Consider the following 56,873-nt stretch of genomic DNA (forward strand, 5'->3'; position numbering starts at 1 on the left):
TTCGCGTCAAAGCGGACAACTCCGGCGTCGACCTTGCTAACGTCAAGATGTCCATGAACCCCTTCTGCGAAATCGCCGTGGAAGAAGCCGTACGCCTGAAGGAAAAAGGCGTTGCGACCGAGATCGTCGTGGTTTCCGTCGGCCCGACCACCGCTCAGGAGCAACTGCGTACTGCCCTGGCCCTGGGTGCCGACCGTGCCATCCTGGTAGAAGCCGCTGACGAACTGAACTCCCTGGCCGTGGCCAAGGCGCTGAAGGCCGTTGTCGACAAGGAGCAGCCGCAGCTGGTCATCCTCGGCAAGCAGGCCATCGACAGTGACAACAACCAGACCGGCCAGATGCTGGCCGCGCTGACTGGCTTCGCCCAGGGTACCTTCGCTTCCAAGGTCGAAGTTGCTGGCGACAAGCTGAATGTCACCCGTGAAATCGATGGCGGCCTGCAGACCGTTGCGCTGAACCTGCCCGCGATCGTCACCACCGACCTGCGCCTGAACGAGCCACGCTACGCGTCGCTGCCGAACATCATGAAGGCCAAGAAGAAGCCGCTGGAGACTGTTACTCCAGACGCACTGGGCGTTTCCCTCGCCTCCACCAACAAGACCCTGAAAGTCGAAGCGCCTGCTGCCCGCAGCGCGGGTATCAAGGTCAAGTCGGTGGCCGAACTGGTCGAGAAGCTGAAGAACGAAGCGAAGGTAATCTAAATGACTATCCTGGTTGTCGCTGAATACGAGAACGGTGCCGTAGCCCCGGCCACCCTGAACACTGTCGCCGCAGCCGCCAAGATCGGTGGTGATGTGCACGTGCTGGTCGCAGGCCAGGACGTCGGCGGCGTTGCTGAAGCCGCTGCCAAAATCTCTGGTGTTGCCAAGGTGCTGGTGGCTGATAACGCCGCCTACGCCCACGTCCTGCCGGAAAACGTCGCGCCGCTGATCGTCGAGCTGGCCAAGGGTTACAGCCACGTGCTGGCCCCGGCTACCACCAATGGCAAGAACATCCTGCCGCGCGTTGCCGCGCTGCTGGACGTGGACCAGATCTCCGAGATCATCTCGGTCGAGTCCGCCGACACCTTCAAGCGCCCGATCTACGCGGGTAACGCCATTGCCACCGTGCAATCGAGCGCGGCCATCAAGGTGATCACCGTGCGTACCACCGGCTTCGACGCCGTGGCCGCCGAAGGTGGTTCGGCTGCCGTCGAGGCTGTTGGGGCTGCGCACAACGCCGGTATTTCGGCTTTCGTTGGCGAAGAGCTGGCCAAGTCCGACCGCCCAGAGCTGACCGCTGCCAAGATCGTCGTTTCCGGCGGCCGTGGCATGGGCAACGGTGACAACTTCAAACACCTGTACAGCCTGGCCGACAAGCTCGGCGCCGCTGTCGGTGCTTCGCGCGCCGCAGTCGACGCAGGCTTCGTGCCGAACGACATGCAGGTCGGCCAGACCGGCAAGATCGTTGCGCCACAGCTGTACATTGCCGTCGGTATCTCCGGCGCGATCCAGCACCTGGCCGGCATGAAAGACTCCAAAGTGATCGTGGCGATCAACAAGGACGAAGAAGCGCCGATCTTCCAGGTGGCCGACTACGGCCTGGTCGCTGACCTGTTCGAAGCGGTTCCGGAGCTGGAAAAGCTGGTCTGATCCGCCTGCTTCACTTATAAAGAACCCGGCCCTCGCTTTGAGGGTCGGGTTTTTTTATGGGTTGAGGAGTAAGGCATGACGTTGCGCGGAACGGGCAGGGTGCTGGCGTGCGTGGCGCTGTTGCTACCATCACTGGCTATGGCAGCAGGCAAATGCGAGCGCCTGGTGGCGACCGGTAGCCCAGATGCGCCGCCCTATTCGTGGCAAGACCCGAAAGACCCCGGGCACCTGATTGGCGCCAACGTCGACCTGTTGCGCCAGGTGGCTGGCGAACTGGGTGTGAAGGTCGAGGTGCTGAGTGCCGGTCGCCGTGATCAGGCGCTGGAAGAGGTGCGCAGTGGGCGCATGGACCTGCTGCTCGACACCCCTTTGGAGGTGGAGCAACTGACCGCGCTGGACTACATCCATCCGCCGTTGCAGCTCAATGAGTACCTGGTGTGGACCCGCCATGATGCAGCGGTGACCTTTGATGGCCCGGCCGATCTGGCCAGGTACCAGGGCAGTTTGTCCGAGCGTGCGCGTCTGACCCCGGCCTTTACCGCGTTCGCCAGAGCCCAGCTCAAGCTGGTGCCGGCGCAGAACCTGACCCAGGCGTTCCAGAAACTGGTACTCGGCCAGGTCGACTATGTGCTGGCTGGCCGTTACTCCGGTATGGCCATGGCCCAGAGCCTGGGCATGAGCAATGACCTGATAGCCCGCGGCTTGCCGGTGGACAGGCCGGGCCTTTACCTGGCGCTGTCGCACAACTCGGCGTGCAATGACAGCTGGTTGCGTGGGCAATTGGCAAAAAAACTGACAGAATTGCCGATCTCTGGTGCATCCGAAGCTGTGCTGCAACGTAATGTCGAGCGCTGGAAAGCGCAGTTGCAGGTACCGGCGGACGCCCCCAAACACTAGGAAGATTGCGTGAGAACCCAACCACTAATCCTTGCCCTGGCCGTGCTCGGCCTGGCTGGCTGCGCCAATGATCCGGCCCCTGACGAGCAGATGCGCATTTCCGAACAGGCACTGGACCAGGCCAAGGCCGTCGGCGCCACTGAGCAGGTCGAAACGCTGAAACTGGCTGAAGACAAGCTGGCCCGCGCCAAGGCCAACATGCTTACCCAGGACTACCGCGATGCGCGCATGCGCGCTGAGCAAGCCGAGCTGGATGCGCGCCTGGCCGAGGCCCAGGTGCTGAACCAGAAGAGCGAAGAGCAGCTGCAGGTGCTGCAGTCGCGGGTCAAGCGCTTGCGCAAGCAACTGGAGGTGCAGCCATGATCCGTCGTACGCCTTTGGCGGCACTGGCATTGTTGGCACTGACGGCAGGTTTGCAAGGTTGCGCCAGCCAGCGCAGCAGTGCCGCGCTGGATGAGGCCACCGTCGCCTTCCAGGGGGTCAAAGATGATTCCGATGTGCTGCGCAGCGCGCCGCGTGACGTGATTCGGGCGGGTGAGTCGCTGGCTCGCGCCGAGCGCCTGTCCAGTTACATCGGCACCGGTTCCGATGTGCGGCATTATGCTTACCTTAGCCAGCGCTACAGCGAGATTGCCCGCGAGCATGCCAAGCTTGCGCTGAACCAGGAGCGCCAGGCCAAGCTCGACCTGGAGCGCCAGCGCCTGCAGCTGGCCTTGCGTGAGGCCAAACTGGCCAGCGTGCAGCAGCAGGGCAAGTGGGTCGAGTCGCAGATTGCCGCGTTGGCTTCGGAGCAGGCCGACCGTGGCTTGGTGATGACCTTGGGTGATGTGCTGTTCGATACCGGTAGTGCCGACCTGAAGAACTCGGCCAGCCGGACTGTGCTCAAGCTGGTGCAGTTCCTGCAGCTCAACCCGCGCCGGGTAGTGCGTATCGAGGGCTATACCGACAGTACTGGCGCGGGCGAGGAGAATCTCAAGCTGTCGCGCGACCGGGCGCAGTCCGTGGCCGACATGCTTGTGGACCTGGGCATCGACGAAAAGCGCCTGCAGGTTGAAGGCTATGGCGACCAGTACCCGATCGAGGCCAATGCTTCGGAGCGGGGCAGGGCGCAGAACCGTCGGGTGGAGATCGTATTCTCCGATGACAAGGGGCGGCTCGCACCGGCGCGCTGAGTCTTGTAGAAATGGGCCGCTTTGCGGCCCGTTTTATGTCGGTTTAATCGTTTCGATAGCTGTCACGCTGTTGTATTGTCGACTACGTTGCAATCTGTCCCAGTACACTTTGCAACTGTTACGGTATCCTCTACCGTCAGTGCCCCGTACAAGAACAACGAGCATGTCGACATGACCAACCTGCTGCTGTACCAGCGTATCGCCCAGCAACTGGCCGACGATATCCGTCGCGGTGTCTACCAGCCAGGCGAGCGGGTACCCTCCGTGCGCAAGATGAGCGCCCAGCTCAATGTGAGCCATGCTACGGTGTTGCAGGCCTATGCCAATCTCGAGGACCAAGGGCTTATCCGGGCGCGGCCGCAGTCTGGCTATTACGTGCACCAGACCCCTGCCTTGACCGCGCAAACACCGGACATCGCTCGGGTGGAGCGCCCGGGCCTGGTCACGCGCGCCAGCATCATCCAGCAGGTGCTGACTGAGGCGCGCCGCGATGGTGTGTTCCCGTTTGGTGCTGCTGTGCCGCATGTCGACTACCTGCCAGTGCGCGCCCTGCATCAGCAAATCGCCAAGGTGACGCGCTTCCATAGCCCGCGCGCCTTCAGTTACATGTTCAGCCCCGGTTTCGAGCCGCTGCGCCGACAGATCGCCATACGCATGCGCGATGCCGGCGTGCTGGTTGATCCGCGCGAAGTGATCGTGACCCATGGGTGTGTCGATGCCCTGCAGATGTCGCTGCGGGTGCTGACCCGCCCAGGTGACCTGATCGCTGCCGAGTCACCGACCTATTACGGCTTGCTGCAGCTGGCTGACCTGCTGGGTTTGAAGGTGATCGAAATCCCCAGTGACCCGTCCACCGGTATCAGCCTCGAAGCCTTGCAACTGGCGGCTAACCAATGGTCGATCAAGGCGCTGGTGCTCACTGCGCGCTTGAGCAACCCGCTGGGCGGCACCGTTCCCGAAGAGCGGCAAAAGCAATTGCTGCGCCTGGCCTCGGACTTCGATATCCAGATCATCGAGGATGACATCTACGGTGAGCTGATGTTCGAGCAGGGCAAGACCAAGGCGCTGAAGGCGTTCGACCGGCTGGACCGGGTGATCTACTGCTCGAGCTTCTCCAAGACCCTGTCCCCTGGCGTGCGGGTGGGCTGGATGATCGCCGGGCGTTACCAGGACGAGATTCAGCGCCTGCAGACGTTTACCACCCACTCGGCCTGTAGCGTGACGCAGATGGGCGTGGCAGCCTACCTGGAAAATGGCGGCTACGACCGGCATCTGCGCTACATACGCCAGGAATATCGCAAGAACCTCAGTGCCTATCAGCTGGCAGTGCAGCAGCACTTCCCCGAGGGTACCCAGATGACCCGGCCGACAGGCGGCTTCATCCTCTGGGTGAGCTTGCCCGGTCGGGTCAATACCCAGGAGCTGCATGTGCGCGCGCTGGAGCAGGGCATCAGCATTGCACCAGGCCTGATATTCAGTAACACAGAGCAGTTCAACCACTGTGTCCGACTCAATTGCGGCATACCTTGGAATAAAGAGGCCGAGCGGGCTGTGATTACGCTCGGTTTGCTGGCGCAGCAGTTGTGCAGGGAGACTGCGGTCACGCTGTTGTAAGGCTTGCAAGCCGCCTGTGGAACAGGGAGCATAGGCATTTTTCCTGCCAGTCTGTCCATTTGCCATGAACGCTTCGCGCTGCTTTGTTCTGATCGTGTGCCTTCTGCCGTTCTGCTGCCCGGTCGTCCCTGCCCTGGCTGCGCAACCGGCAAGCCAGGCTCAGGCAGCTCAGGGTAAGCAAGTGTCAAAAAAGGCGACAGCCAAGCCTGCACACAAGCCGGTCAGCAAAGCGGTTGCCAAGCCCTTGCCCAAGACAAAGCTGGACCTCAGCCTGCCCGTTGATATGGTCGACAAACTTGAGCCGGATGTGGGCACGCCTTCGCCAATCCAGCGGCGCAAACCTTTGTTGCCGCCCATGTTCACAGAAAAGCCAGAGACCAATGACAGTCCGTTCCAGCTCAATGGCCGGCTGATCAACAACGAAATGCAGCTGCAACTGCGCAATGACAGCCGTCATGACGTGGAGGGCGCTGCCATCGATTTTGAGTATCGCCAATAGGCGGGAACTGACTGCCGGGTCACAGCAGATTTCATCGTGACAGCAATTTCAAACGACTGTTTGAGCGGTTACTATCCAGGGACGTTCGTCCCGTTTTGTTCCAGGGAGTCCTGATTTAGGTGAATAGCCATGCAATGCCGTGAGGGCTGTGGTGCCTGCTGCATCGCCCCGTCCATCACCTCTGCGATGCCGCGAATGCCCAATGGCAAGCCGGCGGGTGAGCGCTGTCTGCACCTGACTGCCGCCAACCTTTGCGACCTGTTCGGCAAGCCTGAGCGGCCGGCGGTGTGCGGTGGTTTCAAGGCAGATGTCGAAGTGTGCGGCAGTGATCGTGACGAGGCAATCAGGATTCTTGGCTGGTGGGAGCAGATGACGGCGGCGTGACAGGCTGGATCTTCGACAACAAGGATAAACATGATGAGATCGTTCAAGCGTATTGCACTGCTGTGTGGTGTGGGTGTTCTGCTGTCGCCTGTGGCCTGGGCTGAAAACTGGCAAGTGGCCAAGGACGAGGAGGGCATCAAGGTGTCCCTCAGTGAGGTGGCCGGGTCCAAGTACAAGGCCTATCGCGGTGTGACCGTGATCAAGGCGCCGCTGGCCAAGGTCGAGGCGCTGCAGGAGGACGTGTCCGGGGCCTGTGCCTGGATTCACGAATGCAAGTCGCAGAAGCTGCTCAAGCACGAAGGTGACCAGAGCTGGACCTATACCCAGTTCAATACGCCATGGCCGGTGACGCCGCGTGATTCCGTGCTGCACATTACGACCGTCAAGGAGGCGGATGGCAGCCTGACCCGTAACCTGAAAGAAGAGCCGACTTACCTGCCGGAAGAGAAGGGTTTTGTTCGGGTGGCAAAAGTCGAAGGCTTCTGGAAGCTGGTGCCCAAGGGTGACAGCACTGAAGTGACCTACCAGGTGCACACCGAGCCAGGTGGTAGCGTGCCGGCGATGGTGGCCAACAAGTTCGTGGTGGATGCGCCGTTCAATACCCTGAAAGGGCTGCGCGAGCGGGCGGAGAAAAACTGAGGTTTTGTGGTGTCTGTGCCGGCCTCTTCGCGGGCTTGCCCGCTCCCACAGGTACAGCGCAGCCCTCGAGATCTGTGCAGTACCTGTGGGAGCGGGCAAGCCCGCGAAGAGGCCGGCACAGGACAAATAAAAAAGGCTGCCCGAGGGCAGCCTTCTTGCGTTCGGCTACTGCAGCTTACTTGCGGTCTTTCAGAGCAACGATGTCGCGCTTCTGCTCGCCGGTGTACAGCTGGCGCGGACGGCCGATCTTGTACGGGCTGGAGAGCATTTCTTTCCAGTGCGAGATCCAGCCCACGGTACGTGCCAGGGCGAAGATCACGGTGAACATGCTGGTCGGAATGCCGATCGCCTTGAGGATGATCCCCGAGTAGAAGTCGACGTTCGGGTACAGCGAGCGCTCGATGAAGTAAGGATCGGTCAGGGCGATCTCTTCCAGGCGCATGGCCAGTTCCAGCTGCGGGTCGTTCTTGATGCCCAGCTCGCGCAGGACTTCGTCGCAGGTCTGCTTCATCACGGTGGCGCGCGGGTCGCGGTTCTTGTACACGCGGTGACCGAAGCCCATCAGCTTGAACGGGTCGTTCTTGTCCTTGGCCTTGGCGATGAATTTGTCGATGTTCGAGACATCGCCGATTTCATCCAGCATGGTCAGTACGGCTTCGTTCGCACCGCCGTGGGCCGGGCCCCACAGTGCGGCGATACCGGCGGCGATGCAAGCGAACGGGTTGGCACCCGACGAGCCTGCCAGGCGAACGGTGGAGGTGGAGGCGTTCTGCTCGTGGTCGGCATGGAGGATGAAGATCCGGTCCATTGCCTTGGCCAGCACCGGGCTGATCGGTTTGATCTCGCACGGGGTGTTGAACATCATGTGCAGGAAGTTTTCCGCGTACGACAGGTCGTTGCGCGGGTACATCATCGGCTGGCCCATGGAGTACTTGTAAACCATCGCAGCCAGGGTCGGCATCTTGGCGACCAGGCGCACCGCGGAAATTTCGCGGTGTTGCGGGTTATTGATGTCCAGGGAGTCGTGATAGAACGCCGACAGGGCGCCGACTACGCCGCACATCACCGCCATCGGGTGAGCGTCGCGACGGAAGCCGTTGAAGAAGGACTTCAGCTGCTCGTGAACCATGGTGTGGTTCTTGACGGTGCTGACGAACTGGGCCTTCTGCTCGGCATTCGGCAGTTCGCCATTGAGCAGCAGGTAGCAGGTTTCGAGGTAGTCGGACTGTTCGGCGAGTTGCTCGATCGGGTAGCCGCGGTGCAGCAGGATACCTTTGTCGCCGTCAATATAGGTGATCTTCGACTCGCACGAGGCAGTCGCCATGAAACCTGGGTCGAAGGTGAAGTGACCAGTGGCCCCTAACCCGCGGACGTCGATTACATCAGGACCAACGGTGCCGGTTAAAATGGGCAGCTCGACGGGGGCAGCGCCCTCGATGACCAACTGCGCTTTTTTGTCAGCCATGTGGCCTCCTATTAATGCTTGAAATCATCAGACAGACCCCCCACGCAGGGCCCGCACCACTATAGAGGGATAAATTCAGATGTCAATTTGCCTAAAGGCTTGTTGAATCAGGCATTCAAGCCTGATTTTTCCCGAAATTCTCGCCCATTTACGCCTTTTGTTCATTAAAGGCAATGCGCTATTTGGGCTACCCCGTCACGTTGTCATAAGCAGCCTAACTGTCTATACTCGGCACCCGACCGCCAGGGGCTTGCAAGCCCGAACTGCTGGGGGTCGCCGTTCCCTGGGTGGTGGGTACCTGACCAGTACACTTACCAACAACTTTGCCCTGATTCGCTAGGGGCTCTTCAGTGTGAAAAAAGCCGTGAAAAGCCAACGACCTGTAAACCTAGACCTAAGGACCATCAAGCTCCCTGTCACTGCGTACACGTCCATCCTGCACCGTATCTCCGGCGTCATCCTGTTCATCGGCCTTGCCATCATGCTTTATGCACTGGGCAAGTCGCTGGGTTCCGAGGAAGGCTTCGGTGAGGTGAAGGCGTGTCTGACCAGCCCGCTGGCCAAGTTCGTGACCTGGGGTCTGCTGTCCGCCCTGCTTTATCACCTCGTGGCAGGTGTTCGTCACCTGATCATGGACATGGGTATCGGTGAGACGCTGGAAGGCGGCAAGCTGGGCTCGAAAATCGTGATCGTCATCTCCGTGGTGCTGATCGTTCTGGTGGGAGTTTGGGTATGGTAACCAATGTCACGAACCTGTCGCGTTCGGGCCTCTATGACTGGATGGCGCAGCGCGTTTCTGCGGTCGTTCTCGCGGCTTACTTCCTCTTCCTGATCGGCTACGTGGTCGCCCACCCAGGCATCGACTACACCCAGTGGCATGGTCTGTTCTCCAACAACGCGATGCGGATCTTCAGTCTGCTGGCCCTCGTTGCCCTGGGCGCTCACGCCTGGGTCGGCATGTGGACCATTGCAACCGACTACCTGACGCCTATGTCGTTCGGCAAGTCGGCAACTGCGATTCGTTTCCTGTTCCAGGCGGTATGCGGCGTTGCGATGTTCGCTTACTTCGTCTGGGGTGTGCAGATTCTCTGGGGTATCTGATCCATGGCTAGCATTCCAACCATTTCCTTCGACGCCATCATCATCGGTGGCGGCGGCGCCGGCATGCGCGCAGCGCTGCAACTGGCTCAAGGCGGCCACAAGACTGCCGTAGTCACCAAGGTCTTCCCGACCCGTTCGCACACCGTATCCGCCCAGGGCGGCATCACCTGCGCCATCGCTTCGGCCGACCCGAACGACGACTGGCGCTGGCACATGTACGATACCGTCAAGGGTTCCGACTACATCGGTGACCAGGACGCTATCGAATACATGTGTCAGGAAGGCCCGGCTGCGGTCTTCGAACTGGACCACATGGGTCTGCCGTTCTCGCGCACCGAAACCGGTCGCATCTACCAGCGCCCGTTCGGTGGTCAATCCAAGGACTTCGGTAAAGGTGGCCAGGCCGCCCGTACCTGTGCCGCTTCCGACCGTACCGGTCACGCGCTGCTGCACACCCTGTACCAGGGCAACCTGAAAGCGGGTACCACATTCCTCAACGAGTACTATGCAGTTGACCTGGTGAAAAACCAGGACGGCGCATTCGTGGGTGTGATCGCCATCTGCATCGAAACTGGCGAAACCCTGTACATCAAGTCCAAGGCAACCGTGCTGGCCACTGGCGGTGCGGGCCGTATCTATGCGTCCACCACCAACGCCCTGATCAACACCGGTGACGGTATCGGCATGGCCCTGCGTGCAGGCGTGCCGGTGCAGGACATCGAAATGTGGCAGTTCCACCCGACCGGTATCGCCGGCGCCGGTGTACTGGTCACCGAGGGTTGCCGCGGTGAAGGTGGCTACCTGATCAACGCCCACGGCGAGCGCTTCATGGAGCGTTACGCGCCGAACGCCAAAGACCTGGCCGGCCGCGACGTGGTTGCCCGTTCCATGGTCAAGGAAATCATCGCCGGCAACGGCGTGGGCCCGAACAAGGACCACGTACTGCTGAAGCTGGACCACCTGGGCGAGGAAGTGCTGCACAGCCGCCTGCCAGGTATCTGCGAGCTGTCCAAGACCTTCGCCCACGTTGACCCTGTGGTCGCACCGGTGCCGGTCGTGCCGACCTGCCACTACATGATGGGCGGCGTTGCCACCAACATTCATGGCCAGGCCATCACCATGGACGCCGACGGCCAGGATCACATCATCCCGGGCCTGTTCGCCGTAGGTGAAGTGGCGTGCGTATCGGTTCACGGTGCCAACCGCCTGGGCGGCAACTCGCTGCTCGACCTGGTGGTGTTCGGCCGTGCTGCCGGCCTGCACCTGGAGAAGGCGCTGAGCGAAGGCGTGGAATACCGCGACGCCAGCGACACCGACGTCGATGTTGCCCTGAACCGCCTGAACAAGCTCAACGAGCGTACCAGCGGTGAAGACGTTGCCAGCCTGAAGCGTGAGCTGCAGAGCTGCATGCAGAACTACTTCGGTGTATTCCGTACTGGCGAATACATGCAGAAGGGTATCGAGCAATTGGCCGGTCTGCGTGACCGTATCGCCAACGTCAAGATCAACGACAAGTCCCAGGCCTTCAACACCGCGCGTATCGAAGCGCTGGAGCTGCAGAACCTGCTGGAAGTTGCCGAAGCTACCGCCATCGCGGCGGAAGCCCGTAAAGAGTCCCGCGGCGCTCACGCCCGTGAAGACTTCGAAGACCGTGACGACGAAAACTGGCTGTGCCACACCCTGTACTACCCGGGTGAGAAGCGCGTTGCCAAGCGCGGCGTCAACTTTGCGCCGAAGACTGTTCCAGCCTTCGAACCAAAAGTCCGGACTTACTAAGGGTGGCTGCTATGTTGAAAGTCGAAGTTTATCGTTACAACCCGGACACCGACTCGGCGCCAAAAATGGAGTCGTTCGACGTCGATACCGGCGGCAAGGACCTGATGGTGCTGGATGTATTGGCACTGATCAAGGAAAAGGACGAGGGTTTCTCGTACCGTCGCTCCTGCCGTGAAGGCGTTTGCGGTTCCGATGGCATGAACATGAACGGCAAGAACGGCCTGGCCTGCATCACCCCGCTGTCGGCGGTGGTGAAGGGCGGCAAGCTGGTTCTGCGTCCTCTGCCAGGCCTGCCGGTCATTCGTGACCTGGTGGTCGATATGAGCATCTTCTACAAGCAGTACGAGAAGGTGAAGCCGTTCCTGCAGAACGACACTCCGGCCCCGGCCATCGAGCGCCTGCAGTCGCCGGAAGACCGTGACAAGCTGGACGGCCTGTACGAGTGCATCCTGTGCGCTTGCTGCTCGACTTCCTGCCCGTCGTTCTGGTGGAACCCGGACAAGTTCCTGGGCCCGGCAGCCTTGCTGCAAGCCTACCGCTTCCTTGCCGACAGCCGCGATACCAAGACTCAGGAGCGCCTGGCGTCCCTGGATGACCCGTTCAGCGTATTCCGCTGCCGCGGGATCATGAACTGCGTAAACGTTTGCCCGAAAGGTCTGAACCCGACCAAGGCAATCGGTCACGTACGTAACATGCTGCTGCAAAGCGGCACCTGATACAAAGCGTTGTACCTGCAGTAAGCCGAGGTGCGGGTGGTGAGCCCGCACTGAGGTAAAACCCGAACAAGGGCCCACAAAGCCCGCGTTCATTACCTATGAAGATATGAGACCAGCAGGGGCTTTCCGGGCTGGTACCCGGAAAATCAGCAGGATCCAGGTGGCGTGGTTCAGTCGCTGTTTTCGGACTTTTCCAGGTTTGCTGTGGCTCTCGCCGATCAGTCCCCTAATCGAGGGTGACCAAGCATGCAAGAAAGCGTGATGCAGCGCATGTGGGATAGCGCCCACCTTTCAGGTGGTAACGCTGCATATGTGGAAGAGCTCTACGAGCTCTACCTGCACGACCCTAACGCTGTGCCAGAAGAGTGGCGCACTTACTTCCAGAAGTTGCCAGCCGACGGCAGCACCGCTACTGATGTATCGCACTCGACAATCCGCGACCATTTCGTACTGCTGGCAAAGAACCAGCGCCGCGCCCAACCGGTTTCCGCCGGGAGCGTGAGCAGTGAACACGAGAAGAAGCAGGTTGAAGTTCTGCGACTGATCCAGGCCTATCGTATGCGCGGCCATCAGGCTGCCAAGCTCGACCCGTTGGGGTTGTGGCAGCGCCCTGCGCCCGTAGACCTGTCGATCAATCACTACGGCTTGACCAATGCCGATCTTGATACGACCTTCCGTGCCGGCGACCTGTTCATCGGCAAAGAGGAGGCGAGCCTACGCGACATCTTCGATGCACTCCAGAAGACATATTGTCGCACCATTGGCGCCGAATTCACCCACATCGTCGATTCCGAGCAGCGCAGCTGGTTCCAGCAGCGGCTGGAAAGCGTGCGCGGCCGTCCGGAGTATTCCGCTGACGTGCAGGCCCACCTGCTCGAGCGCGTAACCGCCGGTGAGGGCCTGGAAAAGTACCTGGGCACCAAGTACCCGGGCACCAAGCGTTTCGGCCTTGAAGGCGGCGAGAGCCTGATTCCGATGCTGGATGAAATGATCCAGCGTTCCGGCTCTTACGGCGCCAAGGAGGTCGTGATCGGCATGGCCCACCGTGGCCGCCTGAACGTGCTGGTGAACACCTTCGGCAAGAACCCGCGCGAGCTGTTCGACGAGTTCGAAGGCAAGAAGATGAACGAGCTGGGCTCCGGTGACGTGAAGTATCACCAGGGCTTCTCCTCGAACGTGATGACCCCGGGTGGCGAAGTGCACCTGGCCATGGCGTTCAACCCGTCCCACCTGGAAATCGTTTCGCCGGTGGTCGAGGGTTCGGTGCGCGCCCGTCAGGACCGCCGCAACGACACCGTTGGCGACAAGGTGGTGCCGATCTCGATCCACGGCGACGCTGCGTTCGCTGGCCAGGGCGTGGTCATGGAAACCTTCCAGATGTCGCAGACCCGCGGTTTCAAGACCGGCGGTACCGTGCACATCGTGATCAACAACCAGGTTGGTTTCACCATCAGCAACCCGCTGGATGCGCGCTCCACCGAGTACGCGACCGACGTTGCCAAGATGATCCAGGCACCGATCCTGCACGTGAACGGCGATGACCCGGAAGCCGTGCTGTTCGTCACCCAGCTGGCCATCGACTACCGCATGCAGTTCAAGCGTGACGTGGTCATCGACCTGGTCTGCTACCGTCGCCGTGGCCACAACGAGGCTGACGAGCCTAACGGCACCCAGCCGCTGATGTACCAGCAAATCAGCAAGCAGCGCACTACCCGTGAGCTGTATGCCGAGCAGCTGATCCAGGCCGGTCGCATCGACGCCGAGCGCGCTCAGGCCAAGATCGACGAGTACCGCAACGCGCTGGACAATGGCCTGCACGTGGTGAAGAGCCTGGTCAAGGAGCCGAACCGCGAGCTGTTCGTCGACTGGCGTCCGTACCTGGGCCATGCCTGGACCGCGCGTCACGACACCCGCTTCGACCTCAAGACCCTGCAGGATCTGTCGGCCAAGCTGCTCGAGCTGCCGGAAGGTTTCGTGGTCCAGCGTCAGGTGTCGAAGATCTACGAAGACCGTCAGAAGATGCAGGCCGGTGGCTTGCCGATCAACTGGGGTTATGCAGAGACCATGGCTTACGCCACCCTGCAGTTCGAAGGTCACCCGATCCGCATGACCGGCCAGGACATCGGCCGTGGCACCTTCTCGCACCGTCACGCGGTGCTGCACAACCAGAAGGACGCCAGCACCTACATTCCGTTGCAGAACCTGTTCCCAGGCCAGCCACGTTTCGATCTGTACGATTCGTTCCTGTCCGAGGAGGCGGTACTGGCCTTCGAATACGGCTACTCCACCACCATGCCGAACGCGCTGGTGATCTGGGAAGCCCAGTTCGGCGACTTCGCCAACGGTGCGCAAGTGGTGATCGACCAGTTCATCACCAGTGGTGAGCACAAGTGGGGCCGTCTGTGTGGCCTGACCATGCTGCTGCCACACGGCTATGAAGGGCAGGGGCCGGAGCACTCCTCCGCGCGTCTGGAGCGTTACCTGCAGCTGTGCGCCGAGCACAACATCCAGGTCTGCGTACCGACGACGCCGGCACAGATTTACCACCTGCTGCGTCGCCAGGTCATTCGCCCGCTGCGCAAGCCGCTGGTCGTCCTGACGCCGAAGTCGCTGCTGCGCCACAAGCTGGCCATTTCGACCCTGGAAGACCTGGCAGAAGGCTCGTTCCAGACCGTGATCCCGGAAATCGACGCAATCGATCCGGCCAAGGTCGAGCGTCTGGTGCTGTGCAGCGGCAAGGTCTACTACGACCTGCTGGAAAAACGCCGTGCCGAAGGCCGCGAAGACATTGCCATCCTGCGTATCGAGCAGCTGTATCCGTTCCCTGAGGACGATCTGGTCGAAATCCTCGCCCCTTACACCAACCTCAAGCATGCGGTCTGGTGTCAGGAAGAGCCGATGAACCAGGGCGCCTGGTACAGCAGCCAGCACCACATGCGCCGTATCCTGGGCCGCCACAACAAGGCACTGGTCCTGGAATACGCCGGTCGCGATGCTTCTGCCGCGCCAGCCTGTGGTTACGCTTCGAAGCACGCCGAACAGCAGGAAAAACTGCTGCAAGACGCCTTCACTGTCTAACGCCTTCGCGCACCTGAAACCGAATTTAAGGAAACACAGATAATGGCTATCGAGATCAAAGCCCCAACCTTCCCGGAATCGGTTGCCGATGGCACCGTTGCTACCTGGCACAAGAAGCCGGGCGAAGCCGTCAAGCGTGACGAGCTGATCGTCGACATCGAGACTGACAAGGTTGTCCTGGAAGTACTGGCTACTGCCGATGGCGTGCTGGGCGACATCGTCAAGGGCGAGGGCGACACCGTCCTGTCCGACGAATTGCTGGGTTCGATCGTTGAGGGCGGTGCTGCCGCTGCGCCTGCCGCGGCCGCCGCGCCTGCAGCTGCTCCGGCCGCTGCTAGCGCTGACGCCGGCGAAGATGACCCGATCGCTGCCCCGGCCGCACGCAAGCTGGCTGAAGAAAACGGCATCGACCTGGCTACTGTGGCAGGCACCGGTAAAGGCGGTCGCGTCACCAAGGAAGACGTGGTTGCTGCTGTTGCCAACAAGAAGTCGGCACCAGCCGCTGCCCCGGCTGCCAAGCCTGCCGCTGCTGCCGCTGCCCCGGTTGTCGTCGCCGCTGGCGACCGTACCGAGAAGCGTGTGCCGATGACCCGCCTGCGTGCCAAGATCGCCGAGCGCCTGGTCGAAGCCCAGTCGAACATGGCGATGCTGACCACCTTCAACGAAGTGGACATGACCGAAGTCATGGCCCTGCGTTCGAAGTACAAGGACCTGTTCGAGAAGACCCACAATGGCGTGCGCCTGGGCTTCATGTCGTTCTTCGTCAAGGCTGCTACCGAAGCGCTGAAACGCTTCCCGGCTGTCAACGCCTCGATCGACGGCAACGACATCGTCTACCACGGCTTCGCCGACGTCGGTGTTGCCGTGTCCAGCGACCGTGGCCTGGTGGTGCCGGTGCTGCGTAACGCCGAGTCGATGAGCCTGGCTGAAATCGAGAACGGCATCGCTACCTTCGGCAAGAAGGCCCGTGACGGCAAACTGTCCATCGAAGAGATGACCGGTGGTACCTTCACCATCACCAACGGTGGCACCTTCGGTTCGATGATGTCGACCCCGATCGTCAACCCGCCGCAGGCCGCCATTCTCGGCATGCACAACATCATCCAGCGCCCGATGGCCATCAATGGCCAAGTGGTGATTCGCCCGATGATGTACCTGGCGCTGTCGTACGATCACCGCCTGATCGACGGCAAGGAAGCGGTAACCTTCCTGGTCACTATCAAGAACCTGCTGGAAGATCCGTCCCGCCTGCTGCTGGACATCTAACCCTCTGGCTGCGTACCGTGCCGGGCCTGGCTTCGCAAGAAGCCAGGCCGCGCGGTTCGCGGCTTGTAGCTTGTAGCTGATAAGGAATCTTTTATGACCCAGAAATTCGACGTAGTGGTAATCGGTGCAGGCCCAGGCGGCTATGTGGCTGCCATCAAGGCTGCCCAACTTGGTCTGAAGACTGCCTGTATCGAGAAGTACACCGACGCCGAGGGCAAACTGGCCCTGGGCGGCACCTGCCTGAACGTAGGTTGCATTCCTTCCAAGGCGCTGTTGGACAGCTCCTGGAAGTACAAGGAAGCCAAAGAGAGCTTCAACGTCCACGGTATCTCCACTGGCGAAGTGAAGATGGACGTCGCCGCGATGGTTGGCCGCAAGGCCGGTATCGTCAAGAACCTGACCGGTGGCGTTGCCACCCTGTTCAAGGCCAACGGCGTCACTTCGATCCAGGGCCACGGCAAGCTGCTGGCCGGCAAGAAAGTCGAAGTCACCAAGGCTGACGGCACCACCGAAGTCATCGAAGCCGAGAACGTGATCCTGGCTTCCGGCTCGCGCCCGATCGACATTCCGCCGGCCCCGGTCGACCAGAACGTCATCGTCGACTCCACCGGCGCCCTGGAATTCCAGGCCGTACCGAAGCGCCTGGGCGTTATCGGTGCAGGCGTGATCGGCCTGGAGCTGGGCTCGGTATGGGCTCGCCTGGGTGCTGAAGTGACCGTCCTTGAAGCCCTGGACACCTTCCTGATGGCTGCCGACACCGCCGTGTCGAAAGAAGCCCAGAAGACCCTGACCAAGCAAGGCCTGGACATCAAGCTGGGCGCTCGCGTCACCGGCTCGAAAGTCAACGGCAATGAAGTCGAAGTGACCTACACCAACGCCGAAGGCGAGCAGAAGATCACCTTCGACAAGCTGATTGTTGCAGTCGGCCGTCGCCCGGTGACTACCGATCTGCTGGCTTCCGACAGCGGCGTGACCATCGACGAGCGTGGCTACATCTTCGTCGACGATTACTGCGCCACCAGCGTTCCGGGCGTGTACGCCATTGGTGACGTGGTACGCGGCATGATGCTGGCCCACAAGGCTTCGGAAGAGGGCATCATGGTCGTCGAGCGCATCAAGGGCCACAAGGCCCAGATGAACTACGACCTGATCCCTTCGGTCATCTACACCCACCCGGAAATCGCGTGGGTCGGCAAGACCGAACAGGCCTTGAAGGCCGAGGGCGTTGAGGTTAACGTGGGCACCTTCCCGTTCGCGGCCAGCGGCCGTGCGATGGCTGCCAACGACACCGGTGGTTTCGTCAAGGTCATCGCCGATGCCAAGACCGACCGCGTTCTGGGTGTTCACGTGATTGGCCCATCGGCTGCCGAACTGGTGCAGCAGGGCGCAATCGCAATGGAATTCGGCACCAGTGCCGAGGATCTGGGCATGATGGTCTTCAGCCATCCAACCCTGTCCGAAGCGTTGCATGAAGCAGCGCTGGCGGTGAATGGCGGCGCCATTCACGTGGCCAACCGTAAGAAGCGTTAATTATAAGAAACCACGGCGGGCTGCCCGTCGTGAGTCTTGCGTGCATGACTCACCGCGGAAAGTCCGCCGGACCGGATCACACGGGAAACCCGGGGTCAACGGTCACAGGTGGTGCGGCGCCACTGATGGCGCAGCGCCGAAGCGCAGTACCTAACGAAGACGGTAAAAAGCATGAATCTTCACGAGTATCAGGGTAAGCAGCTGTTCGCTGAGTACGGCCTGCCAGTTTCCAAGGGTTTCGCAGTCGATACCCCTGAGCAAGCTGCAGAAGCCTGCGACAAGATCGGCGGGAACGAGTGGGTTGTAAAAGCCCAGGTTCACGCGGGTGGTCGCGGTAAAGCGGGCGGCGTAAAGCTGGTTCGCAGCAAGGAAGACGCCAAGGCGTTCGCTGCACAGTGGTTGGGCAAGAATCTGGTCACCTACCAGACCGATGCCAACGGTCAACCCGTCTCCAAGATTCTGGTCGAATCCTGCACTGACATCGCCAAAGAGCTGTACCTGGGCGCTGTAGTCGATCGTTCGAGCCGCCGTATCGTGTTCATGGCTTCCACCGAAGGTGGCGTGGACATCGAGAAAGTCGCTCACGAAACGCCTGAGAAAATCCTCAAGGCCACCATCGACCCACTGGTCGGCGCTCAGCCGTTCCAGGGTCGCGAGCTGGCTTTCCAGCTGGGCCTGGAAGGCAAGCAAGTTCAACAGTTTGCCAAGATCTTCGTTGGCCTGGCCAAGCTGTTCAAGGATCATGACCTGGCGCTGCTGGAAGTGAACCCGCTGGTGATCAAGGCCGATGGCGACCTGCACTGCCTCGATGCCAAGATCAACATCGACGCCAACGCCATGTACCGTCAGCCGAAGCTGAAAACCTTCCACGACCCGTCGCAGGACGACGCCCGTGAAGCCCACGCTGCCAAGTTCGAACTGAACTACGTTGCCCTTGAAGGCAACATCGGCTGCATGGTCAACGGTGCCGGCCTGGCCATGGGTACCATGGACATCGTCAACCTGCACGGCGGCAAGCCGGCCAACTTCCTCGACGTTGGCGGCGGTGCTACCAAAGAGCGCGTTACCGAAGCGTTCAAGATCATTCTGTCCGACAGCAATGTCGCGGCCGTTCTGGTCAACATCTTCGGCGGCATCGTTCGCTGCGACATGATTGCCGAAGGCATCATCGGTGCGGTGAAAGAAGTCGGCGTAAAAGTTCCGGTCGTCGTTCGCCTCGAAGGCAACAACGCCGAACTGGGCGCTAAAGTACTGGCAGAAAGCGGTTTGAACATCATTGCGGCAACCAGCCTGACCGACGCTGCTCAACAAGTTGTCAAAGCTGCGGAGGGCAAGTAATGAGCGTCCTGATCAATAAAGATACCAAAGTCATCTGCCAGGGCTTCACCGGCTCGCAGGGTACTTTCCACTCCGAACAGGCCATTGCCTACGGCACCAAGATGGTCGGCGGCGTAACCCCAGGCAAGGGTGGCACCACCCACCTGGGCCTGCCGGTGTTCAACACCGTCAAGGAAGCCGTGGAAGCTACCGGCGCTGACGCTTCGGTCATCTACGTACCGGCTCCGTTCTGCAAAGACTCGATCCTGGAAGCTGCCTTTGGCGGCATCAAGCTGATCGTCTGCATCACCGAAGGCATTCCTACCCTGGACATGCTGGATGCCAAGGTCAAGTGCGACGAGCTGGGCGTGACCCTGATCGGCCCTAACTGCCCAGGTGTCATCACCCCGGGCGAGTGCAAGATCGGCATCATGCCAGGCCACATCCACTTGCCAGGCAAGGTCGGTATCGTTTCGCGTTCCGGCACCCTGACCTACGAAGCTGTGAAGCAGACCACCGACGCCGGCTTCGGCCAGTCGACCTGCGTCGGCATCGGCGGTGACCCGATCCCGGGCTCCAACTTCATCGACATCCTGAAGCTGTTCCAGGAAGACCCGAAGACCGAAGCGATCGTGATGATCGGTGAGATCGGCGGTTCGGCTGAAGAAGAAGCTGCGGCCTACATCAAGGCCCACGTCACCAAGCCTGTCGTTTCCTACATCGCCGGTGTTACTGCACCTGCGGGCAAGCGCATGGGCCACGCTGGCGCCATCATCTCCGGCGGCAAGGGCACTGCGGACGAGAAGTTCGCCGCCCTGCAGGACGCGGGTGTGAAAACCGTGCGTTCCCTGGCTGACATCGGCAAGGCCCTGGCCGAGCTGACTGGCTGGGAAGCCAAGAAGTAATACTGCTACACCCCCCACGCGCACAGAGGCCACCTTCGGGTGGCCTTTGTCGTATGTGGGGTTCGTAGGAGCGGGTTTACCCGCGAAGAGGCCGGTGCTGGCAATAGAGATTCTTCGATAGGTTTGATAGGAATTTTCACGCAGACGAATGTTTCAATCCGAGGATAATACCTGCCGTCCTCGGTCACACAGACGACAAACATGTACGCACATCGGACAAGCAGCACTGTGCCAGTGCGTTTGACTGACAAACCAGTTACATTACGCGTTCACTCTGTGCCCGTACCCCAAAAGGGAACGACACGCTAAACGGGTCTGGCCTATCAAGCCGGGCAGCATTTCCCCTTACCCAAAGGGAAATCCCCTCTCGAATCCCGATTTCAGCAGTGTGGTACTACCTTAAATGAAAGTTCTCAAAGGCCAGGATATCCTGGCGCTTGGCTTTATGACGTTTGCGCTTTTCGTGGGTGCAGGCAATATCATCTTCCCGCCTATCGTCGGCCTGCAGTCTGGCCCGCACGTATGGATGGCGGCCTTGGGCTTCCTGGTCACTGCCGTGGGCCTGCCGGTCATCACGGTGGTCGCTCTGGCCAAGGTCGGTGGCGGCATGGATGCACTGAGCAGCCCGATCGGCAAGTTCTTCGGCGGCCTGCTGGCAGCCGTGTGCTACCTGTCGGTCGGCCCATTGTTCGCCACCCCGCGTACGGCGACCGTGTCGTTCGAAGTGGGCGTTGCACCACTGACCGGTGAAAGCCCGCTGGCGCTGTTCATCTACAGCCTGGTGTACTTCATCGTCGTGCTGGCCGTGTCCATGTACCCTGGCAAGTTGCTCGACACCGTGGGCCGCTTCCTGGCACCGTTGAAGATCATTGCCCTGGCAGTACTGGGCATCGCTGCCTTCGCGCTGCCCGCCGGTAGCATTGGTGACGCACAGCCTGCCTATGCCGCCGCTGCGTTCTCCAAGGGCTTCTCCGATGGCTACCTGACCATGGATACCCTGGGTGCCCTGGTGTTCGGTATCGTCATTGTCAATGCCATTCGCTCGCGCGGTGTCGAGTCGCCGAGGCTGATTACCCGCTACGCCATCATCGCCGGCCTGATCGCCGGTGTCGGGCTGGCCCTGGTCTACATCAGCCTGTTCCGCCTGGGTGCCACCAGCCACGACATCGCGGCTGACGCCACCAACGGTGCGGCGGTGCTGCATGCCTACGTACAGCATACCTTCGGCTCCCTGGGCAGCGGCTTCCTCGCCGTGCTGATCGCGCTGGCCTGCCTGGTGACCGCGGTTGGCCTGACCTGTGCCTGCGCCGAGTACTTCAGCCAGATCCTGCCGCTGTCCTACCGCGCGCTGGTGGTGATCCTTGCCGGCTTCTCGCTGCTGATTTCCAACCTTGGCCTGACCAAGCTGATCATGTTCTCGATCCCGGTGCTCACCGCCATCTATCCGCCGTGCATCGTGGTGGTTGGCCTGAGCTTCGTGAAAGACCTGTGGAACTCGCCAACGCGCATCCTGGCGCCCGTGATGCTGGTCTCGCTGCTGTTCGGCATGGTCGATGCGATCAAGGGCAGCAGCCTTGCCCACGTGTTGCCAGACTTCATGGCGCACCTGCCATTGAGTGATGCCGGCATGGCCTGGCTGGTACCTTCGGTGGTGACCCTGGTGGGTGCCGTGGCCTGCGACCGCATGCTCGGCAAGCCGCGCGAGGCGCTGGCCTGACTGGACAAGTTGAAGCCTGAGGGCGGCACCGGCCACAAGCCGAAGGGTGCCCGCCAAGGGTGAAAACAAGAGAGCCCCGTATCCGAAAGGATGCGGGGCTTTTTGCTGTTTGCCGGTTTCGGCCTCTTCGCAGCAGGTAAGGTATTTTTCAGTGTGCAGGTGTGCCTTTTGCCGCTTGCCAGCGTCGAAATCCGGTCCCTATCCTTTAGGCACATGGCCCTTTCGGTAACCCTGCATGAACTTCATCCAAAGCAACCTCAACAACCTGCTGGCCATCGCCTGGTTCGCCCTGTGCTGGGGTGGCTATACCCGCTATGCGATCTGGAAGGGGCGCGACACCGCGTGCCTGGCCAGCGTGCTGCACTTGTACCGCGAAGACTGGATGCGCCGCATGCTGCTGCGCGACAACCGCATCGCCGATGCCAGCGTGATCGGTAACCTGGAGCGCAACGCTTCGTTCTTTGCCTCCAGCACCCTGATCATTCTGGCTGGCATCCTCACCGTGCTCGGTGCCTCCGACCGGGCACTGTCGTTGCTGGCCGACCTGCCGCTGGTTCAGCAAACATCCCAGGGCATGTCGGAGATCAAGCTGCTGTGCCTGGCCATGGTATTTGTCTACGCCTTCTTCACGTTCAGCTGGTGCATGCGCCAATACAACTTTGCCGCCGTGCTGGTGGGCTCGGCACCTATGATCGGCGAACGGCTGGTCAATGAGCTGGAGCGCAAGGCGTTCGCCTCCCGCGCGGCGCGGGTATTGTCGTTGGCGGCTAACCAGTTCAACCTGGGGCTGCGTTCGTATTACTTCGGCATGGCCATGTTGAGCTGGTTTATCAGCCCATGGTTGTTCATGGCGATGAGTGTGGGCGTAGTGCTGATTCTGTACCGTCGAGAGTTCCATTCGGATGTACTCGATGTGATGGTGTTCACGCCGACCGAAAGTGTACTGTCGGAGCCGGCCAAGGAAAGCTCGGTTGTCTCCAACTGAAACGATTAATCGAAAGTTCGCAGGCACAAAAAAACCCGACATCGTCGGGTTTTTTTGTTTTAGCCAATTACTGCTTGGCAGGTTCTGCCGGTGTAGTTGGAGCCGGAGTAGCCGGAGCGGCTTCTTCGGCAGCCTTCTGCTCGGCTTCGGCCTGATCTTTGGCAGCTTCGGCGTTTTCCTCGGCGGCTTCGTTCATCTTATCCTGAGCTTCACCCATTTTTTCCTGGGCTTGCTCGGCGTGTTGCTGTGCGTCCTGGGCTTTGTCTTCGCTCGCTTTATCGCAAGCAGCCAGGCCCATGGCAGCGGCCAGCATCAGAGCAAAAGCAAAAGGTTTACGCATGGGGGTGTTTCTCCTTGGTGGAATAAGTGACTTGTTCCTTCGAGTACAACTACGCGGAATAAGTTCAACGAAGATTACAGATATATAACGTCCCGTTCTACATGGACTTTTTAACGAATTTATGCCGCTGCCCTGCGGCCGATGGGAACAGCCGATGAGCGATTCAACCTTGATGGCAATGGCCGAGCGCTTTCTCACGGCGTTAAAACATTGTCAGTTGTTGCAGATGCGCGTGGCGCAGGCTGATGGCAATGGCATGACCCTGGTCCTGCCGTGGTCGCCGGCGATTGTCGGCAACCCGCAAACCGGTGCCGTGCACGGCGGTGCGCTGACCACGCTGATGGACACCACCTGTGGCATGGCCACGTTGTGTGTGCTGCCGCGCTTCGAAGTGTGCCCGACGTTGGACCTGCGCATCGACTACATGCACCCGGCTGAGGCCGGCAAGGACATCTATGGCCACGCCCAGTGCTACCGTGTTACCCGCGACGTGATCTTCACCCGTGGCACCGCCTATCAGGACGACCCCGACCAGCCCATCTGCCAGGTGGTGGGCACGTTCATGCGCCTGGGCCAGGACATCAAGGGCGGCATCCGTTTCGGCGACAGTCTGAAGGAGGGCAAGGCATGATTCCGCACGCGGTGCGCCAGCAGCTCAACGCCGCCCATGCGGTGGGCGACTATCGACCATTGCTGGCACTGATTCCCTATGCCGGGCTGATCGGCATCGAATGCGAGCGTCAGGGCGATGACCTGTTGTTCCGCCTGCCGGCCAGCCCGGACAATATCGGCAACCCACTGCTACCGGCCATCCATGGCGGCGTGATTGCCGGCTTCATGGAGCTGTCGGCCGCGCTGTACCTGCTGATCTACAGCGAGAGCGCAAGCATTCCGAAGATCATCGACTTTTCCATCGACTACCTGCGCGCCGGGCACTTTCGCGATACCTACGCCCAGTGCCAGCTGTGGCGCCAGGGCCGGCGTGTGACCAACGTGGCCATCACCGCCTGGCAGGGCGACAGGCAGTCGCCGATTGCCACGGCCCGTGCGCATTTCAAGATCGAACCGGAAAAGCCCTTGAAATCATCCGGGCAGCCCCCATCTGCATGACATCCGCCGTTAACGCTGGCCGAACCGGCCGCCAGGCGCCAACGCCATCAGATCGGAGTTTCGAAGACCATGACTGTGGAAACACAAAAGGAAACGCTGGGCTTCCAGACCGAGGTGAAGCAACTGCTGCACCTCATGATTCACTCGCTGTACTCGAACAAGGAAATCTTCCTGCGGGAGCTGATTTCCAATGCTTCCGACGCCGCCGACAAGCTGCGTTTCGAAGCCCTGGCCAAGCCAGAGCTGTTCGAGGGCGATGCTGACCTGAAGATTCGCCTGAGCTTCGACAAGGACGCCGGTACCGTCACCCTCGAGGACAACGGCATCGGCATGAGCCGCGAAGACGTCATTGCCCACCTGGGCACCATCGCCAAGTCCGGCACTGCCGACTTCATGAAGAACCTCACCGGTGACCAGAAGAAGGACTCGCACCTGATCGGTCAGTTCGGCGTGGGCTTCTACTCCGCGTTCATCGTTGCCGACAAGGTCGACGTGTACAGCCGCCGTGCGGGCCAGCCAGCGGCCGAAGGTGTGCACTGGTCGTCGAAAGGCGAGGGCGAGTTCGAAGTCGCCACCATCGACAAACCGCAGCGCGGTACCCGTATCGTCCTGCACCTGAAGAAGGACGAGCAGGAGTTTGCCGATGGCTGGCGCCTGCGCAACGTGGTCAAGAAGTACTCCGACCACATCGCCCTGCCGATTCAGCTGCCGAAAGAGCAGGCTGCCGCCGAAGGTGAAGAGCAGCCGGCTGAAGAGTGGGAAACCGTCAACCGCGCCAGCGCCCTGTGGACCCGTTCGCGCACCGAGGTGAAGGACGAGGAGTACCAGGAGTTCTACAAGCACATCGGCCATGACTTCGAAAACCCGCTGGCCTGGAGCCACAACAAGGTCGAAGGCAAGCTCGAATACAACTCGCTGCTGTACGTGCCGGCCCGTGCGCCGTTCGACCTGTACCAGCGCGAAGCGCCGCGCGGTCTGAAGCTGTACGTGCAGCGTGTATTCATCATGGACCAGGCCGAGTCGTTCCTGCCGCTGTACCTGCGCTTCATCAAGGGTGTGGTCGATTCCAACGACCTGTCGCTGAACGTGTCGCGTGAAATCCTGCAGAAAGACCCGATCATCGATTCGATGAAGACCGCGCTGACCAAGCGCGTGCTGGACATGCTGGAGAAGCTGGCGAAGAACGAACCCGAGAAATACAAGGGCTTCTGGAAAAACTTCGGTCAGGTGCTGAAAGAGGGCCCGGCCGAAGACTTCGCCAACAAGGAGAAAATCGCCGGTCTGCTGCGCTTTGCGTCCACCCAGGACGACAGCGGCGAGCAGAGCGTCGCCCTGGCCGACTACCTGGCCCGCGCCAAGGAAGGTCAGGACAAGATCTATTACCTCACCGGCGAGTCATACGCGCAGGTCAAGAACAGCCCGCACCTGGAAGTCTTCCGCAAGAAAGGCATCGAAGTGCTGCTGCTCACTGATCGCATCGACGAGTGGCTGATGAGCTACCTCAACGAATTCGACGGCAAGGCCTTTGTCGATATTGCCCGTGGTGACCTGGACCTGGGCAAGCTGGATTCGGAAGAAGACAAGAAAGCCCAGGAAGAAGTCGCCAAGGACAAGGAAGGTCTGGTCGAGCGACTGAAAGGTGCGCTGGGTGACAGCGTGGCTGAAGTACGCGTATCGCACCGCCTGACCGACTCGCCGGCGATCCTGGCCATCGGCGAGCAGGACCTGGGCCTGCAGATGCGCCAGATCCTGGAGGCCAGCGGGCAGAAAGTGCCGGAGTCCAAGCCGATCTTCGAGTTCAACCCGAGCCACCCGCTGATCGAGAAGCTGGATCACGAGCAGAGCGAAGACCGTTTCGCCGAGCTGTCGCACATCCTGTTCGATCAGGCGGCCCTGGCGGCTGGTGACAGCCTGAAGGACCCTGCGGCGTACGTTCGTCGCCTGAACAAGCTACTGGTCGAGCTGTCTGCTTGAGTTGATGCACAGCAAAGCCCGCTTCGGCGGGCTTTTTTATGACGAGTGCCAAAGGAGTGCTTGATGAGCAAAGTAATCGTCGAATCGCTGGTTTATCACCTGTCTGGCAAGACCTACGAAAGCCGTTTGGTCTATGAGCCGGGTGCGCTGGGCCGCCCAGGGCTGGTGATGGCGCCGAACTGGATGGGCATTGGCGAAGGTGCCGAGCGCATTGCCAAGGAAGTGGCCGAGAAGGGCTATGTGGTGCTGATCGCCGACCTGTACGGGCAATCGGTGCGCCCGTCCAATGCCGATGAGGCAGGCGTGGCGATGATGCCGCTGAAGAATGATCGTGGCGAACTGCGCAAGCGCATGCAGGAAGCCTTGGCGCAATTGCTGGGGCAGTCGAAGGCGTTGCTGGAGCCTGGCAAGGTGGCCACCTTCGGCTTCTGCTTCGGTGGCTGCTGTGCCTTGGAACTGGCCCGTAGCGGCGCCGACCTGCGTGCGGCAGTGTCGTTCCACGGCACCCTGGACACGCCGAATCCTGAAGATGCCAAGCGCATCAAGGGCTCGGTGCTGGTGTTGCATGGTGCCTCCGACCCATTGGTGCCTAAAGAGCAGCTGCCGGCATTCGAAGATGAGATGAACGCAGCCAAGGTGGACTGGCAGTTGCTCAGTTTTGGCGGCGCGGTGCACTCGTTTACCGACCCGAATGCCAATATGCCGGGCAAGATGCAGTATGACCGACGCACTTCCGAGCGAGCGTTCCGTTCGATGCATAATCTGCTGAGTGAAGTGTTCCAGCGCTGAGATTGCAGGGGGCTGCTTTGCAGCCCTTCGCGGGTGAACCCGCTCCTACGCGACGGCCTGTGTCCAATCACCAATGTGTCCACCCTTGATTGGGCGTAGGAGCGGGTTTACCCGCGAAGGGCCGCAAAGCGGCCCTGATCACCGAGGCAACTCGATCCTAGAATGTTCCCCCGGCACCACCGGCCAATCCCCCGCAGCCCACCTGGCCCGGGCCCGCTCGATCAGTTCCGGGTCGCTGGCCACGAAATTCCAGTTCATCCGACGCGGCCCATCCAGCGGTGCACCGCCAATCAGTACCAATTGGCATTCACCCTCCGCATACAGCGTCACCTCTTCTCCCTCCGGCAGCACCACCAGGCTGCACGGTTCTACATCTTCATCGTTCATCGTCAACTCACCATCGAGCAGGTACAGCGCCCGCTGCACATGCTCATTCGGTACCAGCAAGGTGGTCGCCGGTTGCATCCGGACATGCGCATAAAGGGTAGGGGACAGCACCGGCACCGGGGACGCCAGGCAGAACCCGCTGCCAGCAATCATGCAGATACGTACACCCAGGCTGTCACTGACGGGCAAGCTCGCGGCGGGGTGATGGCTGTAGCTTGCCGGGCCTTGCTCAAACTCGCGTGGCGATGCCAGCCATACCTGTAGCCCATGCAGGCGCGACCCATGGGCCAGGCCATCTTCCGGGGTGCGCTCGACATGGGCGACGCCGCTGCCCGCAGTCATCCAGCTGACATCACCGGGCAGCACCCGCTGCGCCGAGCCAAGGCTGTCCTTGTGCAGGATTGCGCCTTCGAACAGGTAGGTCAGGGTCGACAAGCCGATATGCGGATGCTGGCGGATATCCATGCCATGCCCCGGGGCATAGTCTGTTTCGAGCATGTGGTCGAAGAACACGAACGGGCCGACGCTGCGGCACTGGGCTGACGGCAGCGGGCGCAGGATCGGCTGGCCCTCGACCGTCTCGGCTCGGGGGTGGATGACCAGTGGGCTGCTCATGGGGAAGGCTCCAGGCACGGTGGAAGTGCCTCAAGCATAGCGGTTTGCCCGCCGTCGCTGAACCGTCTTGGCGGCCGCCTGGTCTACTGGGGTCGTACTTGCATGAGGAAGATGACCATGACCGCCAGAGCGCTGGCTTGTGTGCTGTTGTTCGGCTGGCTGTGCCAGGCGGCCCAGGCGCGCGAGTACCGCTACAGTGATGCCCACCTGCACTATGTGGACTTCTTCCAGGAAAGTGAAGGCATGCCGGCGCTGATCAAGGCCATGGATGCCGCAGGGGTTGAGCAGTCGATGATTTCAGGCATACCGGTGGCCAAGAAATGGCACGAAGACGAGCCCAAGCGCCCGCGCTACTACGCCGGTGATGACGCCGACGCCTATTGGTACAGCGCCACCGATACTTACGTGGCGGCGGCGCTGCAGCAATTGCCAAGTGAGCAGCGCAAGCGCTTCCACCCGTTCCTGAGTGGTTTTAACCCGGTGGACAAGAATGCGGTCAGCCATATCGAGCGCATGCTCGATTTGTACCCGGGCCTTTGGCAGGGCATCGGCGAGGTGTTCACCCGACATGATGACCTGACAGCGCTGACCAGTGGCGACACGCCACGTGCCAATAATGAGGCCATGACGCGTATCTACCACCTGGCGGCCGAGCGCGACCTGCCCGTGCTGCTGCATTCCAACATCACCTCCAAGCGCGAGCGCAACCCGCTGTACCTGGCGGAGATCGAAGAGCCGCTGCGCAATCACCCGCATACGCGATTCATCTGGGCGCATGCGGGCAGCAGCATGGAGATACATCGCCACCAGACGCAGATGGACTTTCTACTGCCGGTACTGAGGCGATTGCTGGAGGACTACCCGAACCTGTATGTCGATCTGTCGTGGAGTGTGCTGCAGCCGTATTTGCTGGATGAGCAGAGTGTGCCGCGCAAGGAATGGCTGGCGCTGGTCGAGAAGTACCCGGAGCGGTTCATGCTGGGTTCGGATGTGGTGGGGCGGTTTGGCAGCCTGGGGGAGCAGATGCACGGGTTCAAGCCGTTTCTGGATGCCTTGCCGGAGTCGGTGGCGCACAAGGTGGCCCTGGAGAACTTTCTGGCGGTGTTGCCCAGGGTACAGCAGTGACCTGTGCTGGCCTCTTCGCGGGTAAACCCGCTCCTACAAGGTGGGCACAGCGCTGAAGGCTTGTGTGGTGGGTTTGCCCGCGAAGAGGCCAGCACAGGCAACACAAACAAAAACGCCCCGAACCAGTCGGGGCGTTTTCATTTACAGCGGCAGCGTCTTACTTGCCTTCCCAGCGCTTGAGCACCAGAGTGGCGTTGGTGCCGCCGAAGCCGAAGCTGTTGCTCATGACCGTGTCGATCTTGGCGTTTTCTTCGGTTTTACGCAGGATTGGCAAGTCGGCGACTTCCGGATCCAGCTCGTCGATGTTGGCAGAGCCGGCGATGAAGTTGTTTTCCATCATCAGCAGGCAGTAGATCGCCTCGTGCACACCGGCAGCGCCCAGCGAGTGACCCGACAGGCTCTTGGTAGAGCTGATCTTCGGAGCCTTGTCGCCGAACACGGCACGCACGCCCTTGATCTCGGCCACGTCACCTACCGGGGTCGAGGTACCGTGGGTGTTCAGGTAGTCGATCGGGGTGTCGACAGTGGACAGCGCCTGCTGCATGCAGCGGATGGCGCCTTCGCCGCTCGGTGCAACCATGTCGTAGCCGTCGGAAGTCGCACCGTAGCCAACGATTTCGGCGTAGATCTTGGCGCCGCGGGCCAGGGCGTGTTCCAGCTCCTCAACCACGACCATACCGCCACCGCCAGCGATGACGAAACCATCACGGTCAGCGTCGTAGGCGCGCGAGGCCAGTTCAGGGGTTTCGTTGCGCTTGGTCGACAGGGCGCCCATGGCATCGAACAGGAACGACTGGCTCCAGTGCTCTTCTTCACCACCACCGGCGAAGACGATGTCCTGCTTGCCCCACTGGATCTGCTCCAGTGCGGTACCGATGCAGTGAGCCGAGGTGGCGCAGGCCGACGAGATCGAGTAGTTGATACCCTTGATCTTGAACGGGGTGGCCAGGCATGCCGAAACGGTGCTGCCCATGGTGCGGGTAACGCGGTATGGACCGACGCGCTTGACGCCTTTTTCACGCAGGGTGTCCAGCGCTTCCATCTGGTTCAGGGTCGAGGCGCCGCCGGAACCCGCCACCAGGCCGGTACGCGGGTTGGAAACCTGCTCTTCGGTCAGGCCAGCGTCCTTGATCGCGTCCTGCATGGCCAGGTAGGCGTAGGCAGCCGCATGGCCGACGAAACGGTAAACCTTGCGGTCGATCAGTTCTTCGAGGTTGAGGTCGATGGACCCGGAAACCTGGCTACGCAGCCCCATTTCCTTGTATTCCGGGTTGAAGCGGATACCCGGACGGCTGTTGCGCAGGTTTTCGGTGACGGTAGCTTTGTCATTGCCCAGGCACGATACGATGCCCAGACCAGTGATAACGACGCGGCGCATGCGAATAACCCTTAGAAATTGTCAGTGGAGGTGAACACGCCGACCCGCAGGCCTTCGGCAGTGTAGATCTCGCGGCCGTCGACGCTGACCGAGCCATCGGCGATGGCCATGTTCAGCTTGCCCTTCAGGACGCGCTTGATGTGAATGTTGTACGTGACTTTCTTGGCTTCAGGCAGTACCTGGCCAAAGAATTTCACCTCGCCCGAACCCAGGGCGCGGCCACGGCCCGGCAGGCCCTGCCAGCCGAGGAAGAAGCCAACCAGCTGCCACATGGCGTCGAGGCCCAGGCAGCCCGGCATTACCGGATCGCCTTCGAAATGGCAGGCGAAGAACCACAGGTCCGGGTTGATATCCAGCTCGGCGACCAACTCACCTTTGCCGTACTTGCCGCCTTCTTCGCTGATATGGGTGATGCGATCGACCATCAGCATGTTCGGCGCGGGCAGTTGCGCATTACCTGGGCCGAACAGCTCACCGCGACTGCAGCGCAGCAGGTCTTCCCGAGTAAAGGCGTGTTGTTTGGTCATGCGAGCTCCTCAATAACCCCCTGCGGCAGGGGATGAATCTTCCCGGCCGGCCCGAAAACCAAGCGCTTCGAGACGGCAGCCTACAGGTAGACTATTGCGTTGTGGTGAAAGTCACAGCGCACCTGGTGAAAGAAGTACAGGTGTGCACTGAAACGTCTATTTTCAGGTCCGATGAAGGTCCTGTCCAGTGTTTAAGACTGCCGCACTTTAGCATTTATCGCCAGTCGCGGTTGTCTGACCGGGTAACCAGCGCTGCAGCACCTGCTGCAATTCGGTGCGGCGCAAGGGTTTGCTCAGGTAATCGTCCATACCGGCGGCCATGCAACGTTCACGGTCGCCCTGCAAGGCATTGGCGGTCAGGGCGATGATCGGTAGCCCAGCGCCGTTGGGCAATTGGCGGATGCGTCGGGTGGCTTCATAGCCGTCCAGGTGTGGCAGGCGGCAATCCATCAGTACGGCAGCAAAGCGCTGCCGGCCGACCAGTTCGACGGCTTCAAGGCCATCTTCTGCCGTGCATACTGCCAGCCCCAGGCTGCGCAGCATGGCTTCTACGACACTCCGGTTGACCGGATTGTCCTCCACCAGCAGTACCTGATCATTGTCCGGCACCGTCGTTCGTGCAGTCGTTGGCGGCGTCAACGGGACGGGGGCAGGGTTGGCGAGGGCCAACGGCATCTCCAGGGTGAAGGTCGAACCCAGGCCCTCACGGCTTTCACCGCGTAGCTTGCCGCCCATGCGCTCGGCCAGGGTACGAGCGATCGACAGCCCCAGCCCGGTGCCGCCATAACGACGGGAAATCGAGCTGTCGGCCTGCTGGAAGGCGACGAACATCATTTCCAGGCGGTCGCTGTCGATGCCGATGCCGGTGTCGCGCACGCTGCAGGTCAACCAGATCAACTGCCGGTCGAGCACCTGCCAGCGTGCGTCGACTTGCACCTGGCCGCGTTCGGTGAACTTCAGGGCGTTGCCTACCAGGTTCAGCAGGATCTGGCGGATGCGCGTGGGATCGCCGTTCACCTGCAGCTGCTCGATGCCGGCCGGCAGTTGCAGGTGCAGGCCCAGGCCGCGTTGCTGGGCGCTGTGCTGGAACGACTGCACACTGTTGGTGATCAGCTCGCCGAGGTTGAAGTCGATGTGCTCCAGTTGCAGCGCGGCGCGTTCGATGCGCGAAAAATCGAGGATGTCGTTGATGACCTTGAGCAAATGCCCGGTGGACTCGCTGGCCACTGCCGTGTAATCGGCCTGTTCACTGCTCAGCGGTGTGGTTTCCAGCAGTTGCAGCATGCCTAGCACGCCATTCATCGGGGTGCGCAACTCATGGCTCATCATCGCCAGGAAATCCGATTTGGCACGGTTGGCCTGTTCGGCCTCCTCGCGGGCCTGGATCAGTTCGGCGATGGCCTGCTTCTGTTCATCGCTGGCCTGTTCCAGGGCGCTGGCCAGGTTATTGATGTGGCGGGCCAAGTGGCCCAGCTCGCTGTCGTCGACGACCGGCAAGGGGGTGTCGTACTCGCCTTGCTGAATAGCCTTGACCGCATGGCCCATGTCGCTGATCGGCTTGGCCAGGCTCATGGCCAGGCGGCGTGCCAGCAAGAAGGTGAACAGCAGGGCGAACAACGCCAGGATCCCGGCCTTGATCACGATTTCCTGCTGACGCTGACTGAAGGCGTCATCGGACATGCCGACGATCACGCGGCCCAGGTAGTCGTCACCGATGGCCGGGGTGGTGGCTTTGCCCTGCTGCAGGAAGTCGTTGTCCAGGCGGATTTGCTGCAGGCGAATGGGCGCCTGGAAAACCTCGACCTGTTGCGCGCGGTTGGCACTTTCATCGGACTGCTCAACGTACACGAGGATGTGGTTGCGGCTGTCCTGCACTTCCAGAAAGCGCACATGCGGGATGCTGAGGGTTGCACGCATCAGCCCTTCAAGCACTTCGTTGTTGCCCGAAATCACCCCATATTCCGACGCCGGTGCCAACTGGTTGGCGATCAGTTGCCCGGTGTGGTTGAGTTCCTGGCGCAGGTCCTGGATGCGTACGAAGGTAAAGAAGCTGATCAAGAGCAAGGTCAGTAGCAGGGCGGGGCCGAGACTGATGATCTGCGTGCGGGTATGAATGTCCCAGCTCAAGCGTTTGCTCATGGGGTGGGTTCTCCCTCGGCCAGGGCCTTGACGGCGGCGTTCTGATCGATTGGTTCAAGACCCAGGGCACGGGCCACCTGCTGGTTGCCACTGACGCCGTAACGCACCGGGTACAGGCTGCGCGGCCAGCGCGTCGGCGGCTGGTCGAGCAACTGGTCGAGCACCCACAGCCAGTCGTCCTGGTCGCTGTAGGTACTGGCCAGGGCGCCGGCGCGAACGAAGCCGGCGTTCGGGCCGATCAGTGCCATCTGCCGGCCATAACTGCTCAACAGCAGGTTCTTTGCAGTCTTGGAGTTGTACAAGTCAGGGTCGTCCAGGCCCAGTAGCACATCGCTATTGCCCAGCAGGTGCTGCAGCGGCCGGTTGTCACGCGGGTCGGACCAGTCCTGGGCAACGATCTCCAGGCCTAGCGGCCGTGCAGCATGGCGCAGTTCGTCCAGCAGAAAGCTGCTGTGCTCGCCATACAGCACGCCAACGCGCCTGGCCTGCGGCAACAGGTAGCGTGCCAGGCGCAATTGCCGTCCCAACGGTGCGTCGCTCCACAACAGTGTGAGGAACGCGGGGCGGGACTTTCCCAGGCGCTGTTCAGCCTGTACTCGGCTGACCCGCATGACCAGTGCCGGCGGGCCGGCGGTTTCCACCAGGCGCCATTCAAGTGCTGCGTTGTCGAGCAGGATCAGGCGTTGGTCGGCTTTGAGCTTGCCCGGGCGTGGCAGGTTGGCGGTGGTTTGAAACTGCACATGATCGTGGGGCCGGCGGCTTTCCAGTGCGGCGATGAAGCTGCGGACACCGGGCTGGTCCTCAGCCCCCACCAGCAGGACTTCGCTGGCGGACAAAGGCCCCAAAGGCCACAGGCAGAGCAGCAACAGGCGCAGCAGCAGGGCCATCAGAACTCCAGCTCCGCGCTCACGCTCAGGCGGTGACGGCTGTCGTAGCGGTTCTGCAGGGCCGAGGTCGGTTCATCGTCCAGGCGCTGCTGCCACAGCGCCGCCAGCTCCAGGTTGCTGCCATACACCCGAAAGCGCTTGGCCAGGCGCAGGTCAAGACGCTCGTAGCGGTACTGGTTGAGGGCATCGTCGCCGTAGTAGAACAGCGCGCTCGACCAGCCGGAACCCCATTCGCGCATCCACCCGGCCGAGCCGCTGTTACGGGCGCTGAGGCGACGGTCGTCGGGGTTGCTGGCCCACGCATCGACGTAGGCATAGGTCAGGCGCAGGCGGTCGCGCAGGGTGGGGCGCCAGTCCATTTGCGCCTCGCTGCCGCTGAAACGGGCCTTGTTGGCGTTGCTGGCGATGTACTGGTTGTTCCTCAGAGGCTCGCTGATCATGCCGGTGATCTCGTCGTAGAACAGCTTCACATCCAGGCTTAGGTCGAGGTCGCTGAAATAGCCGTTGTAGCCTAGCTCGCGCGAGCGCATGCGCTCCTGTTCAAGGTCGCCAGGGCCACGGGTCTTGACGAAATACTCACCGTTTTGCAGCCCGAATGAATTGGGGGTGAGGTTCTTGACCGTGTAACTCCAGTTGACGTTGTTCTCGAACATGTCGGGCGAGCGCACCGCTTCGGAGTACACCGCACGCAGGCCGTGGCGCGGGGTGATCAGGTAGTTGACCGCGACGCGCGGGGTCAGCGAACTGCCAGACAGGCGCGAGTCTTCGAACATGGCCCCACCTTGCAGTATCCAGTGCTCGTCGGCGCGCCATTCCAGCTGGCCGAACAGGCGCCAGGTCTGGTCGTCGATGCTGCCGTTGAAGTAGGTCTGCGAGTCGGCGCGATCATAGCGGTAGTTCATGCCACTGAGCAGACGCAGGCTGTCGGTCAGGCTCAGGGTGTCCTGGATTTCCAGGTCATAGCGGGTTTCACGGGTGCTCTGATCGACATCGCCGCAGACCTGCTCCCGTCCTCCCTGCTCCCATTGCTGCTGCACTTTCTGCAGAAGCCCTTCAAGGGCAGGGTCGTCAGTGGAAAGGGGGGCGCCAGTCGCAATGCCGCGCGCCACTTTCTCGGCGAAGTCGGGGTTCATCTGCCAGAGCTGGGTCAGTTCGGGGCTGAACGACTGCAAGGCATCACAGGCGCGCCACACTTGCTGGCGATCAAAATGCTGGGCGGAACCCTGGATATAAAGGCTGTGTTCAGCGCTGAAGTCTTTGGTCCAGCGCAACGAGCCCGCATAGTCCTTGGCGTTGACGTCGGCATTGTTCCCGGACTCGTACTGCTGGAACACCGGCTGGTAGGTGTAGGGCCGCTGATTGCTGCCTTCCTTGGCCGCCAGTTGCCACTCCAGGGTCTGGTCGACCGCCAGGTTGTGGTTGGCGCTGAGGTTGAAGCGAGTCAGGCGGCGGCTGTCGCGGTAGTCCTGGCCGAACTGGTTCTCATCGAAGCCGTCGTCCTGTTGGCCCGACAGCGACAGGCGCAGGTCGCCACCGTCCCAACCCAAGCCGTGGCTGGCATAGAAGTCGTTGATGCCGTCCTGGCCGCGTGTCACTTTCAGCCGCGTACCGTGGCTGTCGGCGGGTTTGCGGGTGAGGATGTTGACCACCGCCATCAGCGCGTTGGCGCCATAGCTGACGGTATTCGGGCCGCGGAACACCTCGATGCGCTCGATATCCTCCATGGCCAAGGGGATGTCGCTCCAGTCCACCGTGGCCAGGCCTGCGCGGTATACCGAGCGGCCATCGATCAATACCTGCATGCGCCGTGCGTCGTTGACGTTGCTGCCGTGGTAGTTGACCGTGGGTTGATTACCGGCACCGTAGCCGATCATCATGCCCGGTACCAGGCGCAGCAGTTCGGGGATGTCACGGGCACCGCTGGCGCGAATCAGTTCGCTGTCGAGTACGGTCATGCTGCCCGGGACAGCGGCGGGGGATTGTTTCAGGCGTGTGGCGGTCAGAACCTGTGGCAGGTCGGTGTTGTCGATGAACAGGTCGTCGGCCACGGCCTGACCGCCGAGCAGGGCGGTCAATAACAGCAGGCGCGGGTACGGGGGCGTGCCAGGGAACACGGAGCGGCCTTTGTTTCAGGATTGAAACAGGCATGGTAACTGACCGTGGGGGTTTTGCCAGTGGTTGTCGGGCGTACATCTTGAAATGTGCTGCGTGGCGGCGCTCGATCTCGACGGCCCCGAAAATGCCATGGCGAGTACCGCAAACGCCCAGACACTGGTTCTGTAGCAGGCGAGCCGTATAATGGCGGGGTCGCCACTTAACTTTTGGCTTTAATGGATTGGATATGACTGAACAGCAACCTGTTGCGGTTCTGGGCGGCGGCAGCTTCGGCACCGCCGTGGCGAACCTGCTGGCGGAAAACGGTGTGCCGGTGCGCCAATGGATGCGCGACCCGGCGCAGGCCGAGGCCATGCGTGTGAATCGCGAGAATCCGCGCTACCTCAAGGGTATCCGCCTGCACGATGGGGTTGATCCGGTCAACGACTTGCTGGCCACCCTGCAGGCCAGCGAGCTGATCTTCGTTGCCCTGCCATCGAGTGCCTTGCGCAGCGTGCTGGCACCGCATGCCGAGCTGCTGCGCGGCAAGGGCCTGGTCAGCCTGACCAAGGGCATCGAAGCGCAAAGCTTCAAGTTGATGAGCCAGATCCTCGAAGAAATCGCCCCCGAGGCGCGCATCGGCGTTTTGTCGGGGCCCAACCTGGCGCGCGAAATCGCCGAACATGCGCTAACTGCCACAGTGGTGGCCAGTGAGCACGAAGACCTGTGCCAGCAGGTACAGGCCGTGCTGCACGGGCGCACCTTCCGCGTCTACGCCAGTGCCGACCGTTTCGGTGTCGAACTGGGCGGTGCACTGAAGAACGTCTACGCGATCATCGCCGGCATGGCTGTGGCCTTGGGGATGGGCGAGAACACCAAGAGCATGCTGATTACCCGGGCCTTGGCCGAGATGACCCGTTTCGCCGTCAGCCAGGGCGCCAACCCCATGACGTTCCTCGGCCTGGCCGGTGTCGGTGACCTGATCGTCACCTGCTCCTCGCCCAAAAGCCGCAACTATCAGGTTGGCTACGCACTGGGGCAGGGCCAAAGCCTGGAAGAGGCGGTCAGCCGCCTGGGCGAAGTGGCCGAGGGGGTCAACACGCTCAAGGTGCTCAAGACCAAGGCCCAGCAAGTGCAGGTGTACATGCCGCTGGTGGCTGGTCTGCATGCCATCCTGTTCGAAGGGCGCACGCTGAACCAGGTGATCGAGCACCTGATGCGCGCCGAGCCCAAGACCGACGTCGATTTCATTTCCATCAGCGGTTTCAACTGAGCCCTTGGCGGCTCTGACACGAGCAAGGAGCAACACATGAACGATACGCCCGAACGCGCCCAGCGCGAGTCGATCATCCTGCGGGTGCTGTGGATGCTGGTGTTCCTGGTGGTCTGGCAACTGGCCGAGTTGCTGCTGGGTGGCCTGGTGCTGGTACAGCTGATCTACCGACTGGTGTATGGCGCGCCCAGCGCCAGCCTGATGAACTTCGGCGACAGCCTGAGCCAGTACCTGGCACAGATCGGCCGCTTCGGCAGTTTCCACAGCGACCAGAAGCCATGGCCGTTCGCAGACTGGCCGGCCCCGCGTGCGCCGGAAGGTGAAGCAGCGCACGCCGTGGCACCGGCCGCGCATCCGGTGCGTGACGAGGAACCCAAGCTGTGAAGCTGTGGGTGCTGCGCCACGGTGAAGCTGAGCCGCGGGCCAAGACGGATGCCGAGCGCCGGCTGACTGCCCATGGTCGCGAGCAGGTGCTGCACAGTGCGGCTTACCTGATCGGGCAGCCATTGCAGGCGATTGTCGCCAGCCCTTACGTACGCGCCCAGCAGACCGCCGCGCTGGTGCATGACACTTTGGGCTTCGCCGAACCCGTGCGCACCGTGCCCTGGCTGACGCCCGAGGGTGATGTGCAGCAGGTCATCGGCGAAATCGAGCGACTGGGGCTTGAGCATGTGCTGCTGGTCAGCCACCAGCCGCTGGTAGGTACCTTGGTCGGTGCGCTGGAGCACGGCCACAGGCAACAGCCGGCAGCCATGAGCACTGCCAGCCTGGCGGAGCTGGAAGGTGAGTGGCCGCTGGCCGGGTTGATGACGCTGCAGGCCATCCACTCACCCGCTTGAACTTCCCATGGCTTGTGCAGGCCACTGTTTCGCTCGCGTCTGCATGCTGGCATGGGTAAAGATCGATAAGGCAACTGGCATTTTTGTCAGTTGTCGCGCTTCACCACCGCTTGCTAGCGTTGCCACATGGCAAACATCAGGGAACGGCGAATGAGGGGTGAAATGCTGGAGCTGTTGCGCTCCCTGGACCTGCAACCCACCCTGGAACAGGTTGACCAAGGTACTTCGCTGGATTTCGCCCAATACAGCCTGCTGCGTGAATCGGCCGATGCCAAGCTTTACCACCTGATGCGCAAGGTGAACGACAACCCTGGGCTGGACCCTGCTGCGAGGCAACAATGCGAGCAGGACCTGCGTACGCTGCAGGATGCCTGCCTGCGGGTCTCGCACCTGCTGCAAACCAGTTGTCTGGCCTTGCGCCGCCTGCAACTGGACTACCAGGACCAGCGTCTGGCCCGCGAGGCGCTGGAGAGCCAAGTGGCCTACATGCAGGCCTGCCTGCGTCGGTCGCTGAGCAGTTTCGACCGCTCGGCATGACCTGATCCCCCTCGCCGATGACCTTTATGGACATTGCCGAACTGCCCCGCGATGCCGACAATGGGCCATCATTCCGGTCCGGACCAGGCGCCATGTCGCAGCAGATCTTCTTCGCCCATGCCAACGGTTTCCCATCGGCCACCTACGGCAAGCTGTTTGCAGCGCTGGCGCCGGACTATCAGGTGCAGCACCTGGCCCAGCATGCACATGACCCGCGTTTTCCCGTGGATGAAAACTGGCAAAGCCTGGTCGATGAATTGTTGCATCACCTGGCGCAGCAGGACCAGCCGGTCTGGGGCGTCGGCCATTCGCTGGGTGGCGTGTTGCACCTGCACGCGGCATTGCGCTGCCCCGAGTACTATCGGGGGCTGGTGATGCTCGACTCTCCGGTGCTCACCCGCGCTGATCAATGGCTGCTGCGCACAGCCAAGCGCTTTGGTTTCATCGACCGCATCACACCGGCCGGGCGCACCTTGGGGCGTCGCGAAACGTTCAATGACCGCGACAGCGCCCGGGACTATTTCGCTGGCAAATCACTGTTCCGCCATTTCGATCCCGATTGCCTCGACGCATATGTAGAACATGGTCTGCAGGTGGTGGGGCAAGGGCTGCAGTTGCGCTTCGACCCTGCTACTGAAATCAGCATCTACCGCAGCATCCCGCACACCAGCCCCGCCCCCGCGCACCAGTTGCAGGTGCCGCTGGCCATGGTGCGCGGCAACCGCAGCAACGTCATTCGTCGCCACCACACCTTGGCTGTGCGCGGCATGCCCAAAGGTGAATACCACAGCGTACCGGGTGGGCACATGTTCCCGCTGGAGCGCCCGGCCGACACTGCCAGCCTGATCAAGGGCCTGTTCGACCGCTGGAGCCAGGCATGAGCGCGCACGTAGAGGAAATTCGCCTGAGCCTGGGCCATATCGAGCTGGCTGCACACCTGTTCGGCCCCGAAGACGGGCTGCCGGTGATTGCCCTGCATGGCTGGCTGGACAACGCCAACAGCTTTGCCCGCCTGGCACCGCAACTGAAAGGTCTACGCCTCGTCGCCCTGGACCTGGCCGGCCATGGTTATTCGGAGCACCGCCCGCTCGGCGCCGGGTATGCCCTGGCCGACTATGCCCATGACGTGCTGCGCGTGGCCGAGCAATTGGGTTGGCCGCGTTTTGCCCTGCTGGGGCATTCGCTGGGCGCGATCATTTCGGTGCAACTGGCCGGTGCATTGCCCGATCGGGTCAGTCACCTGGCGCTTATCGACGGCGTCATCCCGCCGACCGGCGCCGAGCAGGACGCAGGCGAGCGTTTGGGGATGGCGCTGCAAGCCCAGTTGCGGCTGGATGGCAAACGCAAGTCGGTGTATGCGACATTGGAAGCAGGGGTGCAAGCCCGGATGAAAGGCATGGTCGCGGTCAGCCGTGAAGCGGCCGAGCTGCTGGCCCAGCGTGGCCTGATGCCGGTGCCCGGTGGCTATAGCTGGCGCAGCGACAGCCGGCTGACCCTGCCCTCGCCGGTGCGCCTGAGCGAGGTCCAGGCCATGGCCTATGTGCGGCGGGTGAGTTGCCCGGCGCTGTTGGTGGTGGCCGCCGACGGCATGCTGGCGCGCCACACAGAGTTGCTGGAGCAGCTACCCTTTGAACAGGTGACGCTGCCCGGCGGCCATCACCTGCACCTGAACGATGCGCAGGGCGCGGCCCTTGTTGCAGACTGTATCAATCGCTTCTTTGGCTTTGCTTGACTTGCACCGGACAAGTGTCGAGGCTTGGCGGGTTGAACAGGGAGACAACCATGCAACTGCCAGACATCCTGGAGCTTCAATTCGGCGCTGAGCGCCGCCTGGTTCGCCAATGAGCGTGCCCGTTTCCATTCGCACTGGCTTGGCTGCCTGCCTGGTGCTCGCCACCCCGGTGGCGTGGGCCGGCAGCCTGCCGGTCCCGCAGGACGCCAAGGTGGTCGATCAACGCCCGGCGACGGAACAGGAGCGGGTCTACCCGATGGGCCCGCTACGCAAGATCAGTGGCCGCCTGCGGGTCGATGACAAAGTCGAGAGCCGCGGTCAGGTCAGCTCGGTGACCTATGAATTGCCCGTCGAGCGGACTGCACGCGAGGCCTTCACCAGTGCCCGCGAAGCACTTGTACGCGAGGGTGGCTACCCGTTGTTCTGGTGTCAGGGGCGTGATTGCGGTGAGGCCAGCCTGTGGGCCAATGATGTGTTCGCCAATGCCCGCCTCAACGGAGGCGACGAGCAGCAGGCGTTCATCCTGCTGCGCCGCTCGGCAGACGAGGCGGATACCCTGGTCGCGCTGTACAGCGTTACCCGTGGCAACCGCCGTGCCTATCTGCACGTGGAAGAGTTCATCTCTGGCAGCCCGCTGGGCGTGCTGCTGCCAACCGCCGCTACGGTGCTGCGCGAAATGCGTGACACCGGCAAGCTCGACTACCCTGACCTTGCTGCGCCGCAAGACGCCTGGGTGAATCTGCTGGCCCGCAGCCTGAACCTTGACAGCACCTTGCGTGTCAGCCTCAGTGGCGCCCAGGCTGAGGCCTGGCGCGAAGCGCTGGTCAAGGCCGGGGTGCGCAATCGCCGTCTTGAAGTCGGCAGTGCGCCTACAAACGGCCTGCACCTTGAACTGATCCCTTGAACGAGCACCCTCATGGTTAACAATGATCGCCTGCTGGTCCAGATTCTGCTGGTGGCATTGCTGGGGGCCGGCCTGTGGGTGATGGCACCCTTCATATCGGCATTGCTGTGGGGGGCCATCCTGGCCTTTGCCAGCTGGCCGTTGATGCGCTTTCTTACGCGCCTGCTGGGCGGTCGCGAGACGCTGGCCGCCGGCCTGCTGACCATGGCCTGGATCCTGATCGTGGCACTGCCGCTGGTGTGGCTGGGGTTCAACCTGGCCGATCACATTCGCGACGCTACGGCGTTCGTGCGTGACGTGCAGGTCGACGGCCTGCCCGATGCACCGGCCTGGCTGGGTGGCATTCCTTTCGTTGGCGAGCGTCTGGTCAACGGTTGGCAATCGCTGGACCAGCAAGGCGCAGCCTTGCTTGCCTCGATCAAGCCTTACTTTGGGCAGGTGGGCAACTGGTTGCTGGCGCGCAGCGCGCAGATCGGCAGCGGCGTGCTGGAACTGACCCTGAGCCTGGTGTTCGTGTTCTTCTTCTACCGCGACGGGCCACGCTTGGCGGCATTCGTGCTGCGCTTGCTGCACCGGCTGGTGGGCGAACGCGCCGAGTATTACCTGGACCTGGTAGCCGCTACCGTGCAGCGGGTGGTCAACGGGGTGATCGGCACGGCGGCCGCGCAGGCCCTGCTGGCACTGATCGGCTTCCTGATCGCCGGGGTGCCTGGGGCGATCGTGCTGGGGTTGGTCACCTTCATGCTCAGCCTGATTCCCATGGGGCCGCCACTGGCCTGGATCCCGGCCACCGCTTGGCTGGTGTGGAAGGGCGAATACGGCATGGCGGTGTTCCTGGGTGTGTGGGGTACCTTCGTCATCAGTGGCGTGGACAACGTGCTCAAACCTTACCTGATCAGCCGTGGCGGCAACCTGCCGCTGGTGATCGTGCTGCTGGGCGTGTTCGGCGGCTTGCTTGCCTTTGGCTTCATTGGCCTGTTCATCGGGCCGACCTTGCTGGCGGTAGGCTACAGCCTGCTGCTGGACTGGAGCCGTAACGCGGCGCAGCAGCCGCCACAACAATAAGCCTGTAACGGCCCTTTCGCGAGCTTGCCCGCTTCCACAGGTACCACACAGGCCTTGAAGGCTGTGCAGTACCTGTGGGAGCGGGCGTGCCCGCGAAGAACGCTGATTTTTACGCATTCTTTACACCCACCCCCACCCCCCGATCTCGCCCCTTTACGCCTCTCCCTCGGACAATTTCCCCAAAGCGGCCCAAGCCGTAACACGGGGAGATCCACACATGAACATGCTCGACGGGCTGTCACTGCTACTGGCAGTGGCATTGGCGTTTTATCTGCTGGTGGCGCTGCTGCGCGCCGATCGCAGCTAGGGAGCGGCCATGCACAGTTACGATTTCGCCTTGCTCTTGGCATTCTTTGCCATCGTGCTGCTACCTGCACCCTGGCTCGGGCGGTTCTACTACAAGGTCATGGAAGGCCAGCGTACCTGGCTGACCCCTGTGCTGGGGCCGGTCGAGCAGGGCTGTTACCGGCTGGCGGGTGTGAACGCCAGCCAGGAGCAGAACTGGCGGCAATACGCCCTGGCCCTGTTGGCGTTCAACCTGGTCGGTTTCCTGCTGCTGTTCGCCGTGCTGCTGTTGCAGGGCTACCTGCCACTCAACCCTCAGCACCTGCCTGGCCAGGAATGGTCACTGGCGTTCAACACCGCCGTCAGTTTCGTTACCAACACCAACTGGCAGGCCTACAGCGGTGAGGCGTCGGTCAGCTACCTGAGCCAGATGCTTGGTCTGACCGTGCAGAACTTTGTCAGCCCTGCCACCGGCCTGGCCGTGCTGGTTGTCCTGTGCCGCGGTATCGCCCGGCGCAGCGCGACGACGCTGGGCAACTTCTGGGTCGACATGACCCGTGCCACCCTCTACGGCCTGCTGCCGCTGTGCTTGCTGCTGGCGCTGCTGCTGGTATGGCAGGGCGTACCACAGACCTTTGCCGACTACGCCCACGCGCTGACTTTGCAAGGTGCCGACCAGACCATTCCGCTGGGGCCGGCCGCCAGCCAGATCGCCATCAAGCAGCTGGGTACCAATGGCGGTGGCTTCTTCGGCGTCAACTCGGCGCACCCGTTCGAAAACCCAACGGCCTGGAGCAACCTGTTCGAGGTGGCATCGATCATCCTCATTCCGGTGGCGTTGGTGTTCACCTTCGGTCACTACGTGAAGGACCTGCGTCAGAGCCGCGCCATCCTCGCCTGCATGCTTGCCCTGTTCCTGATCGGTGGCAGCACGGCGCTGTGGTCCGAGCATCAGCCGAACCCGGCCCTGGAAAGCACACAGGTGCAACAGACCGCCCCCCTGGAGGGCAAGGAAAGCCGCTTCGGCACCACCGGTTCGGTGCTGTGGGCGGTCACCACCACCGCCGCCTCCAACGGTTCGGTCAATGCCATGCACGACAGCCTGAACCCGCTGACCGGTATGGTGGCGATGGTCAACATGATGGTCGGCGAGGTGATATTCGGCGGCGTCGGCGCGGGCCTCTACGGCATGCTGCTGTTCGTCCTTATCGCGGTGTTCCTGGCCGGGCTGATGATTGGCCGTACCCCGGAATACCTGGGCAAGAAGCTGCAGGCCCGTGAAGTGCAGCTTCTGGTGGCAACCCTGCTGGTGATGCCGGTTGGCGTGCTGGTACTTGGCGCCATCGCCGCCAGCCTGCCCGGCCCGGCCGGGGCGGTCACCAACCCGGGGGCGCATGGTTTCAGCCAGTTGCTGTACGCCTATACCTCGGGCTCGGCCAACAACGGCTCGGCCTTTGCCGGGTTTGGCGCCAACACCGTGTACCACAACCTGATGATCGGCCTGGCCATGCTCATCGGCCGCTTCGGCTACATCCTGCCGATACTGGCGTTGGCCGGCAGCCTGGCGGCGAAAAAAAGCGCGACGCTGGGGCAGAACAGCTTCCCGACTCACGGCCCGCTGTTCACCGGCTTGCTGCTGGTGACCATCCTGCTGGTCGGTGGCCTGACCTTCCTGCCGACCCTGGCCCTTGGGCCAATCGCCGAACACCTTAGCCTGGGTTTTTGAGGACCGATCATGAACATGCCCATTCCTGAAGTGAATAGCCGGCACAGTGCCAAGGACCAGACCCGCTTCGCCGCGCTGTGGCGCCCGGCGCTGGTGCAGGCGTTCGTCAAGCTCGACCCGCGTCAGCTCAAGCGCTCCCCGGTAATGCTGGTGGTGGCCCTGACCGCAGTGCTGACCACCGTGCTGTGTTTTGCCCCCGGCGGCGGCGTGAGCACCGGCGTTGCGGTACAGATTGCCCTGTGGCTGTGGTTCACCGTGTTGTTCGCCAACTTCGCCGAGGCGTTGGCCGAAGGCCGTGGCAAGGCCCGCGCCGACAGCCTCAAGGCCGGCAGCCAGGGCCTGACCGCCCAGCGTCGTCTGCGTGATGGCAGCTACGAGACGGTGGCTGCCAGTGCGCTGCGCAAGGACGACGTGGTCCGCGTGGTCGCCGGCGAAGTGATCCCCGGCGACGGTGAGGTGATTGAAGGCATCGCGGCCGTCAACGAGGCCGCCATTACCGGCGAATCCGCACCGGTAATCCGCGAATCAGGTGGCGACCGCTCGGCGGTGACCGGCAATACGCGGCTGGTCTCCGACTGGCTGCTTATCCGCATCACCAGCAACCCCGGCGAGTCGACCCTGGACCGGATGATCGCCCTGGTCGAAGGTGCCAAGCGGCAGAAGACCCCGAACGAAATCGCCCTCGACATCCTGCTGATCGGCCTGACCCTGATTTTCCTGATCGTGGTGGTGACCTTGCAGCCGTTCGCCCACTTCGTGGGTGGCAGCCTGCCGCTGATCTTCCTGGCCGCGTTGCTGGTGACGCTGATCCCGACCACCATCGGCGGCCTGCTGTCGGCCATCGGTATCGCCGGCATGGACAGGCTGGTACGGCTGAATGTCATTGCCCGCTCGGGCCGCGCCGTCGAGGCGGCCGGGGACGTGCATACGCTGATGCTCGACAAGACCGGCACCATCACCTTTGGTAACCGCCGCTGCAGCGCACTGCATGCTGCACCGGGCATTACCGCCAAGGAACTGGGGGAGGGCGCCTTGCTGGCCTCGCTGGCCGATGACACCGCCGAAGGCAAGTCGATTGTCGAATACCTGCGCCAGTTGCATGACTTCGTCGACCCGCCTGCCGGGCAGTTCGAAGCGGTGGCTTTCAGTGCCGAGACACGCCTGTCGGGCATCGACTTCGAACAGCACCGCTACCGCAAGGGCGCCGTCGATGCGGTGCTGGCATTCGTCGGTATGCAACGCCTGGAAATGCCGGCGGCGCTGGCCCGTGAAGTCGAACGCATCGCGCAGAGTGGCGGCACCCCGTTACTGGTGTGCGTCGACAAGCGCTTGCTGGGTGTGATCCACCTCAAGGACGTGGTCAAACCTGGTATCCGCGAGCGCTTCGCCGAGCTGCGCAAGCTGGGCATCCGCACGGTCATGGTGACCGGCGACAACCCGTTGACTGCGGCCGCCATCGCCGCCGAAGCGGGGGTCGATGACGTGCTGGCCGAGGCCACGCCCGAGAAGAAGCTGGCGCGCATTCGCCAGGAGCAGAATGAAGGCCGCCTGGTTGCCATGTGTGGCGACGGTGCCAACGACGCCCCGGCACTGGCCCAGGCTGACGTAGGCATGGCCATGAACGACGGCACTCAGGCTGCGCGGGAGGCCGCCAACATGGTCGACCTGGACAGCGACCCGACCAAGCTGCTGGACGTAGTCCAGGTCGGCAAGGAGCTGCTGGTCACCCGCGGTGCGTTGACAACGTTCTCCATTGCCAACGACGTGGCCAAATACTTCGCCATCCTGCCGGCGCTGTTCGCTGCCATCTACCCGCAACTGGGTGTGCTCAACCTGATGCAACTGGCCAGCCCGCAGAGCGCCATCCTGTCGGCGATCGTGTTCAACGCGCTGATCATCATCGTGCTGATCCCGCTGGCGCTGCGTGGGGTGCGCGTGCAGGCGGCCAGTGCGGCGCACCTGTTGCGGCGCAACCTGCTGATCTACGGGCTGGGTGGCATTGTGGTGCCGTTTGCCGGGATCAAGCTGATCGACCTGCTGCTCAACGCCCTGAACCTGGTCTGAGGAGGCCGCCATGACTGCTTATCTACGCCCGGCATTGAGCCTGGCTTTGTTGATGACCCTGGTGACGGGCGCTCTGTATCCGCTGGCGGTGACCGGTATTGCCCAAGTCGCTTTTCCGAACCAGGCCAACGGTAGCCTGGTACGCGATGCGCAAGGCCAGGTGCGGGGTTCGGCACTGATCGCCCAGGACTTCCAGGGCGATCGCTGGTTCCACTCGCGGCCCTCGGCAGGTGCCTACGCGACCGTGGCCAGCGGCGCCAGCAACCTGTCGCCGAGCAACCCGGCGCTGGCTGAGCGGGTAAAGGGCGATGCGGCCACGTTGTATCAGGCGCAGCAGGGGCCAGTGCCGCAGGCGCTGCTGACCACCTCGGGCAGCGGCCTGGACCCGCACTTGCCACCGGAGGCCTTGGCCTATCAGATCCCGCGGGTGGCGGCGGCACGGCAGCTGCCGGTAGAGCGCTTGCAAGCCTTGCTGGAACAGGCCACCCTCCACCCATTGATCGGCCCGCCGGTGGTCAACGTGCTGGCGTTGAACCAGGCCTTGGAAAAGCTCGCCAGGTAACGCTGGCAGGAAGCCTGTAGGAGCGGGTTCACCCGCGAATGCGGTGGTGGTGCCACTGACGTATTCGCGGGTAAACCCGCTCCTACAAATTAAGGGGGCTTTCCCTGAAGTGGCCGACTGCTGGAAAAAGCAAAGGATGAAACATGAGTGACTCCGCCCGCGCCGATGCGCTGTTGGCCAACTTCCCACGCACCGGCCGGGGCCGGCTGAAGGTGTTCCTCGGTGCTGCCCCCGGCGTCGGCAAGACCTTCGCCATGCTCCAGGCCGCACACGCCCAGCAACGCCAGGGCGTGCAGGTGTTGGCCGGGGTGGTCGAAACCCATGGCCGCGCGGAAACCGAAGCGTTGCTCGGTGGGCTGCATCAGCAGCCCTTGCTGCGCAGCCAGTACCGTGGCGTCACCCTTGAGGAAATGGACCTCGACGGCCTGCTGCGTGCCGCGCCGGCCTTGGCCCTGGTGGACGAACTGGCCCACACGAACGCCCCCGGCAGCCGCCACGCCAAACGCTGGCAGGATGTCCAAGAACTCTTGGCCGCGGGCATCGACGTGTACACCACGGTCAACGTCCAGCACCTGGAAAGCCTCAACGACAAGGTCCGCGACATTACCGGCGTGCAAGTGCGCGAGACCCTGCCGGACTGGGTGCTGCAGGAAGCGTTCGAGCTGGTGCTGATCGACCTGCCTCCGCGAGAGCTGCTCGAACGCCTGCGTGAAGGCAAGGTGTACGTGCCCGAGCAGGCTAGGGCGGCCATCGATGCGTACTTTTCGCAAACCAACCTCACCGCCCTGCGCGAGCTGGCCATGCAGACCGCCGCTGCTCAGGTCGATGCCGACCTGGCCCACGGCTATCGTCAGCGCGGCCAGGAGGCGCCGGCCTTGCGCGGCCGGTTGCTGGTGGGCATAGACGGTGACGATCAGGCCGAACGCCTGGTGCGCCATGCCAGCCGCGTGGCCCAGCGCCGTCATCTGCCTTGGAGCCTGGTGCATGTGGACAACGGCCGCCTGCGTGACGAAACCGCACGGCATCGTTTGCAAGCCGCGCAGCAACTGGCCGAGCGGCTGGGCGGGGAGGTGGTGCTGCTGCGTGCTGGGGAAGTGGCCCGTACGCTGATCCAGCATGCGGTCGAGCGGCGGGCCAGCCTGGTGCTGGTCGGGCAGTCCCGCAACCGCCTGCGTCGGCGTTTGTTCGGCGCGGGTGTGGCGGCGCGGCTGCTGCGCGAAAGCCGTGGTCTGGAAATCAACGTGCTGGACCGCGACGTGCAGCCGCCAGCGCCGCGTTCAGCCGTGCGGCGGGTGTGGGTGTGGCGTCATTACCTGCTGGCGCTGCTGGCCACCGTGATGGCTGCGGGTCTGGCCTGGGCGGTGTCCAGTGTGCTCGCGTTGCCCAATATCTCGCTGGTGTTCCTGGCGGCGGTGTTGCTGGTCGCGGTGCGCAGTAGCCTGGGACCTGCGCTTGCTTGCGCCGCGCTGTCGTTCCTGGTCTATGACTTCCTGTTCATACCGCCCAACTTCTCGTTCACCATCCAGCGCGAAGAAGACGTGCTGACCTTGGTGTTCTTTCTGTTGATGGCCGCGCTCACCGGCAACCTGGCCGCGCGCCAGCGTCGCCAATTGCAGGCGCTGCGCGAGACCCAGGCGCAGACCAGCCAGTTGCTCGACCTGTCTCGCCGGTTGACGGTAGCCACCGACCGCCAAGCCATATTCAAGGCTGCCGGCCAGCACCTGGACGGCTGGCAGGACGCCCAGGTGTGCTTGCTGGAGCGCAACGCCGAGGGCCAGTTGCAAGTGGCCAGCGGGGAAGCCTGCACCTTCAGCGACACCGAACGGGCGGCTGCCGATTGGGCCTGGCAGCATGGGCAGGCCGCCGGCCACGGCAGCGATACCCTGCCAAATGGCCGTTGGTGGTGGTGGCCATTGGCGGTGGACGATCAGCCGCTGGCGCTGCTGGGCGTGCGCCCGCGCAACGGGCAGCCGCTCAGCGACCCACGCCGGCGCCTGCTTACCGCCCTAGGCCAGCCCCTGGCCCAGGCCCTGGCCCGCGCACGCCTGGCCGAACAGCTGGAAGCCGCACGCCTGCACGGCGAAACCGAGCAACTGCGCAGCGCCCTGCTGGCTTCCGTATCCCATGACTTGCGCACGCCGTTGACCGCCATGCGTGGCAGCATCGACAGCCTGCTGGCGTTGGGCGATGCGATCCCGGCTGAAGACCGCCGCGAGCTGCTGGAGGGCACCCGCAACGAGGCTGAACGCCTCGATCGCTACATCCAGAACCTGCTGGACATGACCCGCCTGGGCCATGGCGGCCTCAAGCTGGCCCGCGACTGGGTGGCCCCGGCGGATATCGTCGGCAGTGCGCTCAACCGCCTGCGGGTGGTGCTGGCGCCGCTGCGTGTGCACACGGACGTGCCGGCCGAGCTGCCATTGCTGTTCGTGCATGCGGCGTTGATCGAGCAGGCACTGGTCAACGTGCTGGAAAACGCCGCACGCTTTTCGCCGGCCAATGGTCGGCTTGAGCTGCAGGTGTCGGTGCATGACGACCAACTGCGCTTGACCGTCAGCGACCAGGGCCCCGGCATTCCCGAAGCCGACCGCGAGAAAATCTTCGACATGTTCTACACCGCCGCCCGTGGCGACCGCGGCGGGCAGGGTACCGGGCTGGGCCTGGCTATCTGCCAGGGCATGATCGGTGCCCATGGCGGGCAGATTCTGGTAGGCGAAGGCATTGATGGCCAAGGCACCAGCATCACTCTATGCTTGCCGCTGCCTCCTCAACCTGAAGCCGAAAGCGAAACCCCATGAGTCAGTCCGCCACCCTGTTGGTCATCGACGATGAACCGCAGATCCGCAAGTTCCTGCGTATCAGCCTGGCCTCGCAAGGCTACAAGGTGCTGGAGGCCGCCACCGGTGCCGAAGGGTTGGCCCAGGCGGCACTGGGCAAGCCGGACCTGGTGGTGCTCGACCTGGGGCTGCCGGACATGGACGGCCAGCAGGTACTGCGTGAGTTGCGCGAATGGAGTGCAGTGCCGGTGATGGTGTTGTCGGTACGTGCCAGTGAAGTGCAGAAGGTCGATGCGCTGGATGGTGGCGCCAATGACTATGTGACCAAGCCGTTCGGTATCCAGGAGTTTCTCGCCCGCGTGCGGGCCTTGCTGCGCCAGGTGCCACAAGCCGGCGGCTCGGAAGTGGCGGCCAGCTTTGGGCCGCTGACGGTGGATTTTGCCTTCCGCCGGGTGACGCTCGAGGGTGTGGAGGTGGCATTGACACGCAAGGAGTATGCTTTGCTGGCGCTATTGGCCGGGCACCCCGGGCGGGTGATTACCCAGCAGCAGCTGCTCAAGGATATCTGGGGGCCGACCCATGCGGAGGATACCCACTACCTGCGCATTGTGGTCGGGCATCTGCGACAGAAGCTGGGCGATGACCCCACGGCGCCGCGGTTCATCATTACTGAGGCGGGGGTTGGCTACAGGTTGGTGGCGCCGACAGCATAACCCCCAGCCCAAAGGGCCGGGCGACCACCTGCCGGGTCTGGACGCGCGCAAGGGATATCAGGCCCTGGGGGGCTCCTTCTCGAACAGCTGGCGCATGACTTCCAGGTAGCGTCGCGCGCCCAGGCCCAACGGGCGCGACTTGATCCAGATGATGTCTACCCACAAGCGCAGGCGGCTGGCCATGTTGTCGAAGCGCACCTCGGCCAGTGCGCCCGAGGCAATCAGCGGTTCGACCAATGGCTGCGGCAGGTAGGCCCAGCCCAGCCCGGACTGCACCAGGTCCAGCGTGGCCAGGTAGCTATCGGTCAACCAGATGCGCCGGGACAGCACCATGCGCGGGTCCGACCCGGTGGCCTTGCCCGAAGCCACGATGATCTGCCGTTGTTCGGCAAAGGCCTCTTCAGGCAATGGCGTACCGCTGTTCTGCCCGGCTGGATGGCGCGGTGAGGCAACGGCCACCAGCAGTTGGCTGCCGGCCTCGAGGAATGACTCGCGCTCATCGATGCCGGGCCGTTCGAACACCAGGGCCAATTGCACACTGCCGTCATGCAGCAGGCGAATGGCCTCGGTCTGGGTGGCCGAGCGTACCTCGATTTCCAGGCTGGGAAATGCCTGGGCGAGGATTTCCAGCGGTTGGTTCCAGGGGCCGGTCTGCAACTCGGGCGCCATGGCGATGGTCAGGCGCTTTTCCAGGCCTTTGTGTAATTGCAGGGCCTGGGCGTCCAGCAGGTTGAGTTGGCAGATGACCTGCCTGGCCTGGGGCTCCAGCGCCAGGGCGGCGTTGGTGGGCAAGGCTTTGCGCGTGGCCCGGTCGAACAGGGGCAGGTCCAGTTCCGCTTCCAGTTGGGCGATTGCCATGCTCACGGCTGAAGGCACACGGCCCAGCTTGCGGGCGGCGGCGGAGAACGAGCCGGCATCGAGCACCGCGAGGAAAATCGCCAGGGAGTCGCTGGTAAAGGCCATTGTCAGTAAACCTGATGACGGGAACGTTGTGGCCGAAAAGTATGAACACTCATCGGCCAGCTTCACAATCCCTACAGCCCTTCACCCAGTACCTGATCAATACAATCGACAAAGTAGTCCACGCTCGCCCGGCTGGTGCACATCGGTGGCTTGATCTTGAGGATGTTCAGGTAGTCGCCGGTCGGCTGCATGAAGATGCCCAGGTCACGCAGGCGATCGCACAGCATCATGGTTTCTTCGGTGGCCGGCTCCAGGGTGGTGCGGTCGCGCACCAGTTCCAGCCCCAGGTAGAAGCCCGAGCCATGTGCCGCTCCGGCCAGCGGGTGCTTGTCGACCAGCGCCTGCAGGCGTGCCTTGAAGTAGCGCCCGGTGTCACGGGCGTTGTCCCACAAACCTTCCTCCTGCATGACATCCAGCACCGCCATGCCGATGCGGCAACTGACCGGGCTGCCACCGGCCGAGGAGAAGAAGTAGCCCTCGGCCTCCAGCGCCTCGGCGATTTCCCGACGGGTGATGACCACGCCCAGTGGCTGGCCGTTACCCATGCCTTTGGCCATGGTAATGATGTCCGGCACCACGCCCTGTTCCTCGAAGCCCCAGAAGTACTCGCCCAGGCGGCCATAACCCACCTGCACTTCGTCGGCGATGCACACCCCGCCGCGCGCGCGGACCTTGGCATAGGCTGCGCGCAGGTAGCCTGCGGGCAGCGAGATACCGCCGGCATTGCCGTACACCGGTTCGCAGATGATGCCCGCCAGCTGACGGCCACGGGCGTCGAGGTCAGCCAGCTTGGCGTCGACGTCTTGCAGGTAGTCGGCGGCGCTTTCGGCCCCGCGGAAACGACCGCGGAAGGTGTTCGGTGCTTCGACCGGGTGTACCCAGTCCGGTCGGGTTTCCAGGGCTTGCGGGTTGTCGGCGATCGACGTGGAGATGGCATCGGTGGCCACCGACCAGCCGTGGTAGGCCTCCAGCACACTGAGCAGGTCGCGCCCGCCACTGTAGGCCCAGGCCAGACGAATCGCCAGGTCGTTGGCCTCTGTGCCGCTGTTGACCATGAACACCCGGTCGAAACCTTCGGGGGCCAGGTCCAGCAGGCGCTCGGAGAATTCGGTGATTGCTGCGTAATGGAAGCGCGAGTTGGTGTTCAGCAGCGACCACTGCCGCGCCGACTCGGCAACCATGCGTGGATGGCCATGGCCCAGCACTGCGACGTTGTTGAGCATGTCCAGATAGGAGCGGCCTTGCATGTCGATCAGGTAGTTGCGCCAGCCACGCTCAATGTGCGGCGGTTGCGCGTAGTAGTGCTTCTGCGAGCGGGCAAAGCTGGCATCGCGGCGGGCCAGCAGCGCTTGCGGATCGGGTAGCGGCTCGGCATCGCAATCGAAGCCCAGCAGGGCGGCCGGTGACGGGCACAGGGCCAGCCAGGCGGCGGCTTGTGAAGGCGTGGCGAAGCGCGGCGGATGGATGCCATTGTCCAGGCACAACTGCACGCTGAGGAAGCCGCAGCTGCTGCCCAGGAACTGGCCCTTTTCCACGGCCTGGCCGTCTGCCGGTGCGTCTTCCAGGCCTTGCAGCCACAAAGCCCAATGCGGGGTGCGCAAGCAGCCCCGGCCGTCGCCGCGGTGCAGCCAGGTGCCGGCTGCCGGCGCTTGCACCTGGCTGCCGTTGGGCACATGCAGCTCGACGCCAAGGGCGCAGGTGGCGGGTTCGTCGGGGCGGTCGATATGGGTTTGCGACAGGCGATACTGCCCGTGCAGGCTGCAGGCTGGGGCAGGGTGCAGGGTTAATAGACGTTGGTCGAAGCCGGGTTGCTCCCAGTTGCCCGCTTCACAATGCTCGCTGAGTACGCCGAGGTCCACGCGCGTCACCGGTTGCCCCGCGAGTTCGGGCAGCAGCGGCGCGCAGCCGGTCAGGTCTGGCGTGGCGGGCTGCAGGCCGGCAGCCTGCAGGATGGCCGCTTGCATTAGCGCGAAAGGCACGGCGGTGGCGGTGTCGAAGATTTCCCACTCATGGGCGACGTTGTCGCGGGTGTACTGGTTGCCCGGGTCCACGGCCAGTTGCTGCGCACTGCTCAGCACCAGCACTGCCGCGCGGTTCAGTACCAGAGGCCATAAGGCACGCAGTTCGGCGTCGGTCAGCGGGTTGAGCGCCTGGTAGGCGCTGATTGCCGGCAGGATCCGCAGCGGGTCGCCTTCGGCGTGGTGCAGCAGCGCCGCGCAGGTCACCGACAGGTCGGCGATGCGCCAGGTGCGCAGCAGGTCGCCGAAGTCGATCACCCCTTGCAACTGCCACTGGCGCTCGCCATCACGGGCCCAGACGGTGTTGTCGTCGGTAATGTCCAGGTGCACGGCCTGGCTTGGCAGCCGATCAACCAGCGGTGCGAGGTGTTCGCCGGCGACGCGGGTGGCGTGGTCGATGCGGACGCGTTGCTCGGTGTTGTGCAGGACGGGCAGCAGATGCTGGATCAACGCCTGGGCGTGTTGCGGGTCCCACTGCAGGGTGCGCGCAAGGCCGGGGTGGTCGAAATCGGCCAGGGCGCTGTCGAGTCGCGCGCACAGCCTGCCCATTTCGGCCATCAACTGCGCCGGCATGTGCTTGAGACGCGTCAACGGTTGACCGTCGATGTAGTCGAGCAGGCGTACCCGCAGCGGTTGGCCATCAACCTCCACGGCCAGCAAGTTTTCGCCGCTGTGCGCCGCACGTACTGCGGGCACCGACAGGCCGTGCTCACGCAGGTAGGCGAGGGCGGCATGCTGCGCCTCCAGCTCCACCTTGGCGTAGCTGCCATGACAGGCCTTGAGCACGAACTGCCCTTCAGCCGTGTCGACCCGGAAGTTCAGGTCCTGCTGACTGCCCAATGCCGACAACCCACCGGCAACGCCGTAGTGCATCTGCAGCAAGGCATGCGCCTGGGCTTCGCTGAGCGTGGGGCCTGGCAGGCTGGCGCGCTGGATCAGCTGCTCGAGGGCAGGGGAGACGTTTTTTTGTTGTTGACTGGGCATGGGCTCTACCGTTGGAGCAGGGGTGACAGCAGCGACTGTATGCCCGATCTGGCTGATGATGAAAGACGATCGTGATCAGAAATCCTGATAAATGGCAGCCCTTTGCCATGTACCTGGGTTGATGTTTGTGTTTGGTAAGTATTACCATTTACATTTAGTTTCACTTCCTCAGCGCTGTCAGGAATTTACAAATGCCTTCCCGTATTCCCTCACGCCCCGCATTACTGGCGATCTGCTGTTCCGTAACCCTGATGGCGCAGGCTGCCGAGCCGATCCAGCTGGAGGCGACCGATGTCAGCGCCGATGCGTTGAAAGCGCGGCCCGACGCGTTACCGGACGAGTTTGCCGGAGGCCAGGTTGCCCGTGGCGGGCGGATGGGCGTGCTGGGTAACCAGGACTACATGGATGTGCCGTTTACCATGACCAGTTATACCGCCAAGGTGATCGAGGACCAGCAGGCGGAGGATATCGGTGACGTTTTGGCCAACGATCCTTCGGTGCGTGAATCATTCGGCTTCGGCAACCAGTCCAAAGTGTTCGTGATCCGTGGTTTGCCGTTGGCTGGCGACGATATTTCATTCAATGGCCTGTACGGCATCTTGCCGCGACAGATCATGTCCACCGACGGCGTCGAGCGGGTCGAAGTGTTCAAGGGGCCTAATGCCTTCCTCAATGGCGTAAGCCCGACTGGCACCGGCCTGGGCGGCAACGTCAACCTGCAGCCCAAGCGCGCCGGCGATGAGCCGACCCGCCGCTATACCCAGGACATCAGCTCTGATGGCCGCATTGGCGAGCACCTGGATATCGGCCAGCGCTTCGGTGAGGACAACCGCTTCGGCGCGCGCCTGAACCTCAGCCAGCGCGAAGGTGAAACCGCCGTCGACGACCAGGACCAGCGCACCAAGCTGTTCACCGCTGGCCTGGACTACCGCGGCGACAACTTCCGCGTGTCGACTGATATCGGCTACCAGAAACAGCGCATCAACCACCTGCGCAATTCGGTGCGCCTGGGCAGCACCGCGACCAAGGCTCCGACCGCCCCGGATGCCAGTCACAACTATGGCCAGAACTGGAGTTACAGTGAGTCGGAAGATACCTTCGGCATGGTTCGTGGCGAATGGGACCTGAGCGACAACTGGACCGCCTACCTCGCCGGCGGCGCCCGTCACACGCGCGAGCATGGTACCTACGGCACGCCGGTACTGGTCGGCAACAGCGGCGCAGCGACGATGACCGCTTCGGACATCGTGCACGGCGAAGACAACACCAGCTTCAGTACCGGCCTGAATGGGCGGCTGCAGACCGGGCCGATCAGCCACCAGATCGCCGTGGGAGCCAATACCATGTGGACCCAGGCGGAAAACGCCTACATCTTCTATTCGCCAATCAACACCAACATTTACGACACCGTGCAGCAGGCCAAGCCGGGCACGGTCACCAGCACGGGTGGCGACATGGGTGACCCTGGTGTCACCGGCAAGACTCGCGCGCGGAGCATCGCGATTTCCGACACCATTGGCGTCTTCGATGACCGCCTGCTGCTGACTTACGGCTTGCGACGGCAGCAACTGCGGGTGGAAAGCTACACCTACGATGGCACTGTTTCCCAAGGGCAGCCCAACCTGGCGAATGACGGCAGCCGCAAAGGCGACCCGTACGAGGAGTCCATCACCACACCGGTCTATGGCATCGTTTTCAAGGCCACCGACAGCATTTCCTTGTATGCCAACCGCATCGAAGGTCTGGCGCAGGGGCCGACGGCGCCAGCCAATGTGTCGAACGCCAACGAGATGTTCCCGCCAGGCCGCACCAAGCAGCTTGAGGCTGGTATCAAGTTCGACCGACAGACCTTTGGTGCGAACCTGGCCGTGTTCCGTATCGAGAAGCCTTCGGACGGCTACACCTTGAACAATGTCTTCATTCGCGACGGCGAGCAGGTCAACAAAGGCCTGGAGTTGAGTGTGTTCGGCGAGCCGGTCCAGGGCTTACGCCTGATGGCCGGCGGCACGCGCATGACCTCGGAGCAGAAAAATACCGCTAACGGCAGCAACGATGGCAACCATGCCATCGGCGTGCCGACGTTCCAGCTCAATGCCAGCGTCGACTGGGACGTGCCCGGCGTGTCGGGTCTGGCGCTGAATGCAAGGATGCTGCGCACCGGTGGCCAGTTCGTCGATGCGGCGAACAATGTCAGTCTGCCGACCTGGAACCGTTTCGATGCCGGTGCCCGCTACAAGTTGAAGGTAGCGGAGAAAGACCTGACCTTGCGGGTGAATGTGGAGAACCTGACCGACAAGAACTACTGGGCTTCGGCTAACGGCGGTTACCTGACCCAGGGTGACCCGCGACTGGTGAAGTTCTCCGGGACCATTGA

50 protein-coding genes (2 of these 50 cut by a window edge) are annotated in these 56,873 nt (G+C 62.5%); 40 read left to right on the forward strand and 10 right to left on the reverse strand.

The window, feature by feature from the left end; genetic code table 11:
- The 9 genes from ACF8FG_RS08360 to ACF8FG_RS08400 form a co-directional block, all read left to right on the forward strand.
- On the forward strand, positions 1–701 hold the 3' portion of the coding sequence (locus ACF8FG_RS08360) for an electron transfer flavoprotein subunit beta/FixA family protein (protein ID WP_014590265.1). It extends 49 nt beyond the left edge of the window; 701 of the gene's 750 nt are visible here — the last part of the coding sequence; its start codon lies beyond the left edge, outside the window; it ends in the stop codon at positions 699–701.
- Entirely contained in the window at positions 702–1,631 is a 930-nt protein-coding gene (locus tag ACF8FG_RS08365; protein WP_318078888.1) for an FAD-binding protein, read from the forward strand. It abuts the gene before it with no gap.
- Between the two features lie 75 nt (positions 1,632–1,706).
- Positions 1,707–2,528, forward strand: coding sequence for an ABC transporter substrate-binding protein (locus ACF8FG_RS08370; RefSeq protein WP_076402746.1), 822 nt, complete (start codon positions 1,707–1,709; stop codon positions 2,526–2,528).
- 9 nt (positions 2,529–2,537) lie between these two features.
- The gene (locus tag ACF8FG_RS08375) at positions 2,538–2,891 is read left to right on the forward strand and encodes a DUF4398 domain-containing protein (protein WP_003254227.1); all 354 of its coding nucleotides are present in this window, start codon (positions 2,538–2,540) and stop codon (positions 2,889–2,891) included.
- Positions 2,888–3,700 (forward strand): OmpA family protein, encoded by an 813-nt coding sequence (locus ACF8FG_RS08380; RefSeq protein WP_010954955.1) that lies wholly within the window; start codon positions 2,888–2,890, stop codon positions 3,698–3,700. The genes ACF8FG_RS08375 and ACF8FG_RS08380 overlap by 4 nt, the downstream gene beginning before the upstream one ends.
- A gap of 171 nt (positions 3,701–3,871) precedes the next feature.
- On the forward strand, positions 3,872–5,314 hold the full coding sequence (locus tag ACF8FG_RS08385; RefSeq protein ID WP_003254223.1) for a PLP-dependent aminotransferase family protein: 1,443 nt from the start codon (positions 3,872–3,874) through the stop codon (positions 5,312–5,314).
- 64 nt (positions 5,315–5,378) lie between these two features.
- Entirely contained in the window at positions 5,379–5,813 is a 435-nt protein-coding gene (locus tag ACF8FG_RS08390; RefSeq protein ID WP_019437848.1) for a hypothetical protein, read from the forward strand.
- Positions 5,814–5,942: 129 nt separating this feature from the next.
- Positions 5,943–6,197 (forward strand): YkgJ family cysteine cluster protein, encoded by a 255-nt coding sequence (locus ACF8FG_RS08395; RefSeq protein WP_019437847.1) that lies wholly within the window; start codon positions 5,943–5,945, stop codon positions 6,195–6,197.
- Positions 6,198–6,230: 33 nt separating this feature from the next.
- Entirely contained in the window at positions 6,231–6,836 is a 606-nt protein-coding gene (locus ACF8FG_RS08400; RefSeq protein ID WP_041166874.1) for an START domain-containing protein, read from the forward strand.
- A 175-nt stretch (positions 6,837–7,011) separates the two neighbouring features.
- Here the strand turns inward: ACF8FG_RS08400 and gltA are convergent, their stop codons facing one another.
- On the reverse strand, positions 7,012–8,301 hold the full coding sequence (gltA, locus tag ACF8FG_RS08405; protein WP_003254218.1) for a citrate synthase: 1,290 nt from the start codon (positions 8,299–8,301) through the stop codon (positions 7,012–7,014).
- 352 nt (positions 8,302–8,653) lie between these two features.
- Here gltA and sdhC point away from each other — a divergent pair, with 352 nt between their 5' ends.
- The 11 genes from sdhC to ACF8FG_RS08460 all read left to right on the forward strand — a co-directional run bounded on the left by sdhC (position 8,654) and on the right by ACF8FG_RS08460 (position 22,692).
- Entirely contained in the window at positions 8,654–9,040 is a 387-nt protein-coding gene (sdhC, locus tag ACF8FG_RS08410; protein WP_008091902.1) for a succinate dehydrogenase, cytochrome b556 subunit, read from the forward strand.
- Entirely contained in the window at positions 9,034–9,402 is a 369-nt protein-coding gene (gene sdhD, locus ACF8FG_RS08415) for a succinate dehydrogenase, hydrophobic membrane anchor protein (RefSeq protein WP_003254214.1), read from the forward strand. The genes sdhC and sdhD overlap by 7 nt, the downstream gene beginning before the upstream one ends.
- Positions 9,403–9,405: 3 nt before the next feature.
- The gene (sdhA, locus tag ACF8FG_RS08420; RefSeq protein ID WP_003254213.1) at positions 9,406–11,178 is read left to right on the forward strand and encodes a succinate dehydrogenase flavoprotein subunit; all 1,773 of its coding nucleotides are present in this window, start codon (positions 9,406–9,408) and stop codon (positions 11,176–11,178) included.
- Positions 11,179–11,189: 11 nt separating this feature from the next.
- Positions 11,190–11,894, forward strand: a complete 705-nt coding sequence (locus tag ACF8FG_RS08425; RefSeq protein ID WP_003254212.1) for a succinate dehydrogenase iron-sulfur subunit — start codon at positions 11,190–11,192, stop codon at positions 11,892–11,894.
- Positions 11,895–12,140: 246 nt separating this feature from the next.
- Positions 12,141–14,972 (forward strand): 2-oxoglutarate dehydrogenase E1 component, encoded by a 2,832-nt coding sequence (locus ACF8FG_RS08430; protein WP_010954951.1) that lies wholly within the window; start codon positions 12,141–12,143, stop codon positions 14,970–14,972.
- A 42-nt stretch (positions 14,973–15,014) separates the two neighbouring features.
- Positions 15,015–16,238, forward strand: a complete 1,224-nt coding sequence (gene odhB, locus ACF8FG_RS08435; RefSeq protein WP_003254209.1) for a 2-oxoglutarate dehydrogenase complex dihydrolipoyllysine-residue succinyltransferase — start codon at positions 15,015–15,017, stop codon at positions 16,236–16,238.
- A 93-nt stretch (positions 16,239–16,331) separates the two neighbouring features.
- Entirely contained in the window at positions 16,332–17,768 is a 1,437-nt protein-coding gene (gene lpdA / locus ACF8FG_RS08440; RefSeq protein ID WP_010954949.1) for a dihydrolipoyl dehydrogenase, read from the forward strand.
- A gap of 171 nt (positions 17,769–17,939) precedes the next feature.
- A complete protein-coding gene (gene sucC / locus ACF8FG_RS08445) occupies positions 17,940–19,106 on the forward strand; it encodes an ADP-forming succinate--CoA ligase subunit beta (RefSeq protein ID WP_003254205.1) in 1,167 nt (388 codons plus the stop codon).
- A complete protein-coding gene (gene sucD / locus ACF8FG_RS08450) occupies positions 19,106–19,990 on the forward strand; it encodes a succinate--CoA ligase subunit alpha (protein WP_003254203.1) in 885 nt (294 codons plus the stop codon). Before sucC ends, sucD begins: the two co-directional genes overlap by 1 nt.
- 403 nt (positions 19,991–20,393) lie before the next feature.
- Positions 20,394–21,707, forward strand: a complete 1,314-nt coding sequence (gene brnQ / locus ACF8FG_RS08455) for a branched-chain amino acid transport system II carrier protein (protein ID WP_010954948.1) — start codon at positions 20,394–20,396, stop codon at positions 21,705–21,707.
- 235 nt (positions 21,708–21,942) lie between these two features.
- The gene (locus ACF8FG_RS08460) at positions 21,943–22,692 is read left to right on the forward strand and encodes a DUF599 domain-containing protein (protein WP_010954947.1); all 750 of its coding nucleotides are present in this window, start codon (positions 21,943–21,945) and stop codon (positions 22,690–22,692) included.
- A gap of 67 nt (positions 22,693–22,759) precedes the next feature.
- Here ACF8FG_RS08460 and ACF8FG_RS08465 read toward each other — a convergent pair whose 3' ends face one another.
- The gene (locus ACF8FG_RS08465; RefSeq protein ID WP_019437947.1) at positions 22,760–23,032 is read right to left on the reverse strand and encodes a hypothetical protein; all 273 of its coding nucleotides are present in this window, start codon (positions 23,030–23,032) and stop codon (positions 22,760–22,762) included.
- A 154-nt stretch (positions 23,033–23,186) separates the two neighbouring features.
- On the opposite strand from ACF8FG_RS08465, the gene ACF8FG_RS08470 reads away from it, so the two are divergent.
- The 4 genes from ACF8FG_RS08470 (at position 23,187) to ACF8FG_RS08485 (ending at position 26,905) form a co-directional block, all read left to right on the forward strand.
- Positions 23,187–23,663: a PaaI family thioesterase gene (locus tag ACF8FG_RS08470; RefSeq protein WP_014590271.1), complete on the forward strand. Its 477-nt coding sequence runs from the start codon at positions 23,187–23,189 to the stop codon at positions 23,661–23,663.
- The gene (locus ACF8FG_RS08475) at positions 23,660–24,142 is read left to right on the forward strand and encodes a PaaI family thioesterase (RefSeq protein WP_014590272.1); all 483 of its coding nucleotides are present in this window, start codon (positions 23,660–23,662) and stop codon (positions 24,140–24,142) included. Before ACF8FG_RS08470 ends, ACF8FG_RS08475 begins: the two co-directional genes overlap by 4 nt.
- Positions 24,143–24,211: 69 nt before the next feature.
- The gene (gene htpG, locus ACF8FG_RS08480; protein WP_014590273.1) at positions 24,212–26,116 is read left to right on the forward strand and encodes a molecular chaperone HtpG; all 1,905 of its coding nucleotides are present in this window, start codon (positions 24,212–24,214) and stop codon (positions 26,114–26,116) included.
- A 63-nt stretch (positions 26,117–26,179) separates the two neighbouring features.
- A complete protein-coding gene (locus tag ACF8FG_RS08485) occupies positions 26,180–26,905 on the forward strand; it encodes a dienelactone hydrolase family protein (protein ID WP_014590274.1) in 726 nt (241 codons plus the stop codon).
- A 138-nt stretch (positions 26,906–27,043) separates the two neighbouring features.
- On the opposite strand, the gene ACF8FG_RS08490 is transcribed toward ACF8FG_RS08485, so the two are convergent.
- Positions 27,044–27,907 carry a pirin family protein gene (locus ACF8FG_RS08490; RefSeq protein ID WP_014590275.1) on the reverse strand — a complete coding sequence of 288 codons (864 nt, stop codon included), beginning with the start codon at positions 27,905–27,907 and terminating at the stop codon, positions 27,044–27,046.
- 117 nt (positions 27,908–28,024) lie between these two features.
- Here ACF8FG_RS08490 and ACF8FG_RS08495 point away from each other — a divergent pair, with 117 nt between their 5' ends.
- Positions 28,025–29,032, forward strand: coding sequence for an amidohydrolase family protein (locus ACF8FG_RS08495; protein WP_014590276.1), 1,008 nt, complete (start codon positions 28,025–28,027; stop codon positions 29,030–29,032).
- A gap of 157 nt (positions 29,033–29,189) precedes the next feature.
- On the opposite strand, the gene fabB is transcribed toward ACF8FG_RS08495, so the two are convergent.
- The 5 genes from fabB to ACF8FG_RS08520 all read right to left on the reverse strand — a co-directional run bounded on the left by fabB (position 29,190) and on the right by ACF8FG_RS08520 (position 36,077).
- Positions 29,190–30,410, reverse strand: coding sequence for a beta-ketoacyl-ACP synthase I (gene fabB / locus ACF8FG_RS08500; protein WP_003251511.1), 1,221 nt, complete (start codon positions 30,408–30,410; stop codon positions 29,190–29,192).
- Between the two features lie 11 nt (positions 30,411–30,421).
- Positions 30,422–30,937, reverse strand: a complete 516-nt coding sequence (gene fabA, locus ACF8FG_RS08505; RefSeq protein WP_003251509.1) for a 3-hydroxyacyl-[acyl-carrier-protein] dehydratase FabA — start codon at positions 30,935–30,937, stop codon at positions 30,422–30,424.
- Positions 30,938–31,144: 207 nt separating this feature from the next.
- A complete protein-coding gene (locus ACF8FG_RS08510) occupies positions 31,145–33,076 on the reverse strand; it encodes an ATP-binding protein (RefSeq protein ID WP_014590277.1) in 1,932 nt (643 codons plus the stop codon).
- Positions 33,073–33,963, reverse strand: a complete 891-nt coding sequence (locus ACF8FG_RS08515) for an ABC transporter substrate-binding protein (protein WP_019437944.1) — start codon at positions 33,961–33,963, stop codon at positions 33,073–33,075. The genes ACF8FG_RS08510 and ACF8FG_RS08515 overlap by 4 nt, the downstream gene beginning before the upstream one ends.
- Positions 33,963–36,077 carry a TonB-dependent siderophore receptor gene (locus tag ACF8FG_RS08520; RefSeq protein ID WP_014590279.1) on the reverse strand — a complete coding sequence of 705 codons (2,115 nt, stop codon included), beginning with the start codon at positions 36,075–36,077 and terminating at the stop codon, positions 33,963–33,965. The genes ACF8FG_RS08515 and ACF8FG_RS08520 overlap by 1 nt, the downstream gene beginning before the upstream one ends.
- A gap of 227 nt (positions 36,078–36,304) precedes the next feature.
- On the opposite strand from ACF8FG_RS08520, the gene ACF8FG_RS08525 reads away from it, so the two are divergent.
- The 14 genes from ACF8FG_RS08525 to ACF8FG_RS08590 all read left to right on the forward strand — a co-directional run bounded on the left by ACF8FG_RS08525 (position 36,305) and on the right by ACF8FG_RS08590 (position 50,534).
- Positions 36,305–37,330: an NAD(P)H-dependent glycerol-3-phosphate dehydrogenase gene (locus ACF8FG_RS08525; RefSeq protein WP_014590280.1), complete on the forward strand. Its 1,026-nt coding sequence runs from the start codon at positions 36,305–36,307 to the stop codon at positions 37,328–37,330.
- Positions 37,331–37,366: 36 nt separating this feature from the next.
- A complete protein-coding gene (locus ACF8FG_RS08530) occupies positions 37,367–37,714 on the forward strand; it encodes a DUF4389 domain-containing protein (protein WP_003251499.1) in 348 nt (115 codons plus the stop codon).
- Entirely contained in the window at positions 37,711–38,169 is a 459-nt protein-coding gene (gene sixA, locus ACF8FG_RS08535) for a phosphohistidine phosphatase SixA (protein ID WP_019437943.1), read from the forward strand. Before ACF8FG_RS08530 ends, sixA begins: the two co-directional genes overlap by 4 nt.
- 162 nt (positions 38,170–38,331) lie before the next feature.
- Positions 38,332–38,706 carry a hypothetical protein gene (locus tag ACF8FG_RS08540; protein ID WP_010954933.1) on the forward strand — a complete coding sequence of 125 codons (375 nt, stop codon included), beginning with the start codon at positions 38,332–38,334 and terminating at the stop codon, positions 38,704–38,706.
- Positions 38,707–38,798: 92 nt separating this feature from the next.
- A complete protein-coding gene (locus tag ACF8FG_RS08545; protein WP_026031896.1) occupies positions 38,799–39,587 on the forward strand; it encodes an alpha/beta fold hydrolase in 789 nt (262 codons plus the stop codon).
- Positions 39,584–40,438 (forward strand): alpha/beta hydrolase, encoded by an 855-nt coding sequence (locus tag ACF8FG_RS08550; RefSeq protein WP_014590283.1) that lies wholly within the window; start codon positions 39,584–39,586, stop codon positions 40,436–40,438. The genes ACF8FG_RS08545 and ACF8FG_RS08550 overlap by 4 nt, the downstream gene beginning before the upstream one ends.
- A gap of 109 nt (positions 40,439–40,547) precedes the next feature.
- Positions 40,548–41,342, forward strand: coding sequence for a DUF4892 domain-containing protein (locus ACF8FG_RS08555; RefSeq protein WP_014590284.1), 795 nt, complete (start codon positions 40,548–40,550; stop codon positions 41,340–41,342).
- A 12-nt stretch (positions 41,343–41,354) separates the two neighbouring features.
- A complete protein-coding gene (locus tag ACF8FG_RS08560; RefSeq protein WP_014590285.1) occupies positions 41,355–42,407 on the forward strand; it encodes an AI-2E family transporter in 1,053 nt (350 codons plus the stop codon).
- Between the two features lie 217 nt (positions 42,408–42,624).
- Positions 42,625–42,714 carry a K(+)-transporting ATPase subunit F gene (gene kdpF / locus ACF8FG_RS08565; protein ID WP_003251485.1) on the forward strand — a complete coding sequence of 30 codons (90 nt, stop codon included), beginning with the start codon at positions 42,625–42,627 and terminating at the stop codon, positions 42,712–42,714.
- 9 nt (positions 42,715–42,723) lie between these two features.
- Entirely contained in the window at positions 42,724–44,418 is a 1,695-nt protein-coding gene (kdpA, locus tag ACF8FG_RS08570; protein WP_019437940.1) for a potassium-transporting ATPase subunit KdpA, read from the forward strand.
- Between the two features lie 9 nt (positions 44,419–44,427).
- Complete coding sequence (gene kdpB / locus ACF8FG_RS08575; RefSeq protein ID WP_019437939.1) at positions 44,428–46,482, forward strand: potassium-transporting ATPase subunit KdpB; 2,055 nt, start codon at positions 44,428–44,430, stop codon at positions 46,480–46,482.
- Between the two features lie 10 nt (positions 46,483–46,492).
- Positions 46,493–47,044, forward strand: a complete 552-nt coding sequence (gene kdpC, locus ACF8FG_RS08580) for a potassium-transporting ATPase subunit KdpC (protein WP_318078923.1) — start codon at positions 46,493–46,495, stop codon at positions 47,042–47,044.
- Between the two features lie 143 nt (positions 47,045–47,187).
- Positions 47,188–49,842 (forward strand): sensor histidine kinase KdpD, encoded by a 2,655-nt coding sequence (locus ACF8FG_RS08585; protein ID WP_318078924.1) that lies wholly within the window; start codon positions 47,188–47,190, stop codon positions 49,840–49,842.
- Positions 49,839–50,534 carry a response regulator gene (locus ACF8FG_RS08590; protein WP_014590291.1) on the forward strand — a complete coding sequence of 232 codons (696 nt, stop codon included), beginning with the start codon at positions 49,839–49,841 and terminating at the stop codon, positions 50,532–50,534. The genes ACF8FG_RS08585 and ACF8FG_RS08590 overlap by 4 nt, the downstream gene beginning before the upstream one ends.
- A 57-nt stretch (positions 50,535–50,591) precedes the next feature.
- On the opposite strand, the gene ACF8FG_RS08595 is transcribed toward ACF8FG_RS08590, so the two are convergent.
- Both ACF8FG_RS08595 and ACF8FG_RS08600 read right to left on the reverse strand, forming a co-directional pair.
- Positions 50,592–51,497, reverse strand: a complete 906-nt coding sequence (locus ACF8FG_RS08595; protein ID WP_014590292.1) for a LysR family transcriptional regulator — start codon at positions 51,495–51,497, stop codon at positions 50,592–50,594.
- Positions 51,498–51,568: 71 nt separating this feature from the next.
- Positions 51,569–54,499, reverse strand: a complete 2,931-nt coding sequence (locus ACF8FG_RS08600) for an aminotransferase (protein WP_392518701.1) — start codon at positions 54,497–54,499, stop codon at positions 51,569–51,571.
- A 191-nt stretch (positions 54,500–54,690) separates the two neighbouring features.
- Here ACF8FG_RS08600 and ACF8FG_RS08605 point away from each other — a divergent pair, with 191 nt between their 5' ends.
- Positions 54,691–56,873 carry the 5' portion of a TonB-dependent siderophore receptor gene (locus tag ACF8FG_RS08605; RefSeq protein ID WP_014590294.1) on the forward strand. Its footprint extends 7 nt past the window's final position, so the window shows 2,183 of its 2,190 coding nt (coding positions 1–2,183); the start codon lies at positions 54,691–54,693; the stop codon falls past the right edge of the window.

This window comes from Pseudomonas sp. YQ_6 (assembly GCF_043103245.1).
GTDB classification, from domain to species: Bacteria; Pseudomonadota; Gammaproteobacteria; order Pseudomonadales; family Pseudomonadaceae; genus Aquipseudomonas; species Aquipseudomonas alloputida.

Excerpts from the sequence above, each read along its gene's own strand:
- ACF8FG_RS08390 (WP_019437848.1), top strand. The coding sequence starts at position 5,379 with ATGAACGCTTCGCGCTGCTTTGTTCTGATCGTGTGCCTTCTGCCGTTC.
- gltA (WP_003254218.1), bottom strand. The coding sequence starts at position 8,301 with ATGGCTGACAAAAAAGCGCAGTTGGTCATCGAGGGCGCTGCCCCCGTC.
- ACF8FG_RS08525 (WP_014590280.1), top strand. The coding sequence starts at position 36,305 with ATGACTGAACAGCAACCTGTTGCGGTTCTGGGCGGCGGCAGCTTCGGC.
- ACF8FG_RS08490 (WP_014590275.1), bottom strand. The coding sequence starts at position 27,907 with ATGAGCAGCCCACTGGTCATCCACCCCCGAGCCGAGACGGTCGAGGGC.
- ACF8FG_RS08585 (WP_318078924.1), top strand. The coding sequence starts at position 47,188 with ATGAGTGACTCCGCCCGCGCCGATGCGCTGTTGGCCAACTTCCCACGC.
- ACF8FG_RS08370 (WP_076402746.1), top strand. The coding sequence starts at position 1,707 with ATGACGTTGCGCGGAACGGGCAGGGTGCTGGCGTGCGTGGCGCTGTTG.
- ACF8FG_RS08385 (WP_003254223.1), top strand. The coding sequence starts at position 3,872 with ATGACCAACCTGCTGCTGTACCAGCGTATCGCCCAGCAACTGGCCGAC.
- odhB (WP_003254209.1), top strand. The coding sequence starts at position 15,015 with ATGGCTATCGAGATCAAAGCCCCAACCTTCCCGGAATCGGTTGCCGAT.
- ACF8FG_RS08540 (WP_010954933.1), top strand. The coding sequence starts at position 38,332 with ATGCTGGAGCTGTTGCGCTCCCTGGACCTGCAACCCACCCTGGAACAG.
- ACF8FG_RS08595 (WP_014590292.1), bottom strand. The coding sequence starts at position 51,497 with ATGGCCTTTACCAGCGACTCCCTGGCGATTTTCCTCGCGGTGCTCGAT.
- ACF8FG_RS08475 (WP_014590272.1), top strand. The coding sequence starts at position 23,660 with ATGATTCCGCACGCGGTGCGCCAGCAGCTCAACGCCGCCCATGCGGTG.
- ACF8FG_RS08560 (WP_014590285.1), top strand. The coding sequence starts at position 41,355 with ATGGTTAACAATGATCGCCTGCTGGTCCAGATTCTGCTGGTGGCATTG.
- ACF8FG_RS08395 (WP_019437847.1), top strand. The coding sequence starts at position 5,943 with ATGCAATGCCGTGAGGGCTGTGGTGCCTGCTGCATCGCCCCGTCCATC.
- sucC (WP_003254205.1), top strand. The coding sequence starts at position 17,940 with ATGAATCTTCACGAGTATCAGGGTAAGCAGCTGTTCGCTGAGTACGGC.
- ACF8FG_RS08555 (WP_014590284.1), top strand. The coding sequence starts at position 40,548 with ATGAGCGTGCCCGTTTCCATTCGCACTGGCTTGGCTGCCTGCCTGGTG.
- kdpF (WP_003251485.1), top strand. The coding sequence starts at position 42,625 with ATGAACATGCTCGACGGGCTGTCACTGCTACTGGCAGTGGCATTGGCG.
- htpG (WP_014590273.1), top strand. The coding sequence starts at position 24,212 with ATGACTGTGGAAACACAAAAGGAAACGCTGGGCTTCCAGACCGAGGTG.
- ACF8FG_RS08400 (WP_041166874.1), top strand. The coding sequence starts at position 6,231 with ATGAGATCGTTCAAGCGTATTGCACTGCTGTGTGGTGTGGGTGTTCTG.
- fabA (WP_003251509.1), bottom strand. The coding sequence starts at position 30,937 with ATGACCAAACAACACGCCTTTACTCGGGAAGACCTGCTGCGCTGCAGT.
- ACF8FG_RS08485 (WP_014590274.1), top strand. The coding sequence starts at position 26,180 with ATGAGCAAAGTAATCGTCGAATCGCTGGTTTATCACCTGTCTGGCAAG.
- ACF8FG_RS08530 (WP_003251499.1), top strand. The coding sequence starts at position 37,367 with ATGAACGATACGCCCGAACGCGCCCAGCGCGAGTCGATCATCCTGCGG.
- ACF8FG_RS08545 (WP_026031896.1), top strand. The coding sequence starts at position 38,799 with ATGTCGCAGCAGATCTTCTTCGCCCATGCCAACGGTTTCCCATCGGCC.
- ACF8FG_RS08515 (WP_019437944.1), bottom strand. The coding sequence starts at position 33,963 with ATGGCCCTGCTGCTGCGCCTGTTGCTGCTCTGCCTGTGGCCTTTGGGG.
- ACF8FG_RS08460 (WP_010954947.1), top strand. The coding sequence starts at position 21,943 with ATGAACTTCATCCAAAGCAACCTCAACAACCTGCTGGCCATCGCCTGG.
- sucD (WP_003254203.1), top strand. The coding sequence starts at position 19,106 with ATGAGCGTCCTGATCAATAAAGATACCAAAGTCATCTGCCAGGGCTTC.
- ACF8FG_RS08365 (WP_318078888.1), top strand. The coding sequence starts at position 702 with ATGACTATCCTGGTTGTCGCTGAATACGAGAACGGTGCCGTAGCCCCG.
- kdpC (WP_318078923.1), top strand. The coding sequence starts at position 46,493 with ATGACTGCTTATCTACGCCCGGCATTGAGCCTGGCTTTGTTGATGACC.
- lpdA (WP_010954949.1), top strand. The coding sequence starts at position 16,332 with ATGACCCAGAAATTCGACGTAGTGGTAATCGGTGCAGGCCCAGGCGGC.
- ACF8FG_RS08590 (WP_014590291.1), top strand. The coding sequence starts at position 49,839 with ATGAGTCAGTCCGCCACCCTGTTGGTCATCGACGATGAACCGCAGATC.
- ACF8FG_RS08425 (WP_003254212.1), top strand. The coding sequence starts at position 11,190 with ATGTTGAAAGTCGAAGTTTATCGTTACAACCCGGACACCGACTCGGCG.
- ACF8FG_RS08380 (WP_010954955.1), top strand. The coding sequence starts at position 2,888 with ATGATCCGTCGTACGCCTTTGGCGGCACTGGCATTGTTGGCACTGACG.
- fabB (WP_003251511.1), bottom strand. The coding sequence starts at position 30,410 with ATGCGCCGCGTCGTTATCACTGGTCTGGGCATCGTATCGTGCCTGGGC.
- ACF8FG_RS08510 (WP_014590277.1), bottom strand. The coding sequence starts at position 33,076 with ATGAGCAAACGCTTGAGCTGGGACATTCATACCCGCACGCAGATCATC.
- kdpA (WP_019437940.1), top strand. The coding sequence starts at position 42,724 with ATGCACAGTTACGATTTCGCCTTGCTCTTGGCATTCTTTGCCATCGTG.
- ACF8FG_RS08600 (WP_392518701.1), bottom strand. The coding sequence starts at position 54,499 with ATGCCCAGTCAACAACAAAAAAACGTCTCCCCTGCCCTCGAGCAGCTG.
- ACF8FG_RS08430 (WP_010954951.1), top strand. The coding sequence starts at position 12,141 with ATGCAAGAAAGCGTGATGCAGCGCATGTGGGATAGCGCCCACCTTTCA.
- kdpB (WP_019437939.1), top strand. The coding sequence starts at position 44,428 with ATGAACATGCCCATTCCTGAAGTGAATAGCCGGCACAGTGCCAAGGAC.
- ACF8FG_RS08470 (WP_014590271.1), top strand. The coding sequence starts at position 23,187 with ATGAGCGATTCAACCTTGATGGCAATGGCCGAGCGCTTTCTCACGGCG.
- brnQ (WP_010954948.1), top strand. The coding sequence starts at position 20,394 with ATGAAAGTTCTCAAAGGCCAGGATATCCTGGCGCTTGGCTTTATGACG.
- ACF8FG_RS08465 (WP_019437947.1), bottom strand. The coding sequence starts at position 23,032 with ATGCGTAAACCTTTTGCTTTTGCTCTGATGCTGGCCGCTGCCATGGGC.
- ACF8FG_RS08495 (WP_014590276.1), top strand. The coding sequence starts at position 28,025 with ATGACCGCCAGAGCGCTGGCTTGTGTGCTGTTGTTCGGCTGGCTGTGC.
- ACF8FG_RS08550 (WP_014590283.1), top strand. The coding sequence starts at position 39,584 with ATGAGCGCGCACGTAGAGGAAATTCGCCTGAGCCTGGGCCATATCGAG.
- sdhA (WP_003254213.1), top strand. The coding sequence starts at position 9,406 with ATGGCTAGCATTCCAACCATTTCCTTCGACGCCATCATCATCGGTGGC.
- sdhD (WP_003254214.1), top strand. The coding sequence starts at position 9,034 with ATGGTAACCAATGTCACGAACCTGTCGCGTTCGGGCCTCTATGACTGG.